This is a genomic window from Cytobacillus sp. IB215316, assembly GCF_033963865.1.
GTDB lineage: Bacteria > Bacillota > Bacilli > Bacillales > SM2101 > Nanhaiella > Nanhaiella sioensis.
Genome location: NZ_JAXBMC010000009.1, coordinates 115,344 through 173,014 on the forward strand (window position 1 = coordinate 115,344; position 57,671 = coordinate 173,014).

General features: G+C 34.4%; 48 protein-coding genes and 1 riboswitch (1 of these 49 only partly in view). Of the genes, 8 read left to right on the forward strand and 40 right to left on the reverse strand.

The features are described 5' to 3' along the window. Positions 1 to 440, reverse strand: the 5' portion of a protein-coding gene (gene napA / locus SLH48_RS14835) for a nitrate reductase catalytic subunit NapA (protein ID WP_320258810.1). The gene continues 2,116 nt to the left of window position 1, outside the view; 440 of the gene's 2,556 nt are visible here — the first part of the coding sequence; its start codon is at positions 438 to 440; its stop codon lies off the left edge, out of view. Between the two features lie 46 nt (positions 441 to 486). After that, positions 487 to 1,074 carry a 4Fe-4S dicluster domain-containing protein gene (locus SLH48_RS14840; protein ID WP_320258811.1) on the reverse strand — a complete coding sequence of 196 codons (588 nt, stop codon included), beginning with the start codon at positions 1,072 to 1,074 and terminating at the stop codon, positions 487 to 489. Between the two features lie 383 nt (positions 1,075 to 1,457). Here SLH48_RS14840 and SLH48_RS14845 point away from each other — a divergent pair, with 383 nt between their 5' ends. Both SLH48_RS14845 and SLH48_RS14850 read left to right on the forward strand, forming a co-directional pair. Then, on the forward strand, positions 1,458 to 1,697 hold the full coding sequence (locus SLH48_RS14845) for a YueH family protein (protein WP_320258812.1): 240 nt from the start codon (positions 1,458 to 1,460) through the stop codon (positions 1,695 to 1,697). Positions 1,698 to 1,948: 251 nt separating this feature from the next. Beyond that, a riboswitch (ZMP/ZTP riboswitch) is annotated at positions 1,949 to 2,032 on the forward strand. Positions 2,033 to 2,210: 178 nt separating this feature from the next. Then, entirely contained in the window at positions 2,211 to 3,050 is an 840-nt protein-coding gene (locus SLH48_RS14850; RefSeq protein ID WP_320258813.1) for a bifunctional 5,10-methylenetetrahydrofolate dehydrogenase/5,10-methenyltetrahydrofolate cyclohydrolase, read from the forward strand. A 224-nt stretch (positions 3,051 to 3,274) separates the two neighbouring features. Here SLH48_RS14850 and adhP read toward each other — a convergent pair whose 3' ends face one another. Continuing rightward, on the reverse strand, positions 3,275 to 4,285 hold the full coding sequence (adhP, locus tag SLH48_RS14855) for an alcohol dehydrogenase AdhP (protein WP_320258858.1): 1,011 nt from the start codon (positions 4,283 to 4,285) through the stop codon (positions 3,275 to 3,277). A gap of 309 nt (positions 4,286 to 4,594) precedes the next feature. Further along, positions 4,595 to 6,010 (reverse strand): SpoVR family protein, encoded by a 1,416-nt coding sequence (locus SLH48_RS14860; RefSeq protein ID WP_320258814.1) that lies wholly within the window; start codon positions 6,008 to 6,010, stop codon positions 4,595 to 4,597. A gap of 393 nt (positions 6,011 to 6,403) precedes the next feature. On the opposite strand from SLH48_RS14860, the gene SLH48_RS14865 reads away from it, so the two are divergent. Next, positions 6,404 to 6,643, forward strand: coding sequence for a YhdB family protein (locus SLH48_RS14865; protein WP_214483585.1), 240 nt, complete (start codon positions 6,404 to 6,406; stop codon positions 6,641 to 6,643). A gap of 61 nt (positions 6,644 to 6,704) precedes the next feature. Here SLH48_RS14865 and SLH48_RS14870 read toward each other — a convergent pair whose 3' ends face one another. From SLH48_RS14870 to SLH48_RS14965, 20 genes are all read right to left on the reverse strand, one after another. Further along, positions 6,705 to 7,943, reverse strand: coding sequence for an MFS transporter (locus tag SLH48_RS14870; RefSeq protein ID WP_320258815.1), 1,239 nt, complete (start codon positions 7,941 to 7,943; stop codon positions 6,705 to 6,707). Positions 7,944 to 8,012: 69 nt separating this feature from the next. Further along, the gene (locus SLH48_RS14875; protein WP_214483587.1) at positions 8,013 to 8,543 is read right to left on the reverse strand and encodes an NADPH-dependent FMN reductase; all 531 of its coding nucleotides are present in this window, start codon (positions 8,541 to 8,543) and stop codon (positions 8,013 to 8,015) included. A 369-nt stretch (positions 8,544 to 8,912) separates the two neighbouring features. After that, positions 8,913 to 9,548: a response regulator gene (locus tag SLH48_RS14880; RefSeq protein ID WP_250886731.1), complete on the reverse strand. Its 636-nt coding sequence runs from the start codon at positions 9,546 to 9,548 to the stop codon at positions 8,913 to 8,915. 87 nt (positions 9,549 to 9,635) lie between these two features. Next, on the reverse strand, positions 9,636 to 10,754 hold the full coding sequence (locus tag SLH48_RS14885; RefSeq protein ID WP_250886732.1) for a GAF domain-containing sensor histidine kinase: 1,119 nt from the start codon (positions 10,752 to 10,754) through the stop codon (positions 9,636 to 9,638). Between the two features lie 163 nt (positions 10,755 to 10,917). After that, positions 10,918 to 11,295 carry a PH domain-containing protein gene (locus tag SLH48_RS14890; RefSeq protein WP_214483588.1) on the reverse strand — a complete coding sequence of 126 codons (378 nt, stop codon included), beginning with the start codon at positions 11,293 to 11,295 and terminating at the stop codon, positions 10,918 to 10,920. A 49-nt stretch (positions 11,296 to 11,344) separates the two neighbouring features. Next, positions 11,345 to 12,247, reverse strand: a complete 903-nt coding sequence (locus SLH48_RS14895; RefSeq protein ID WP_320258816.1) for an aldo/keto reductase — start codon at positions 12,245 to 12,247, stop codon at positions 11,345 to 11,347. 42 nt (positions 12,248 to 12,289) lie between these two features. After that, positions 12,290 to 13,834, reverse strand: coding sequence for a gluconokinase (gene gntK / locus SLH48_RS14900; protein ID WP_320258817.1), 1,545 nt, complete (start codon positions 13,832 to 13,834; stop codon positions 12,290 to 12,292). A gap of 727 nt (positions 13,835 to 14,561) precedes the next feature. Continuing rightward, positions 14,562 to 16,292, reverse strand: coding sequence for a phospho-sugar mutase (locus SLH48_RS14905; RefSeq protein ID WP_320258818.1), 1,731 nt, complete (start codon positions 16,290 to 16,292; stop codon positions 14,562 to 14,564). Positions 16,293 to 16,496: 204 nt separating this feature from the next. Continuing rightward, positions 16,497 to 17,543, reverse strand: a complete 1,047-nt coding sequence (locus SLH48_RS14910) for an LPXTG cell wall anchor domain-containing protein (RefSeq protein WP_320258819.1) — start codon at positions 17,541 to 17,543, stop codon at positions 16,497 to 16,499. 62 nt (positions 17,544 to 17,605) lie between these two features. Beyond that, positions 17,606 to 18,172 (reverse strand): signal peptidase I SipW, encoded by a 567-nt coding sequence (gene sipW / locus SLH48_RS14915; protein WP_214483593.1) that lies wholly within the window; start codon positions 18,170 to 18,172, stop codon positions 17,606 to 17,608. Between the two features lie 210 nt (positions 18,173 to 18,382). Next, the gene (locus SLH48_RS14920; RefSeq protein ID WP_320258820.1) at positions 18,383 to 19,741 is read right to left on the reverse strand and encodes a hypothetical protein; all 1,359 of its coding nucleotides are present in this window, start codon (positions 19,739 to 19,741) and stop codon (positions 18,383 to 18,385) included. Between the two features lie 295 nt (positions 19,742 to 20,036). Further along, the gene (locus tag SLH48_RS14925) at positions 20,037 to 21,695 is read right to left on the reverse strand and encodes a glycerol-3-phosphate dehydrogenase/oxidase (RefSeq protein ID WP_320258821.1); all 1,659 of its coding nucleotides are present in this window, start codon (positions 21,693 to 21,695) and stop codon (positions 20,037 to 20,039) included. Between the two features lie 179 nt (positions 21,696 to 21,874). Next, positions 21,875 to 23,365: a glycerol kinase GlpK gene (gene glpK, locus SLH48_RS14930; protein WP_320258822.1), complete on the reverse strand. Its 1,491-nt coding sequence runs from the start codon at positions 23,363 to 23,365 to the stop codon at positions 21,875 to 21,877. 277 nt (positions 23,366 to 23,642) lie between these two features. Beyond that, entirely contained in the window at positions 23,643 to 24,470 is an 828-nt protein-coding gene (locus SLH48_RS14935) for an MIP/aquaporin family protein (RefSeq protein WP_320258823.1), read from the reverse strand. A gap of 328 nt (positions 24,471 to 24,798) precedes the next feature. Then, positions 24,799 to 25,359, reverse strand: coding sequence for a glycerol-3-phosphate responsive antiterminator (locus SLH48_RS14940; protein WP_214483597.1), 561 nt, complete (start codon positions 25,357 to 25,359; stop codon positions 24,799 to 24,801). 200 nt (positions 25,360 to 25,559) lie between these two features. Next, positions 25,560 to 25,988 (reverse strand): CBS domain-containing protein, encoded by a 429-nt coding sequence (locus SLH48_RS14945; protein WP_214483616.1) that lies wholly within the window; start codon positions 25,986 to 25,988, stop codon positions 25,560 to 25,562. Positions 25,989 to 26,505: 517 nt separating this feature from the next. Then, complete coding sequence (locus tag SLH48_RS14950) at positions 26,506 to 28,044, reverse strand: long-chain fatty acid--CoA ligase (RefSeq protein ID WP_320258824.1); 1,539 nt, start codon at positions 28,042 to 28,044, stop codon at positions 26,506 to 26,508. A 78-nt stretch (positions 28,045 to 28,122) separates the two neighbouring features. Further along, a complete protein-coding gene (locus SLH48_RS14955) occupies positions 28,123 to 29,094 on the reverse strand; it encodes an MBL fold metallo-hydrolase (RefSeq protein ID WP_320258825.1) in 972 nt (323 codons plus the stop codon). Between the two features lie 246 nt (positions 29,095 to 29,340). Next, entirely contained in the window at positions 29,341 to 30,993 is a 1,653-nt protein-coding gene (locus SLH48_RS14960) for a sodium:solute symporter family protein (RefSeq protein ID WP_320258826.1), read from the reverse strand. Between the two features lie 30 nt (positions 30,994 to 31,023). After that, positions 31,024 to 31,323, reverse strand: a complete 300-nt coding sequence (locus SLH48_RS14965; RefSeq protein ID WP_320258827.1) for a sodium/substrate symporter small subunit — start codon at positions 31,321 to 31,323, stop codon at positions 31,024 to 31,026. 1,154 nt (positions 31,324 to 32,477) lie between these two features. Between SLH48_RS14965 and SLH48_RS14970 the strand changes: the two genes are divergently transcribed. Together SLH48_RS14970 and SLH48_RS14975 are read left to right on the forward strand one after the other, a co-directional pair. Further along, a complete protein-coding gene (locus tag SLH48_RS14970) occupies positions 32,478 to 32,909 on the forward strand; it encodes a disulfide oxidoreductase (protein WP_320258828.1) in 432 nt (143 codons plus the stop codon). Then, complete coding sequence (locus tag SLH48_RS14975) at positions 32,910 to 33,377, forward strand: thioredoxin family protein (protein WP_214483602.1); 468 nt, start codon at positions 32,910 to 32,912, stop codon at positions 33,375 to 33,377. It abuts the gene before it with no gap. A 380-nt stretch (positions 33,378 to 33,757) separates the two neighbouring features. Here SLH48_RS14975 and SLH48_RS14980 read toward each other — a convergent pair whose 3' ends face one another. Continuing rightward, positions 33,758 to 34,156 carry a DUF5365 family protein gene (locus SLH48_RS14980; RefSeq protein WP_320258829.1) on the reverse strand — a complete coding sequence of 133 codons (399 nt, stop codon included), beginning with the start codon at positions 34,154 to 34,156 and terminating at the stop codon, positions 33,758 to 33,760. A gap of 189 nt (positions 34,157 to 34,345) precedes the next feature. Between SLH48_RS14980 and SLH48_RS14985 the strand changes: the two genes are divergently transcribed. After that, a complete protein-coding gene (locus SLH48_RS14985) occupies positions 34,346 to 35,269 on the forward strand; it encodes an RluA family pseudouridine synthase (protein ID WP_250886733.1) in 924 nt (307 codons plus the stop codon). Between the two features lie 160 nt (positions 35,270 to 35,429). On the opposite strand, the gene SLH48_RS14990 is transcribed toward SLH48_RS14985, so the two are convergent. Then, positions 35,430 to 36,854 (reverse strand): sigma-54 interaction domain-containing protein, encoded by a 1,425-nt coding sequence (locus SLH48_RS14990; RefSeq protein WP_320258830.1) that lies wholly within the window; start codon positions 36,852 to 36,854, stop codon positions 35,430 to 35,432. A gap of 5 nt (positions 36,855 to 36,859) precedes the next feature. Further along, a complete protein-coding gene (locus tag SLH48_RS14995) occupies positions 36,860 to 38,044 on the reverse strand; it encodes a PLP-dependent aspartate aminotransferase family protein (RefSeq protein WP_320258831.1) in 1,185 nt (394 codons plus the stop codon). Positions 38,045 to 38,355: 311 nt separating this feature from the next. Between SLH48_RS14995 and ade the strand changes: the two genes are divergently transcribed. Beyond that, positions 38,356 to 40,104 (forward strand): adenine deaminase, encoded by a 1,749-nt coding sequence (gene ade / locus SLH48_RS15000; protein ID WP_320258832.1) that lies wholly within the window; start codon positions 38,356 to 38,358, stop codon positions 40,102 to 40,104. 237 nt (positions 40,105 to 40,341) lie between these two features. On the opposite strand, the gene SLH48_RS15005 is transcribed toward ade, so the two are convergent. The 10 genes from SLH48_RS15005 to nadD form a co-directional block, all read right to left on the reverse strand. Continuing rightward, a complete protein-coding gene (locus SLH48_RS15005) occupies positions 40,342 to 42,156 on the reverse strand; it encodes a M6 family metalloprotease domain-containing protein (RefSeq protein ID WP_320258833.1) in 1,815 nt (604 codons plus the stop codon). A gap of 655 nt (positions 42,157 to 42,811) precedes the next feature. Further along, entirely contained in the window at positions 42,812 to 43,249 is a 438-nt protein-coding gene (locus tag SLH48_RS15010) for a disulfide oxidoreductase (RefSeq protein ID WP_413785432.1), read from the reverse strand. Then, positions 43,250 to 43,921, reverse strand: coding sequence for a DsbA family protein (locus SLH48_RS15015; RefSeq protein WP_320258834.1), 672 nt, complete (start codon positions 43,919 to 43,921; stop codon positions 43,250 to 43,252). It lies immediately after the preceding gene. Between the two features lie 410 nt (positions 43,922 to 44,331). Continuing rightward, positions 44,332 to 44,703, reverse strand: coding sequence for a DUF1304 domain-containing protein (locus SLH48_RS15020; protein WP_214484337.1), 372 nt, complete (start codon positions 44,701 to 44,703; stop codon positions 44,332 to 44,334). Between the two features lie 356 nt (positions 44,704 to 45,059). Next, positions 45,060 to 45,983 carry a DMT family transporter gene (locus SLH48_RS15025; RefSeq protein WP_320258835.1) on the reverse strand — a complete coding sequence of 308 codons (924 nt, stop codon included), beginning with the start codon at positions 45,981 to 45,983 and terminating at the stop codon, positions 45,060 to 45,062. A gap of 678 nt (positions 45,984 to 46,661) precedes the next feature. After that, positions 46,662 to 47,549 carry a DMT family transporter gene (locus tag SLH48_RS15030; RefSeq protein WP_320258836.1) on the reverse strand — a complete coding sequence of 296 codons (888 nt, stop codon included), beginning with the start codon at positions 47,547 to 47,549 and terminating at the stop codon, positions 46,662 to 46,664. Positions 47,550 to 47,760: 211 nt separating this feature from the next. Further along, on the reverse strand, positions 47,761 to 48,792 hold the full coding sequence (locus tag SLH48_RS15035; protein WP_320258837.1) for an LD-carboxypeptidase: 1,032 nt from the start codon (positions 48,790 to 48,792) through the stop codon (positions 47,761 to 47,763). A gap of 300 nt (positions 48,793 to 49,092) precedes the next feature. Then, positions 49,093 to 49,653: an NUDIX hydrolase gene (locus SLH48_RS15040; protein ID WP_320258838.1), complete on the reverse strand. Its 561-nt coding sequence runs from the start codon at positions 49,651 to 49,653 to the stop codon at positions 49,093 to 49,095. A gap of 627 nt (positions 49,654 to 50,280) precedes the next feature. Next, entirely contained in the window at positions 50,281 to 51,108 is an 828-nt protein-coding gene (nadE, locus tag SLH48_RS15045) for an ammonia-dependent NAD(+) synthetase (RefSeq protein WP_320258839.1), read from the reverse strand. 472 nt (positions 51,109 to 51,580) lie between these two features. After that, on the reverse strand, positions 51,581 to 52,207 hold the full coding sequence (gene nadD / locus SLH48_RS15050) for a nicotinate (nicotinamide) nucleotide adenylyltransferase (RefSeq protein WP_320258840.1): 627 nt from the start codon (positions 52,205 to 52,207) through the stop codon (positions 51,581 to 51,583). 286 nt (positions 52,208 to 52,493) lie between these two features. Between nadD and SLH48_RS15055 the strand changes: the two genes are divergently transcribed. Continuing rightward, entirely contained in the window at positions 52,494 to 52,811 is a 318-nt protein-coding gene (locus tag SLH48_RS15055) for a YolD-like family protein (protein WP_320258841.1), read from the forward strand. 446 nt (positions 52,812 to 53,257) lie between these two features. Here the strand turns inward: SLH48_RS15055 and SLH48_RS15060 are convergent, their stop codons facing one another. The 3 genes from SLH48_RS15060 to yhbH form a co-directional block, all read right to left on the reverse strand. Continuing rightward, positions 53,258 to 53,392 (reverse strand): hypothetical protein, encoded by a 135-nt coding sequence (locus SLH48_RS15060; RefSeq protein ID WP_284730493.1) that lies wholly within the window; start codon positions 53,390 to 53,392, stop codon positions 53,258 to 53,260. A 1,293-nt stretch (positions 53,393 to 54,685) separates the two neighbouring features. After that, positions 54,686 to 55,711 (reverse strand): hypothetical protein, encoded by a 1,026-nt coding sequence (locus tag SLH48_RS15065; RefSeq protein WP_320258842.1) that lies wholly within the window; start codon positions 55,709 to 55,711, stop codon positions 54,686 to 54,688. A 500-nt stretch (positions 55,712 to 56,211) separates the two neighbouring features. Continuing rightward, complete coding sequence (yhbH, locus tag SLH48_RS15070) at positions 56,212 to 57,381, reverse strand: sporulation protein YhbH (RefSeq protein ID WP_320258843.1); 1,170 nt, start codon at positions 57,379 to 57,381, stop codon at positions 56,212 to 56,214. Positions 57,382 to 57,671: the final 290 nt, after the last annotated feature.

Genomic DNA, 57,671 nt, shown 5'->3' on the forward strand with positions numbered 1-57,671 from the left:
TTAGCGTGATTCTCTTTTAATTTATTTGCAACTAAATCTAAAGCTTCTTCCCAAGATGCCTCTCGAAAACCTTCCATCGTCCCTTTTTTACTTTTGTCTTCTCTAATTAATGGCTTCGTTAAGCGATCTTTGCCAAAAAGAATCTTTCCTACGTAATACCCTTTAATACAATTTAAGCCACGACTCGAACGGTTGTCAGGATCACCTTTTGTGGCAACAACTTTACCATCTTTTACACCAACGAGTACTCCACAACCAGTCCCACAGAAGCGACATACCGTTGATTTCCATTCATCAGGTTCAACGTTATCCATTTCCTGTACGACAGGATCATTTTGTGGTTCTACTGGTGTTGTCGCTTCATCCTTTTTACAGCCTGCAACTGCTAATGTTGCGGAAACTGCAGTTGCTTTTAATAAAGATCTGCGTGTTAACTCCATTAAATAACTCCTCCCCCATTACAAATTCTGTTTCTTTTTATAAAAGCTAAAACAATCCTCTTACTTCTCGTGGCTTCACACGAATTGCAACAGGATTGTCAACAACACATCTTTGTTCACAAATCCCACATCCTACACATTTATCGACATCAATGATTGGGGCGAACACTGCATGAATATCGTCACCGGGTTTTAGGTAAATATCTAATTTAATCGCTTCATCAATAAGCGGACATTCGCGATAACATACTTCACAACGCATCCCCTCATAAGCGATACAATGCTCGGGATCAATGATTGCTGTTCCCATTTGAACGTCTTCAACTTGGTTAATTCCAGATAAGGCAGTTGTAGGACAAACCTCAACACAAGGGAAATCTTCACATAATCTACAAGGATTTTCTCTAGCTTCAATAAATGGTGTACCTAAGCCGAAACCATGCGCCTCAGTACCCATCTTAATGCTGTCATACGGACATGCTTGATTACACTTTCCACAACGTACACATAGTGCTAAAAATTCATCTTCTTCAGCTGCTCCAGGAGGACGAAGAACAGTTTTGTTTCCACCTTTCATAAGTGAAAGTAATTCGTAAGCAGCTAGACCACCTATTAATGTTTTTAGCAGATTCATACCTTTCAGAATGATCCCCCCTCCTTGAGCAAAGATCTTAAAAACATTACTATCATAATAAAAGTACCATTTTAAATAATTGAAAAATGTGATAAATCTCACATTAATTAACATCACTACAAGATACTTTTTGACAATTTCAAAATAAAACTTCACATTTATTTCACAAAACTGCCACACCTATTCACATAATTGAAAACGCATTCATTTATTTCGTTTTTTATGAAATTCATTAATACAGACTTTACAAATCATAGAAATTCATCAAAAATAAATGTATAGAAGAGCTGCTTCCGTTGTGCATAATGATAGCAACAACAGATTTGTACAGAGCAGGCTACTATTTACTAAAACATACATTATAGATAATAAGGATGATGAAGATGAAAATTCGCAAAGCTATAATCAATAACCAACAAGAAAAAATATACTTATACGAAAATAAAAAAGAAGAGTATACTATTATCGCCATTCCCATTATTGAGTGGTCTTTCAAAGTTGATTATGAACTGGACGCTGAAACGCTTAAAAGCATACTTAATTCTTCACTCAAATCCCATACAAATGCAGACACTTCTCAAGACTTGACCAACAAAATATCACAGTGGGTTCGTGAAATGTGACATTAATTTGATTTACACATAAAAAAACTGAACATTAGGATATGATTTTGTAGATATTGTTCGTGATTTATTATACAATGAACATGGTCTATCATATCTTGCATTGACTGTTGCTTCTTGTACAAAGAAAATACAGTATATTAACGAGCGTACATGGAGCCTATTCATTTAATTAATTACTTGAAAGCTGCATGATATCCTCAGCATACTGTTTTTACATTAGCAACAAAGTTTACGAAAAAAGAGCCGTTATTCTTTACAGTTACTGACGACAATTGTGGAATGAACCACGAGGGAGCTGTAAAAGAAATTGCCGTGTCGTCTGGGCAGAGGCATCTGGATCAGCGTATGTGCCAAATTTAGTCTAAGAGTTTTTATTGATATGAATGTAGGAACCATACATTAAAACAAATTAGGCTTTTCTTAATAAACAGGAATACATGAAAATATTAGACTATTAAGCACTATTACGTTTTCTCCAGCCTCTTTGTATATAATATAGGAGGGATAAAGTTGGAAGAAAAATTGATTTTAGATGGAACTAAGGTTGCCAATTCTGTAAAAGACAGCTTAACAATGCGTGTATCTGCATTAAAAGAGCGAGGCGTTATTCCTTGTTTAGCTACAATTTTAGTTGGAGATGATCCTTCTTCTGCCACTTATGTAAAAATGAAAGGGAATGCGTGCGACCGGTTAGGCATTTTCTCAAAACGCATTCATCTACCAAAAGAAACTCAAACTGAAGAACTATTACAAATCATTCAGGAGCTTAATAATGATCCTTCTACACATGGCATCTTATTGCAGCACCCAGTGCCAAGCCAAATAGATGAACGGGCTGCCTTTGAAGCAATTGATATTGAAAAAGATGTAGATGGTGTTACTAGTCTCGGTTTTGGACAAACATCGTTTGGCTTTGGAAAATATCCTTCTTGTACACCTGCAGCTATTTTAGAAATTATTGATTTTTATTCCTTGCCAATTGAAGGTAAACATGCCGTTGTTGTTGGACGAAGCCCTATATTAGGAAAACCAGTGTCAATGATGCTGCTCAACAGGAATGCGACTGTAACGACATGTCATTCAAAAACACAAAATTTAGCAGATATTATTAAACAAGCAGATATTGTCGTTGCTGCAGTTGGCAAACCTAATTTTATTAAAGGCGAATGGCTTAAAGAAGGTGCTGTCGTGCTTGATGCGGGTTACAACAAAGGAAATGTTGGTGATGCAGATTATGATAGCTGTTTACAATATGCTAGTGCAATCACACCAGTTCCAGGAGGCGTTGGACCTGTAACTATTTCAATGTTATTAAAACATACCGTTGATGCAGCTGAAGCAACCTTATAAATATAGTAAAGCTCAAAAGCAATTTTTGCTTTTGAGCTTTCTTCTACTTATAGGCTATTTTCGCATTAATTGTTGCTTTTCGTACTAAGAACCAAACACGTACTCAACTAGAGTTCGTGGCATCTTTTCTTTTGTACAACAATGACTAACCATGTTGAACCACTTTTTTTGGTACTAATTGGATAACAATAGCAACAAATAAAAAGTTTACTAAAAGAGCCTTTTTATATTTCCATAACAACTCGTCCGTTAATTTTGCCCGCTTCAAGATCAGCAAATATTTCGTTAATATCTTCTAACTTAGCTTTCGTGACCGTTGTTTTCACTTTTCCATCTGCAGCAAATTGTAAAGCCTCTTGTAAGTCCTTTCTAGTCCCAACAATCGATCCTACTACACTAACAGCATTTAAAACTGTATCAAATATTGGTATTTCAATCATTTCAGGAGGTAGTCCAACTGCAACACATTTTCCACCGCGTTTTACTGCACGATAAGCTTCATCAAATGCTTTTTTTGAAACTGCTGTACAAACCGATGCTTGAACGCCACCGAACTCCCTTTGGATGTATTCTGCAGAATCTTCATCAAGTGGGTTAACCGTATCATCTGCTCCAAGCTCTTTAGCAAGATCTAATTTTTCACTAAATGTATCTACAGCCACTACTTTGAATCCCATTGCTTTAGCATATTGTACGGCTACATGTCCTAATCCACCTATACCATAGATAGCAACCCAATCACCTGGCTTAGCTTCACCAACTTTTAACGCCTTATATGTTGTCACACCGGCACAAAAAATTGGTGCAGCTTCTACGTAGCCTAAATTTTCTGGTACCTTAACTACATAATCAGCAGCTGCTAAACAATATTCTGCATATCCACCATCGATAGAATACCCTGCATTATGCTGGTTAAGACATAAGGTTTCTCTTCCTGTTAAGCAATATTCACATTGTCCACAAGCTGAATATAACCAAGGTACACCTACTCTATCTCCAACGTTGAGGTGTGTAACACCTTCGCCAACCTCTACAACCTCACCCACTCCTTCATGACCAGGGATCAATGGTAGCTTGGGCTTTACTTTCCAATCACCATGAGCTGCGTGTAAATCAGTATGGCACACACCACAAGCTTTTATTTTCACTAATATTTGTCCGTTTGAAGCCTTGGGTTTTTCAACACATTCTACCGATAACTCCTTCTTAAATTCTTTTACTACTGCTGCTTTCATCGTTTCATGATTATGGTTACAGTTACAATTTCCCATTTCACATCGCCTCCATATCAAAATCCCAATAATTGAATAATACTATTCGAAAGTTTGTGATATTATTCACAAATAAAGTGAAAAAAAATAACTCCTTACGCTATATCTTACTATATGTTATCCATTGAAAAACTTACTATTTATGACACTTATGTGAACCGTTACATACTTAATACGTAAGGGTCCGACCCTCTGCTTTGACCCCTGAATAGGGAATATAGATTCAAGTATAGATGATCCGACCCATCATGCTCTTAATTATGCTTAACCTTATTACATATACTTTCGGTGAACATTTTTTCCTTCATACGTAAATAAAATGTTTTTATTTTCGATGACTGTCTCTATATGAACTGCTCTGCCCCATAGCTGATAAATAAAAGGAAGCACTTTCTCTAAATATTTTAAATCAAGTTCGATTCCTTCATACCAGTGCTTTAAGTAAAGCTCTCCATTTTTTAAATAGTCCCCATCATTAACGGTAATGTACGGAAATCCTCCATTTACTCGCATATTAATAAGTTGGTCACGTACATTCTCCCAATCTTTATCAACGATTTTATAATCCTTCCCTTGCTTCTGAAACAAATACATATCCTCGCGGAAAACGAGATCCTTCGTTAAATAATTACGTAGGAAAGATATATCTGATTCTATTTCTCTTACTTCAAACATTTTTTCACGCCCTGAATGTGGTTTGGCACCGTGTTCAATCATTTCTTCTGTAGGATTATTGTAACGCTCCTCAATGTCTTCAAATATTTTTAACCCAAGATAATATGGGTTAATGCTCGTTCTTGAAGGCTGAACTACACCAGCGTTTAATTTGGCAAATTCAATTGATTCATCACTCGATAAATCTAACTCCCTTAATATGCGCTGATGCCAGAACGATGCCCAGCCTTCGTTCATGATTTTGGTCTCTAATTGTGGCCAAAAGTATAGCATTTCCTCTCGCATCATCGTTAAAATATCTCGTTGCCATTCTTCTAGCTCTCGGCTGTATTCTTCTATAAAAAGCATAATATCTTTTTCAGGGCTAGGAGGAAATTTTTTCTTCTTTTTGTTATTAAGCGGCTTATTTTTGTCCTTTTCATCCAAAGTCCATAAATCATCATAAGGTGTTCGTTGCTTCTGAATATTATCCTCTAGATTATCGTTATCATAATGCCATGCTAGCTTAGGACGCATGAGTGATGGATCGATATGTTCTTGTATAGAAAGAACCGCATCAAGAAATTTTTCTATTTCTTTCCTTCCATGAATTAATTCGTAATATTTAACCCTATCAGCTGTGGCAGCCATACTCTCTACCATATCTCTTTTTGTATTGCTAAAACGGACATTATTTTTGAAAAAGTCGCAATGCGCTAATACGTGGGCAACGATCAATTTATTTTGTATAAGTGAATTTGTATCAAGTAAAAAAGCATAACACGGATCTGAATTGATAACTAACTCATATATTTTACTTAACCCTAAGTCATAATGAATTTTCATTTTATAAAATTGCTTTCCGAAGCTCCAATGCGAAAAACGAGTTGGCATCCCATATGCTCCAAAAGTATATATAATATCTGCAGGACAAATTTCATACCGCATCGGATAAAAATCTAAGCCGAAACCCTTTGCAATTTCTGTAATTTCATCAATGGCATATTCCAATTCTTTACGTGCACCTTCATTCATTTGCCACTCACTCCCCCTGTCTCTTCTTACCAACAATGTATGAGTGTTATGACGAAATGATGAAAGCTCACCATTTAAAAATAAAAATTACTTAAATAACGAATCGAAATCGGTTAGATAGAACGTATTCAAAAAATTACGAACCTCATTAAAACTGTATGGAGGAAATTAACTTTTTCGAAAAGGTAAACTATCGCACCATCTTCTGTGTTACCCTCTTTTCCACACTTTTATTTATATTTATTTTTGCCACTACATATATAAATGTTGTCCAATAAATGATGGTAATTGAGTTTCACCCTTATTTTAAAATTATCGTCCAACATTTACAGCGAAAATTATTTCATTAAGTAAAACATACTAATATTAACTCCGAATAGGAGGGTGATCTCAATGAACATCGTGGATTACGATAGGGCGTTATACTATACACATCGCTCGCAGTGGGATAACTTGTTAATACTGATGGTCCGAACAAAGGACCAATTTTTATCAAAAAAAATTGAACACTTCCTACATGCTTATAATTTTTCAAAAGATTATACAGCTGTTGAGAATAATCTGTACTCCCTTCTTAGATATGTTGATCATGCGATCACATCTAGTCAAGAGGACATTGAAGATTATTGGTAATAAATTTAATTATATTAACAAAAGGGTTGAGCCTTATTTTGAGCTCCACCCTTTGTATTTATTACATATATTCTGATGATTTATTTAATCGACTTCGACTATCGAAAAGAATAACATACGTGATGATAACAGTCATAGCTGCAACAAGTAATACTACAGATAATATTCCAAATGGTATGATTGCAGATGTATCTGAAATGATTCTAGTAAAAACAATAAGCAAGACAATTCTTATACCTAAACCTATTACACGAAACAAACTGTCTACACGACCAATTTTGTCATTTGGAATTAACTCCATAAGTAGAGAGTTCCTTGCTACTCGAGTACCGGCGTTCCCAAAGGCAGTAAATAGTTTCACTATATAAAACACCCATAAGTATGGAAAAATAGCTAACATGGTAATTGCTATCGAATATATACATACAGTAGTTACGATAGATCGTTCATTACCTATTTTCTTTGCGAATAAAGGTATGAAAATTCCAGCAACAATTGCACCAACTCCATATATCATTCCCGATGTTCCATATGCTGACGCGTCAGCTTCTAAGACATTTGCTATATATATTGGATTCAAATAATTTGATACCATAACACCAATGAAGGGCATAAATGATGCAAGAAAGAACAAGAACAACATAGGAGATTTCTTCATATAATGATATCCTTCTGCAAGCTTATACAATAGAGAGTCATTACTTTGACCAGACTCTTGAGCTCTTTTGTATGGTATTAAATAAAACATTAGAGCTGCACCACCATAAGTCATTGCATCAAGTAATAAAATTAGCGACAAATCCACTCTACTAATAAGTATTGTAGCAATCCCTCCAGCAATTACCGTTGACAACTGCCCTTGAATTTCCATGACACCATTTAATGATTTATATTGCTCTTTAGTAAAGATTTCTTGATTAAAGGCAAACATTGTAGGATAAAACAATGAATAATAAAGCCCACCCATTGCAAATAATACAATTAACATCCATAGGTCATAATCATTGCCATTCACAATTCCATATATCGCAAATAAACTGATTATGATTGAACCAATCACTTCACCGACAATTAAAATTGCTCTTCTTGAGAGCTTATCAATCATATATCCGATATATGGGGCTAGTATAAATTGGGCAATGGTCATACAAATTGTTGCAAAACCCAATATGACTGCTCCACCTTTTTCTGTTACTAATAGCCAAGGAATGGCAATCATTGTCACTCCGGTTCCAATAGAAGAAAATATATTAGCTGATAAGATTTTATATAAACGTTGATCTTGAAAAAGTGTGCTCATTCAGTCCCTCCTTTCGGTTTAGTCGTATGGAGAGAACAGATGTTAGTTCTCGCTTTTAAACAAAAATTTTTAAAATGAATTCACTTGCCCATAAGCTTTTACATATAACTGTAGTTCAGTCATTAATCCATCAACTAATTGGCTACCTTCATCAGTAAGCGCATCATTTTCTAGATCAAAGTAAACTGGGTCTAATACAAGCTGTTTAGGAATTACATTTGCGTATACCCCGCGGGCAGTCGTTCTCATATTAGTTAATGCATTCATACCACCTTTTCCGCCTCCGGCAACCGCTAATAAAGCAACTGGTTTATGACGGAAGTATTCTCCACCTAAAAAGTCTAGCGCATTTTTTAAGGCCCCACTCATCGCACTGTGGTATTCAGGTGAGCTTAACACGATTCCATCTGCATTTTTTATAGTGTTTTTAAGTTGTTGTACTGCATCAATTGTGTCCTGTTCACTTTCACCGTTATATAGTGGCAAAGTGCCATCGCTTAGATCAACTAACTGTGCTTTATATTCCTTTGAAATAAATCTTGCTGCAACCCCTGTTCTACCAGATTTTCTTGGACTTCCATTAATAACTACAATATTCATAAAATTATTCTCCTTCATTTGTTATTTTTATACATTTTTGTAATGTTGTTTTTTATTAGGCTGTTTTCGCTTAGATTGTTATTTTTTGTACTAAAAAATACAACGTATACAACTAGAATTCGTAACCTTTACTTATGTAATAACGACGGCTGTTGAGTAAAACGACATCTCTATCTTCTAGTGTAGAAGCTAAGCAACAAAGTTATAAAAAGAGCCTGTTGTTATATATAGTATAACTACCACTTCAGAAGATTAAATCAGTGTTTTTATTGAACATTCTCTACTCATATTGACTGACGAAATACAAATCATTCTACGACTATAGTCTTATAAAATTATGACCAGACGAAGCTTGTCTACTAGGTGGTATCAAATACCACGCTTTACTGCATACAGCGCCGCTTGTGTCCGATCGCTTAACTCAAGCTTTGCTAAAATGTTTGAAACATGTGTTTTGACCGTTTTTTCAGTGATGTACAAAGTTGCTGCTATTTCTTTATTACTTTTCCCATTAGCAATTTCAGAGAGAACTTCCTTCTCACGATTTGTTAATTGGTCAATCAAATTCTCTTCTTCTTGACCCCCACTTTGAACATGAGACATGACATGAGAAGTCACTTTTGGATGTAACTGACTCTCTCCACGATATACAGCTCTTATTGAATTAACTAACTCATCAGGTTCAACATCTTTCAATTGATAGCCATTTGCACCTGCTCGTAGAGCTGGAATTACATGATCTTGATCAGAGAAGCTTGTAAGCATTAATATTGCTATTTTCGGATGTTTATCTTTAATAGCTTTAGTCGCCTCAATCCCATCCATAATAGGCATAATTAAGTCCATAACGACAACATCTGGTTGATGTTCTTGTGTAAGATTAACCGCTTCTTGACCATTTGTTGCCTCAGCAACAACTTCGATGTCACTTTGTGTTTTAAGAAAAAATAATAATCCTCTCCGTACAACATGGTGATCGTCAGCTATAAGTACTTTAATTGACATTTCCTCTCCCCCTTATTATATTTTCAGTTATTGAATTAGACGTAGTCTTCCAAAATTAGATTCTCAACATAACGAGTCTTTAGATAGCTACAAAGGTACGGTCACTTCAACCTTGGTGCCTTTGCCAATCTCACTTTGAATCCCTAAGCTCCCATTCTGCATCTCAATACGTTCCTTCATACCTGCTAGTCCTAGCGAAGGCATTTCTAGTCTAGGGTTGTATTGAAAACCACAACCTTTATCTACAATCATTAGCTTTACCTGTTTTTTCGTTATTTCTAATTCAATTGTAGCGTTTTTTGTGCCTGCGTGTTTCTTAATATTATTTAAAGCTTCTTGGCCGATCCTCCATAAACATTCTTCAACATGATTCGGTAAATCTATAATCCCTTTTACATCAATACAAACCGTTAAACCTAGTACCTTACCATAATCACATAAAGCGCTACCAATACCATTCTCTAATCCTTGTGGACGCAATTGCCAAATTAAAGCACGCATTTCCTGCAATGCTTCATGCGATACTTCCTGCATATATGTAAGCATTTCTTGCACTTTCAGGTCATCTGTCATTTCCTTTGTTCCACGAGCAGTTAATTGTAAAGAAAAAAGAAGTTGATTAACTGAATCATGTAAATCTCGCGCTAGACGGTTCCGCTCATCAATAAGTGCAACTTGTTGCTCTTTTTCAACAAGCTTAATACGTTTAATTGCTGAGCCTATTTGATAAGCCACGGCTTCGAGTAAAGCTAGTTCTTCATCTGTAAAATGAGTTTTATATGGGGAAGCGATGTTAAGCAGCCCAAATTTTTCCTCACCTGCTCGTAAAGGTACTGTAGCATGATGCGTAATCCCTTCAGTGTCACCCCAGTCATATTCAATCGCATCTTCAATTCGTTTACAATTAATAATATTTGCTGCTCTTTGAAGTCGGCCATCATTATAACGATCTAAGCACCAGCACCCACCTTCACACATTGGCTTTTTCTTCTTCCACACTAAACCAGGTGGAAGATTATAATCTGCAACGAGCTGAAAATTTTCTTTCTCATCTATAAAGAATATCCATCCAGTATCGAGGCCCGTTACTTGAAGGAGCTCTTTTAAAACATCAGCCAACATGAGATACAAATCATTAGCTTGATTTAACGTTTCAGCAATTGTTTTAAGTGTATGTAATTCTTGAATTCGCTGTTCATCTGTCAATGTTCACACACCTCATCCCCTTATAATGACTAGCTAAAGTTATTACTAATTATAGCAATGAACAACTGCTGGATCGATAGAAATTAGTCGTAAATACCCCTACTTCTTTAGTCGTAAAAAAGAAGCTCTATAAATTTGAGCCCCTCATTTACTTTTATGCTAGTTATTTCATAACATATGTGGCTAAAGCCTTTTGAATATCATAAATGTTTTTGTCTTTTTTAAATTGCTTTGAAATTGGTTGGCTTGAACCTGAGATCCATATTTTCAATTCTGAATCGATATCGAATGTACCAGCTGTTTCCACACTAAAATGAGTTACACTTTTGTATGGGATTGAATGAAATTCTGTTTTCTTCCCTGTTACTCCTTGCTTATCAATTAAAATGAGACGCTGATTTGTAAAAACAATAGAGTCTCTTATAAGCTTAAAAGCCTTTTCAACTTTTTCGTCTGTTGTAATAATCGATTTCAATTCTCTTTCTGTAGATTGTATATCGGCTTCTGAAGCATTTCCCATTATGCCGTCTAATAGTCCCATACCTCCACCCCTTTGAATGTTAATTATTTTGTCTATATTCTTTAATTGACTAATCTACTTCTTTTCCGACTGAGCTTTGCCAAACTTCGAACCACTGCTCTCTCGTCATGTGGATGTTTAGCGCATCTACTGCTTTACGTATTCTTGACACTTTTCCTGAACCGACGATTGGAATAATGTTCGCCGGATGATTTAACAGCCATGCATACATCACTTGATCAATTGAGTCTATATTTAGTTCACCTTTTATCTTATGAAGAGTTTCTCGTAATCGAACCTCTTTTTTATTTTCAGAATAAAATATTTCTCCCCCTGCTAGTGGAGACCACGCCATCGGAGGGATGTTTCTTTCTTGACATTGCTCAATACAACCATTTACAAATTGAGACAAGTTACTTACAGAAAGCTCAACTTGATTTGTAACGAGTGGAAAATTTAAATACGAGTTTAGTAAATGGAACTGAGATGGGCTAAAATTAGAGACACCAAAGTCAAGGACTTTCCCTTCCGCTTTTAATTGAGCAAAAGCTTCAGCAACTTCTGCAGGATTCATTAATGGATCGGGTCTATGTATTAATAGTAAATCAATATAATCTGTACGAAAATTACGCAGAGAATTTTCAACAGAATGAATAATATGCTTCTTGCTCGTATCATAGTATTTAATTTTATGATCAGGTCGATTTTTTGACACAAGTTTTATGCCACACTTTGTTATAATTTGTATATCCCTTCTAAGTGCTGGTTTTAAAGCTAGAGCTTCTCCAAATAATGCTTCACATGTATAATCACCATAAATATCAGCGTGATCAAACGTTGTAATACCAAGTTCCTTACATTCTTCCATTAAGTGTAAAATCTCTTCTTTTTCCATATTCCATTCAGATAACCGCCATAGTCCGAGTACAATTCTCGATACTTGTAATGTTTCGCTAAGTTTTATTTTTTCCATTATGCTCAACTCCAGTTCAGTCATTTGACAACGAGAATCCCTCTACTTACCCAACGTATGCTTTCTTTGAAAACTTGCAAGAACATCGTACTCATTAGCAAGTATTTGAGGAATCCTAATAAAAACGGGGAGTAATTCTTCGTATGCTCTACTAGCCTGTAAATTCGGATGATAATGATTTGTCGCCCCGATCATTCCTTTAACAGCATTTAATGAATCAATCTCACCGCGCCCATACATACCTAAAACTACTGCTCCAAGACATGAGCTTTCATAGCTATCTGGTATACGAATTTCCACCTGAAAAACATCTGCTAATATTTGTACCCATAGGGAGGAACGTGTAAACCCTCCGGTCGCATGAATTCGTGTAGGCTTACCTATTTGTTCTTCTAAAGATAATAACACAGTGTATAAATTCATAGTTATTCCCTCTAATACTGAACGAATCATATGCTCCTTTTTATGATGGAGCCCTAAGCCAATAAAAGAACCTCGTGCATTTCCGTTCCAAAGAGGTGCCCTTTCACCACTTAAATAAGGATGAAAAATGAGACCTGCGGAACCAGGAGCAGACTTAGCTGCAATTGAGGATAATGCTTCATAAGGGTCTTGCCCACTTAGTTCATCAGCCTCCACTTCCAAATTGGCTATTTCATTTCGTACCCATTGATAAATCATACCACCGTTGTTTACAGCTCCCCCGATTACCCAGTGGTTCTCTGTTAAAGCATAACAAAAAAACCGACCTTTTGGGTCTGTAATGGGTCGATCTATCACGGTTCTAATCGCACCACTCGTACCGATTGTTAATGCAACAACACCAGGCTCAATAGCGCCTACACCAAGGTTAGATAAAACGCCATCACTAGCACCTATTACGAACGGTGTATCTGGCTGTAAACACATCGTTTGGGCATAGTCTTTCTTCATACCAGTAAACGACTCGGTTGTTGAAACAATTTCAGACAATTGAGAACTAGAAATATCTAGTAACGATAACACTTCATGATCCCAATCCAGATTTTTCAAATTAAATAACCCCGTCGCAGAAGCGATAGAATAATCAATAGCGTAAATACCGAACAAGCGGAAAAAAACATATTCTTTTATAGAAATAAACTTGTATGCTTGCTGAAACAAATGTGTATGTTCCTCTTGCAACCATTTCATTTTTACTAGTGGTGACATAGGATGAATAGGCGTTCCAGTTCTGCGATAAATATCATGACCTTTATGATCACTTGTTATTGTATGTGCCCATGCTTCACTACGATTATCTGCCCATGTAATAGAACGAGTAAGTGGGTTTCCGTACTCATCTACAATGAGTAAACTATGCATTGCCGAACTAAATGACACAAACCTAATTTGAGTTGCATCTACTTTTGCTTCATTGACACATGTACGAATCGTTTGTAGTACTGCATGAAATATTTCATCAGGGTCTTGTTCAGCAGCATCCGGTGTTTCAGTGTATAATGGATATTCATAACTACTACGATAAATCACTTGCATGTTTTCATTAAATATCACTGCTTTTGTACTTGTTGTACCAATGTCTACCCCTATGGTATAAGGCTTCATTTATATACCTCCAACTAATTGTATACTACACATCCCTCTATTATGTACCCATGTGATCATCTTTGGTTCTAAAACTATATATGTGATTACCGCTTACAGGATTAGTTTTCATAACACATAGCGATCTAATAAATGGCCATTGTCAAATATCCAAGACTGTATTCGTATCAATGGTGTTTTTTTAATACTAAGACATATGTACGTAGTGACATAATTTCTCGCGCTAATTGTAGTTTTTATTGTAAGAAATCACCACGTTCACAACTAGCATTCGTGGTTTCTTTTCAAATGCAATACGATACAACCAAATAACCTTTCATTTTAAGAAGGCTCTCTTTACATTAATTGTTGCTTTTCGTAATAGGCATTTTTCGTATAAAGTGTTGTTTATCATACTAAAAAATAAATACGTATACAACTAGTTTCGGGGCATCTTTTTTTCAGCATAGAACCTTTTAAAAAGTTAAAATCGAATAGCGCCAACATATAACTGTTCGAGTTTTGTTGAAATAACTATTTCTTCTATATGGTAAGAAGCTTGGATTTATAAAATATCCTCCAAGCTTCTCATTCATTATTATGGTGTTTTCGCATTGATTGTTGTTTTTCGTATTAAGCAATCTACACGTACTCAACTAGAGTTCTTCTATACAATGCAGACTAACAATATAAAAACACTTTTAAAGTACTAATTTTGATAGCGACCAACAATGTTTACGAGAATAGCTTAAATTAACGAATGTATCATTGTCATAACAGCTTCCTTCGTTGCGGTTAATTCACCTTCAGCCTGATCGAGTGTTGCGCCTTTTACCCCAAAGTAAAACTTGACCTTAGGTTCTGTTCCAGATGGGCGTAAACAAAACCAACTACCATCCTCTAAATAATATTTTAATACGTTCGATTTAGGTAATTTAATTGTTTCTTTTTTACCTAGATGAATATTCAAACGTTCACTTGATAAGTAATCTTCTATACTAACGACGTTTTTATTTGCCACCTCTGAAGGTGGATTGCTACGGAAACTCGCTAATAATGTTTGTATCGTTTCCGCACCAGCTTTGCCCTTCAGTGTTAATGATTCCAAACCTTCACGATAGAAACCATATTTCTCATAAATTTGGGTTAAGCCTTCATACATAGTCTTACCTTGCTTTTTATAAAATGCACATATTTCAACCGCTAATAACGCTGCTTGTATCGCGTCTTTGTCACGAGCAAAATCTTTAACTAAATATCCATAGCTTTCCTCATAGCCGAATTGGAATTCATATTGCCCAGATTGCTCGTACTGCTTAATTTTTTCAGCAATAAACTTAAACCCTGTTAAGGTGTCGATAGTTTCCACACCATATGCATTTGCAATCGTTCTACCAAGCTCTGAAGTAACCACTGTTTTTAACACAACACCATTAGATGGTAGGCTCCCTTTTTCTTTACGTTGTGACAGAAGGTATTCTAATATTAGTGCTCCTGTTTGATTTCCAGTTAATAGAACATATTCGTCTTTGTCATCTTTTACGGCTATACCTAATCTATCTGCATCAGGGTCTGTTGCTATTAATATATCTGCATCAATATTTTTTCCATCTCGAATCGCTAGAGAAAAAGCACTCTTTTCTTCTGGATTTGGAGATGTTACCGTAGAAAAATCTGGGTCTGGGAGTTCCTGTTCTTCGACAACTGATACGTGACGATAGCCGAATTCTTGTAGACCTTTACGTACTAATGTATTTGCTGTGCCATGAAGAGGAGTAAACACTACCTTCACACCAACTTCATTTGATAACTGTGGATGTATTGAGATTGTAGTTAACTGATTGATATATGCGTTGTCAATTTTTTCACCTATGATTGTGATGAGTCCTTTATCCTTTAAATCCTGTTCTTCATCTACTGCTATCGCTAATTCATTATCAATCTCATTTACAAATTGAATGACTTCATCTGCTTCTTTAGGCGGTAATTGTCCACCGTCCTGCCCATATACTTTATATCCATTATATTCTGGAGGATTATGACTCGCTGTAACAACAATTCCTGAGAATGCATGCAAATAACGAACAGCGAATGATAGCTCTGGAGTTGGTCGAAGCTCTTCAAACACATACGTTTGAATACCATGTGTCGCTAAAGTTTTTGCGGCTTCCATTGCAAACTCCGGTGATTTATGACGAGAATCGTATGCGATAACTACGCCGCGTTGCTTCGCTTCATCTCCACACGAATCTATGTATCTAGCCAGCCCTTCCGATGCCTTACGGACTGTAAACAAGTTCATTCGATTTGTTCCAACACCGATTTCTCCACGCATCCCTCCTGTACCAAACTCTAAATTTTTATAAAAGCTTTCCTCTAGCTCTTTTTCATTGCTTTCTATTCGCATCAATGATTCTCTTAACTCACCATCTAAATTTGGTGATTGTTTCCACAATTCATATTTTTCATTCCAATTCACTTCTTCTACCTCCCTATTTTAACAAAGCATATCCTCTAAAAGAAAAGTACCATATTCGTACATTCCACTCAAGTGACAATCGTGTACCATTTTATTATTAGAACTTCCAACACAATTGAAAAACCGATTTCCCCTTATAATCGGAAAAATCGATTTTTTCTGTCAACTTTGATTGCTTGAAAATATAATCAAACTCTACTAATCTTAATATCTACTAAGAAACTTATTTGCTCCTAAACCAGCTAAACCTGCAAGTATCAATACGATACCTATTATATAATAACCACTTGGACTAGCTTCCCCGGTTTGTGGAAGCTCTCCACCTACTACTAGGGATTGTTCTGGGTCTGGGTCTGGACCTGGGTTTGGTTCTGGGTTTGGATTCGGTTCTGGGCTTGGTTCTGGTTCTGGATTCGGGTCTGGATCTGGGTCTGGGTCTGGATCTGGGTCTGGGTCTGGGTCTGGGTCTGGATCAGGATCTGGGTCTGGATCTGGGTCTGGATCTGGATCTGGGTCTGGATCTGGATCTGGGTCTGGATCTGGATCTGGATCTGGGTCTGGGTCTGGGTCTGGATCAGGATCAGGATCTGGGTCTGGATCAGGATCTGGGTCTGGGTCTGGGTCTGGGTCTGGGTCTGGATCTGGATCTGGATCAGATGTTGGCGGATCTTTTGGTGGATTGTATGGTGGGGTATCATCTTCATTATCATTCTCAGCAATAACTAATAATTTTACCCCTGTACTAAGTCCTTGATATTCGTTCCCAGCACTACTATCGAACTCTACTCGAAAAGTAAGAATCTCCTCACTTAATAGTTCAAGGTGTCTATCTTCAATTCCTGTGAAGTTGTTGATGTAACCAGAATATAATTCTGTTGATTTATGAGTAACAGTCAATTTTAACTTGTCATATAAACTAGCAAGTTGATTACTTTGTAGTTCACCTTGTGCTAGAATATCCTTCTCATTATTTTCTAATTCATCATTAGATAAGGAATATTCTTCTGCATAGATTGAATAATCGAAATTAATATTCCCACTATTCCTTACTGTGAGATTCCTAGTCATCCAATCACCAGGTTTTAATTTGTTTACATTAAACAACCTTTGCTCAGAGCTAGGAATTGTGTCAATTTGAATTGTTGGTATACTTGATACTGCCTCTGTTTCTCCAAAAGGATCAAAATATATAAAAAAAAGTAATAACAGGAAATAACTTCCGATTATTTTAATTAATATATTTCTTTTCATATCGAACCCTCTCATCTTATTATTTTTGAGGTGTGCTTAGCTATATTTTTTATCCATGAAGGTTATTTTTCTGTTGTCTTTGCTGCCTTTGTTCCTTCAAGCTCACTAATGGCTCTCCAAGTAGTAATGATTGCATACCCAAGTAGTAGAATACCAGGTACGACAAGCAGCATAATTGCACCCATACTTGAATTAGCATAGTTTATTGCATAACCTACATAAGGTATAGTCAAGCCAATATACTGTCCTACTACATTATCAGATAGGACTGGCTCTCTATCAGCTGCATCGTTGTTATCACCCTTAGTGATATACATAACCTGTTCATTGATGTTTCTAACTTCGATTATCCGATGGGTAATTAGTTTCTCTTCAGAATCTTTGAATATGATTACATCATCTTCTTTGAATCTAGTCATGTCACCATCTGGATTTATTGCAATGATAGAACCGGTTTTAATACCTGGTTCCATCGAACCTGACAGCACTGTTTTTATTTGATAGCCAAAGAAAGTAGGCTCTCCTCCTGAGGCTTTTGAAACAATGACTGCAACAACCATAATCAAAAACAGTACTACTAATACAAATGAAATAATCCTACTAATCCAAAGCTTTGCAAGCTGCATCATTTATCAAATCCTTTCCACCAACTAAATTCAAAACTCAATTCTTAATTAAGAACATTTTGTTTATAGATACCTTTTAATAGTTGATCAGTTGACCACTCTATTGGTTTACACTTCATAAACAATATATTTATCCTCTCAGTCTTATTAATAAATATTTCCACTTATATGATTTATGATGATCAGTTACACCAACAGCTGATTAATTCTATATTATTCTTCACCTTGCTCTGCCGGGTTCACAACATTCTCACCTGGATCTTCCTGTTCTTCTTCACTTGCTCCTTCTGAAGTTGATTCTTCTTGTTCTTCACTTGCTTCTTCTGAAGTTGATTCTTCCTGTTCTTCACTTACTTCTTCTGAAGTTGATTCTTCCTGTTCTTCACTTGCTTCTTCTGAAGTTGATTCTTCCTGTTCTTCACTTGCTTCTTCTGAAGTTGATTCTTCCTGCTCTTCACTTGCTTCTTCTGAAGTTGATTCTTCCTGTTCTTCACTTGCTTCTTCTGAAGTTGATTCTTCCTGCTCTTCACTTGCTTCTTCTGAAGTTGATTCTTCCTGTTCTTCACTTGCTTCTTCTGAAGTTGATTCTTCCTGTTCTTCACTTGCTCCTTCTGAAGTTGATTCTTCCTGTTCTTCACTTGCTTCTTCTGAAGTTGATTCTTCCTGTTCTTCACTTGCTTCTTCCGAAGTTGATTCTTCCTGTTCTTCACTTGCTTCTTCTGAAGTTGATTCTTCCTGTTCTTCACTTGCTTCTTCCGAAGTTGATTCTTCCTGTTCTTCACTTGCTTCTTCTGAAGCTAGTTCTTCCTGTTCTTCTATTAATGCCTGTTGTTCTTCTAACTTTTTCTGTTCTTCAAGCTCTTGTAGCCTCTTAGCTTCTGCTTCTGCTGACGCAATTTCAGCTTCTAATCGTTCTATCTCAAAGTTTATGTCAACTAACATCGATTTCCACAATGAAATTTTTTCACTGTTGTTTAAGCTAATTTCTTCAGCTTGCTCTCTGATGTCAACACCTTTCTCATATGCGGGTTGTACATATTCCAAAATACTATTAACATTTTCGTTTTGAGCTCTGACGTTATAAGATGCAAGTTCTTCTTCTATCTCTCTAATATTATTGAGCACTGCATCAATTTCTGTCTGTTTGTCGCTTAACGTATTAACATGACTACTTATTAAGCCTGCCCCACCCTTCAATGCCTTAAGATACATTTTTTTTATGAAGGCAAATTCGAGCATAAATTGCGATGTATTTGGTTGACTAACTGAAAGTCCATTTTGAAGTGAAGGTTTAGCCCAATTCCAAGACCATAGATTTCTGCTAGATTTAATATTTTCCAACTCACTATTTGCACTTTCAACTAAACTCTCTACTGTACTTGGAAAAACGAAAGCTGTACTAATTATCGCATTTGTCATTTCTACTTCGTTATAGGCACCATATGTAGCTGAGCTAAAATGTGTGCCTCCGATAAGTAGTGAGGAAATTGCTACGCTTGAAGTTATGTAATTCACCTTTGTTTTCCGCTTAAACTTTCCTTCTCTTTTTATTCGTTCATTTCTTGATTCCATCAAATTTTCCTCACTCTCTTAGATATTTTCAAGAGAACCCACCGTTCGCTTTAACGAATTCATGTTTAAAGTATAATAGATATACTTATGATTGAAAACCATCGTTTTTCATAGTTTTTCCGTTATAACGAACAAATAACTCCCATTACCTCTTTAATTCGCATAATATCTCAATTTTTCTTTTTTTATAAAGAACAATACTGTTTTGAATATCGAACGTTTTTTAAAAAAAATAATGAGTAGAACACTCTCTACTCACTCTCGAATAACATGAAAGCCTTTGTTTAAGACCTTGTTAGAACATTTTTACTTCTTTTATTAGTTCATCAATTTCCTGTTGATATATAGCTTCCTGTTCAGTATCCCACACTAATATAGTCGACATCAGCCTGATAACAGGTTCCTTCCATTTTTCTACCCAATCAATATTAAATAGAAGTGCTCCTGTTCTGCGCATAAAGAAATCTACTGGGGTCACTGCCATTTCCTCTTCTATGCTATACAAAATTTGCGCATAAATATCTTCTAATAGCTTATCATTTTTTGTTCTCTGTTTAGCGTAACGAATATAATAGAAAAAAATTTGATCTACATTAGATCCATAGCGATGAACAAAGAAGTCCGCCAGTTCTCTAGGTACCCCTAACTTAATACCTTTATCAATCTTTTGTTGGATGAATTTTTGAAAATTCCGCGACCCTCCAACATGCCCCCCTGAAATAGGCAAATCTTGCGTATTACAAGGAGAATAGGTTAAACCTTGTGTTTGTTCTAATAATCTAGCGACTAAATCCACTACGGTTTCTGCCATTTTTCTATAACCCGTTAATTTTCCGCCTGCAATCGTAATAAGACCAGTACTAGATTGCCATATTTCGTCTTTACGTGAAATTTCAGATGGATCTTTTCCATCTTCATATATTAATGGACGCAAACCTGCCCAGCTAGATTCAACATCTTGATCCGTTATTTTAACTTCCGGGAACATATAATTAATTGCATCAATCACATATTGACGATCGGAAGCTGTCACTTTTGGATGGGAGATATCATCACTGTATTTAGTATCTGTTGTACCTATATATGTCTTTCCTTCTCTTGGTATTGCAAAAACCATGCGCTTATCTTCCGTATCAAAATAAATGGCTTGGCGTAAAGGGAATCTTTTTCCATCAATTACTAAGTGTACACCCTTTGTTAGTTGTAATGACTTTTTATTTTCAGTAAGATCTTTTTCACGTATTGAATCTACCCAAGGACCTGTCGCATTTACAATTTGTTTTGCTGAGATTAAGTACATCTCCCCTGTAATTTGATCAACTGCTTCAACACCAACCATTTTCCCTTTCTCATAGACGAATTTCTCAACCTTAGCATAGTTTACAGCACTTGCACCTTGTCTAACAGCCTCTTTCATAACCTCAATAGTTAGCCGTGCATCATCCGTGCGATACTCAACATAATAACCACTTCCTTTTAACCCAGCTTTTTTTAATAACGGTTCTCTATTTAACGTTCCATTTTTATCCAACATAATGCGACGTTCATTTTTTTTAACACCTGCTAAAAAATCATATATTCTAAGACCAAATGACGTACTAAGGGGACCAAACGTCCCTCCTTTATAAAAAGGGAGCAACATCCATTGTGGTGTTGTAACATGCGGTCCGTTTTCATATACAATTTCTCGTTCTTTACCAACCTCTGAAACCATCTTTACTTCAAACTGCTTTAAATACCGTAATCCTCCGTGAACAAGTTTAGTAGATCGACTTGATGTACCTGCCGCAAAATCTTGCATTTCTAGGACCACAGTTTTCATTCCTCTAGTAGCAGCATCTAATGCAATACCAGCTCCTGTAATACCTCCACCAATTATGATTAGATCGTTTTCTGCACTAGCAACCCGTTTAAGAATGTCTACTCTATTCATGCTTGAAAAGGGTTTTTCCATCTTTTTCCCTCCAAATAAATTAGAAATTATGTCCTTTTTCCTAACAGCTTATATACGTAAATATAAATACAAATAAAAAAGAAACCACAAAATTCTCGTACACATAATATGAATACAAGATTTTGTGGTTTCTCCGTTTCTCCGACCATAATATTAACTTATCATGTAATTTACATAGTCTATTTAAAAGCCATTGTAGCGTTTACTGCTTTTTTCCAGCCGTCATACAAGCTATTTCGTTGTTGTTCATCCATTGTATTGTCAAACGTTGTATCAATATTCCATTGCTTTGCAATTTCATCTTGACTTTCCCAAAATCCAACAGCAAGACCAGCAAGATAAGCTGCACCTAATGCAGTTGTCTCATTAATTATTGGACGCTCAACAGGTACATCTAGCATATCACTTTGGAACTGCATTAGGAAATCATTTTTAACAGCCCCACCATCAACCCGTAACGTTTTTAATGAAATATTAGCATCAGATTCCATTGCAGTTAGCACATCCTTCGTCTGGTATGCTAACGATTCAAGCGTAGCACGAACAAAATGCTCTTTTTCTGTGCCTCGCGTTAATCCAAACACAGCACCACGCACATCACTATCCCAATAAGGTGTTCCTAAGCCGACGAAGGCTGGAACAACGTATACACCATCAGTTGATTTTACACGTTGTGCATACCTTTCACTCTCAGCAGCATCATTGAACATTCTAAGACCATCTCGTAGCCATTGTATGGCTGATCCTGCAACAAAAATACTGCCTTCTAATGCATATTCTACTTTACCATTTAATCCCCAAGCAATTGTAGTTAATAATCCATGTTCTGACTTCACTGCTTGCTCGCCAGTATTCATTAACATAAAACACCCAGTACCATATGTGTTTTTAGCCATACCTTCTTCATAACACGCTTGACCGAACAAAGCAGCTTGCTGATCTCCCGCTGCACCAGCTATCGGAACTTCATGTCCGAAAAAATGATAATCTGCGGTATGTGCATACACCTCAGAAGATGAGCGAACTTCAGGTAGCATAGAAGCTGGAATAGTTAATATTTCTAATAATTCTTCATCCCATTTCAAATCATGTATATTGAACATCAAAGTCCTTGATGCATTCGAATAGTCTGTAATATGTGTTTTTCCGCCTGATAACTTCCAAATAATCCAAGAGTCAATCGTTCCAAATAATAACTTCCCACCTTCGGCTTTTTTTCTTGCGCCTTCAACATTGTCTAGAATCCACTTTACTTTTGTTCCTGAGAAATATGCATCAATTAATAAACCAGTTTTGTCACGAAACTTCTGATCATACCCTTTATCTTTAAGCTCTTCACAAATATGTGCTGTTTGGCGTGATTGCCATACAAGAGCGTTATAAACCGGATTGCCAGATTCTTTATCCCAGACGACCGTCGTTTCTCGTTGATTAGTAATACCGATTCCTATCACTTGCACTGGTTTAACTTGTGATTCCGATAAAACACTCGCTATAACAGCTAATATTGACCCCCAAATCTCATTAGCATCATGTTCTACCCAACCAGGATGTGGAAAGTGTTGTGTGAACTCTTTTTGAGCAACATGTACGATTTGGCCTGATTTGTCAAAAAGTATTGCTCTCGAGCTCGTTGTTCCTTGATCTAAAGATAAAATATATTGTCCCATTACTGTTCTCCCCTTTTCAGCTATTACTTCTATAGCGTGCTTTCTTATGGCTCTTTTCGTAAACATTGTTGCTTTCTCAACTTACATTTAAGTAACGGTGTGTATAATATGATTATATTCGTACTTAGCTCTCATTAAGAAAAAGTAACAAGTAGCGCGTTGCTTGTTTTTTTTCATAGGATGAAATTACATGTACACAACTAGAACGTGGCATTTTTCTTCAATAAATACGATGACACTGTTATAAGTTACTTCTTAAGATCTTATCACGAAAAGCTTACACCGTAGTTTGTTTTGCAGAAGCTACATGGTGATTTTCCTTTTGTTCAACCAGTAAAGAAATGAATAATATCAGTGTCACTAATACTGTAAAAATCCAAAAATTCCTTGTGACAGTTTGTTCAAAAATAGCTTTATAAAATAGGCCACCATACATACCTCCAACGATTGGGCCTATCACAGGAATCCAAGCATAAGCCCAATCCGATTTACCTTTTCCTGGAATTGGTAAAAGAAAATGTGCTAGACGAGGACCTAGATCACGAGCAGGATTAATCGCATACCCTGTAGTACCTCCAAGAGACAAGCCAATTGCAACAATTAAAAAGCCTACAATAAGTGGATTTAAACCTTCAGTAAATTCATTTGCACCTATTGATAATAACCCAAGAACGAGTACAAAGGTTCCAATCATTTCACTTACGATATTTGCTGTTGTACTTCGAATAGACGGCGCTGTTGAAAATACTCCCAATTTAGCTGCGGGATCAGCAGTTTCTTTCCAGTGTGGTAAGTAATGAAAGAAAACAATTGCTGCCCCTAAAAATGCCCCAAGCATTTGTGCAGTAATATAACTAGGTACATCACTCCAAGGGAATTCACCTATAATGGCTAGACTTAGTGTCACTGCAGGATTAACATGGGCTCCACTAAATGAACCAACAGCATATACTGCCATAGCAACTGCTAATCCCCACCCTAAAGTAATAACAATCCAGCCACTATTATGAGCTCCTGATCTCTTTAAAGTAACCCCAGCACAAACTCCCCCTCCAAAAATAATTAACATCATTGTACCAATTAACTCCCCGATAAATGGTGTCATACAGCATCCCCTTTCCCATCATTAATTTCATACTTTATTGCAGCGAAAGAACATGGAGAACGAGGTATGACATGGAAAAATAAATAAATCTGTTAAAATTCCATCATCTTTTTACTAGTAAAAAATACGTTAACTCATCAACTAATATGTCAAGACTGGTTCTAAAATATTAAATATAGAAATATTTGTATTTTCACTAACAAAAAAATCACAACATACCCCTTTTATAAAAAATAAAAGGGGATGCTGTGATTCTCCAAGTCTCCGCCACATCTATTAACTTAATTCAAATACTAATATAAATAGAAAGCGCTGTCAATATAATATTTTAATTTTCTGTATACTCTAAATCCCACAACAATTTATTTGAAGTTGTCACTGCACTCGCTCCAGCCTTTATAGCCTGCTCTACATCCTCATGTGTACGAATCATTCCACCAGCAAATATTGGAACACCCGTTTTGTTATGTATTTCTGTTATCAGGTTGGGTACCACACCAGGTAACACTTCTATAAAATCTGGGTTCGTTTTTTCTATAATACTATAACTCTTTTTTAATGATCCAGAATCTAATAGAAATAGTCGTTGAATGGCATATATACCCCGTTTTTTTGCTTTACTAATAACATTTGCTCTCGTAGAGATGAGTCCTGCCGGTTTAATTTCTTGACAAAGAAATTCTGTTGCAAATTCATCATTCTTTAAGCCATTGACTAAGTCCACATGAAGAAATAATTTCTTACCTTCTTGTTTTGTCATTTTCACAATAGCATTGAGCTGTGCAACATGACTTTCAAGTATAACTCCATATTCATAATCGCTACGAACGAACTTCTCTAAATGCTTCATATCGCGAATTGCAGGTATAATTTTTTGCCCATGAAACATATTTTTACCTCCTAAAAAAACGGAAAATAATAAATAATAGAATACTATTATCCTACAACTCAATTACTTGTAAAGTCAATTATAGGAGCATTCATCATATAGCAAAGGGATGAAGCAAAAGCCGTCAAATCTTACACAATTTCATCTTACTCAAGATGTTATTGACGTAAGTTTGGGCTTTACTTCATCCCCTTGGTTTATTACTGTTGGGTATTTGAAGGCTCTGAAATACTTGAAAGTGCTTCTTCTGCTTCATTATCAAACGATTCATTTGTGGCTAAGTCGCCTAATGCAACAATACCACACAATTGATTGTTTTCCACGACTGGTAAGCGGCGAATTTGATTTTGTGCCATTACATCTGCTGCCTCTTCAACGGTCATTTCGGGTGTACCTGAGACAAGATTCGTTGACATCACTTGTGATACCGAAGTTGAATTATTTAACCCTTCTGCTGTTGAGCGTAATGTAATATCTCTGTCAGTAATGATGCCACAAATTTGTCCGTTATCTACTACTGGAATTGATCCTACATTATTTTGTTTCATAATTTCAGCTGCTTCTTGAATGGTTTGATTTGATGAGACAGTTGCAACATTTTCCGTCATAATATTGCGGAGCATGTTCATTGTCATTGTATCCACCCCTTTCAAAAAGTATTTTTACCTAACTTAGCATACATATACATATCAAAATCACATAATGAAAACTCTAATTATTAGTGATATTACATGAGCTAATTAGTTAAAAAAAGTATATCCCTCCATGTATACTACCCTTTTGCTTAAGTGGATTTAAAAGTTCAACAAACAAATAAGCTGTTGTAAACGCATCTATTACTCAGGAATGTCGTATATACATTCTAGTCAGAAATTTGGGCATAATATTCTAAATCCTTTATTTTTCGTGAAGGTGCACTATAACCAATTAGTTCTAAAGGATAGTCTTTCCCGTTTCAGCTCTGCTGTTTTCACTAATGAGTCAAATAATATATAATACCTCATTAACAGAAATTCTCAATTGCTTGTAATACTGTTGGAGCGAACTTTAATTTGGCAACATGAATCACAGTCAGGTCAATTATTTCCTGAGAAATTTGTCGATACGAATAAGTGCTGGAAGTACTTCATTAGAGGCAGCTTTTCTTCATTCTTGTAATGGTGATAATTTAATATTTTCAGCTAACTTACGAAGGTGGGTTTTTAATATTTTTCCTACTCCGTTTCGCGGAAGTTGATCAATGAATATAATTTTCCTAGGTGTTTTATTTTTAGATAAATGGCTTTGACAATATTGTATAAGCTCTTCTTCGGTTATCGCTTGTTTATCCTTTTTAACAACATATGCGACCACTTCCTCACCCATTTGATTATTAGGGATACCCACAACTGAAGATTCAGCAACCGCTTCATGTTTTGCAAGTAATTCTTCTACATCACGAGGATATATATTAAATCCCCCCCGAATAATCAAATCTTTTTTTCGGTCAACAATAAATAAATAACCATCTGTATCCATATATGCCATATCACCCGTATACAACCAAGAACCTTTTAACACCTGCTTTGTTTCTATTTCATTTTGATAATACCCGGGTGTGATATTATCACCTCGAACAATTAATTCCCCAACTTGACCGGTAGCTAACTCACTTTCATCATTATTAACAATCTTGACTTCAACACCTGGTATCGGGATACCAACTGAACCTGGTTTAATAACTGAATCTCTTTGGTGAGCAGCAACAACAGGTGCAGCTTCTGACAACCCGTACCCTTCTAAAATATCTGCACCAAATTTTTGTTTAAACGCATGTAATAACGCAACTGGAAGAGGTGCTGACCCAGAAGCAACCCATTCGAGACTACCTAATTGAAATTTGTTAGAATGAGGAGAAGAAAGTAATGCAAAAATCATAGCTGGCACTGCAGAAAAATTAGTCACTTTATATTTCTCAATTGCTTCAAAAACAGCTTTTGGATCAAAGTGATTAAATACAACAGCTGAGCTCCCAGTTAGAAAACAAGTATTAGAAATAGTTAAGCCATATACATGTGCAAGAGGAAGGATACCGAGGGTTACTCCTCTTTTTGTTTCATTATGAAGAAAAGTATTTTCAGCGTTTGAATATAAGTTTTTATGAGTCAACATCACACCTTTAGGTTTTCCAGTTGTTCCTGACGTATATAAAATAACAGCAGTATCCTCTGTATTTAGCTTTAGATCACTTTCTACATAAAGTTCATTTTCTGTGATATCTGTATCATATAAATGAAAAATGTTTTCATCAGTTGGCTGGTCAACAACCAGTACAACAGGTTTTTGTTCCAAATTGTCTAGCGCTGATTCTACCTTTTCTAAAGATAGTGATGAAGTAATGACTACCTTCGCTTGACAGTCTTTAATAATGTAATGAATTTCTTTATCATGTAAGGTGAACATAATAGGCACAATAATTGCGCCTGCCCTTATAATGCCTTGATACGAAAAAATAACCTCAGGACAATTGGGCATACAGACAACAACACGATCACCTTTAGCTACCCCAAGTTTTTTTAACCCACGTGCAATCTTGTTTGAATAGTTTTTAATGTGTAAGTTAGAATACTTCTTATCTTTAAAATAAATAAAAGGATATTCACCAAAAGTTTCGATATTTTTATCTAGCAAATCACTTAATATCATGAACTCATCTCCTCTTTATAATCTTAAAAACAACAACCCATGTATTCATAGATCTTTATAACACTAGACGAAATAGCACTATTCATAGAGCCTATAAAGATTAATACCTTCACTTGATTTATTCACATGTACTTCATTTCTACTTTCCATCAAATCTAAATGACCTTGAATTTGAGATAGTCCAAGAAACACTAATTTTCCTTTTAATCTAGGAAAAACTTCAATACAAATTTGATAGACCGTTTTGTCACTTGTTCTTAAAACTTTTCTTATTTGGTCACAACGATAATTATGATCATTTAATCTTTGATCAATGATTGAAACGTGATCTGAAAATGGTCTGCCATGACCAGGGTATATCGTTGTTAATGGTAATGCCCTTGTTTTCATTAATGACTCTCGATATTGTATAAGTGGTTTAGGTCGCTCTTGTTCAAATGGTATAGATGGTTCAATAAATGCGTTAACAGAAATGTCTTTTAATAGATGATCTCCGGCAAATGTAAGTCCCGTCTCAGGTTCCCATAAAATCATATCTGTTTGACTATGCCCTGGTACAAAAAGAACTGAAAATTTTCTTCCACCTACAAATATATGATCTTCATTACTTACATATTTAACCTGTTGCCAATTCATATTATGATAACGGTGTTTGGATTGATGGCTTTCAGGGTCTGCACCACATTCCTTTATAAATGAATTTAAAAAGTACCTAGTTCTATTAAATTCATCTATTCCGCCAGATAATATATGTTTTGCTCCTTCGTGAACATATGTGGGTATGTCGATTTCTTCTTGTATATCTTTTACGCCTCCAGCATGGTCTGTATGCATATGAGTGACAACAATTTCATCTAGTTCTTTGAAAGTAAGTCCCTCCTGCTTTAGTAAATATCTTAGCTTTTCAAGTGATTTTTTTCCTGGAAGTCCTGTATCGATAAGTGTCACAGATTCACCGATGACAACATATGCATTAACGTTCCCTACTGTAAATGGCGTCTCTATAGATAATGGAATGACCTTAAAAATATTTATCCCTCCTCCCTTCACAATGCTCTTTTGAAACTTTAATAATTATGTTAATTAGTTAGCGCAGCAAGCCAAGATTTTATAGGGTACCTATCATTTGAAAGAAGGTGCTACGACCATTCGTTGTGTAAATGCTCTCATTTACTTTTGTTCATAAATACACGAAAAAGGGGATGAGATTGTCCCCTATTAAATACATATTATGATGTCTTGAATTTATTAACTAAATATTCTAATATTACTATTTATATAAGGAGGCTTGCTGAATTAATCTTGTATCCACACATCTCCATCTTTATAAACAACCCCTTCTGGATAACGAAGATTAATCACTTCTTCTTGTAGTTGTTGGGAAGGTGCTTTTGTGACTAATGATACGATAATATTTGTTAACAATGCAGCTACCGCACCAAATATACCAGCTCCTGTATCAATAATTCCTGCAATAGAAAAATCGCCATATTTTGCTGCAAATATATATCCTAATGTAACAACTAAGCCAACAACCATGCCCCATGTCACACCTTTTGCATTTGCTCGTTTCCACCAAACACCTAATACTAATGCTGGAAAAAAAGTACCTGAAGCAATTGCAAAAGCCCATGCAACGATCTGAGTAATTGCCCCTGGCGGATCAAGCGCAGTAATACCTGCTACTACTGTTGCAATAATAATCGTCCAACGTGCTACTTTTAACCTTGTTTTGTCTGTAGCATTTGGATTAAGAACCCGATAATATATGTCATGAGCAAACGATGATGAAATTGCAATCATTAGTCCTCCTGCTGTTGATAATGCAGCAGCCATCGCTCCTGCAGCAACAAGGCCTATAACAAACACACCTAGGTTTGCTATCTCAGGTGTAGCCATAACCACAATATCTTTATTAATTAATAACTCCGGCCATTGTAAAATACCATCTGCATTTGTATCTGCTATTGATAATTTCCCAGTATTAACCCAGCTAGTTGTCCAAGCTGGGAGAGAATCAATTGGGTTACCAACCACATTTTTCATAAGAATAAACCGTGAAAATGCAGCATATGCTGGGGCTGTCAAATATAATAAACCGATAAACAACAATGCCCAAGCACCTGACCAACGGGCTGCTTTCATCGTTGATACTGTATAAAAACGCACGATAACATGTGGCAAGCCTGCTGTTCCAGCCATTAAAGTAAACATCAATGCTAAAAATTGCCATTTTGATCCATTTGTAAATGGTGCAAAATACTCAGAAATCCCAAGCTCTCTATCTATTTCCCCTAACTGTGATACGACATTTCCATAAGAAAGCCATGGAAGTGGATTATTTGTAATTTGTAGTGACATAAAAATCACAGGTACTAAGTATGCAGTAATTAAAATAATATATTGTGCAACCTGCGTCCATGTAACCCCTTTCATTCCTCCGAAACCTGCATAAAAAGCAATTAAGATTACCCCTATCATCGTACCAAATTTTGCATCAACTTCAAAAAGTCTTCCTATGACTACACCAGATCCCGAAAGCTGTCCAATTGAATAAGTAAAGCTAATAATGATTGTGCATACAGCCGCAATGATTCGTGCTGTATGACTATTAAATCGATCGCCAATAAATTCTGGAACTGTATATCTACCGTATTTACGAAGCTGTGGCGCAAGTAAAAATGTCAGAAGTAAGTATCCACCTGTCCACCCCATGATATAGGCAAGGCCGTCGTATCCTAGTAGCATAACCGTTCCTGCTAAACCGATAAAAGAAGCAGCGCTCATCCAATCAGCACCAATTGCCATACCATTAAAAACAGATGGAACACCACGACCAGCAACATAAAAGTCCGAAGTGACTTTCGCTTTATTGTATAATGCTATACCAATATATATTGCAAACGAAGCAAGGATAAGAGATAACGAGACTATAAACTGTGTATCCATTTAAAAATCTCCTTCCACTATTAATTGCCATTAAAATTTTTGCGACTTCATACTCTCATCTAGTTGCTGTGTTGTTGTACTAAATCCATATTTCTCATCTAACTTGTCACTTACTCTAGCATTGATGAATAGCAGTAAAATAAAAATCATAATTGCTCCCTGAGCCCCCATAAAATAGTGAAATGGGAACCCATTTATATTGAATTGTAAAATCTCTGCAAAAAAAACAACACCAAAAGAGACCATTAACCAAATAACTAAATAGATAACAACATTACGGGTATGTTTCCGAAAATACGAATCTGCAATTTGTTTATCCAGCTTTTTCACTTTGTACACCATCCCTATATTGCATTTTTTATTCGTAATATTAACAAGCAACTGTTGGTCAAATTCATAATTAAGCTACTCATTTTTATCAGCTATCACCATCCCTCTTATTTAAGGCTAAAAATAAACTTAACAGTTTCAAAAAACGGTGCAGGAACAAGCGCTATTTCAAGTAAAAAGTACATAAATATAGCAACGAAAGGCAAGAAATAAAACAATTTCTTTTTCTTTCGGACAGCTATGGACAGACAGATTACTGTAATGATGCAGAACATAACAAAACTATAATTCATGCAACCACCCTTTTTCCTTTTCTGTAAACTTTGTTACTATTCCAGCTTATGTAGCATAGCTAAATGGTCAATTAAATGATTATCATTGTTTACCGACTTTATTTGGAAGCTTTTTTAAGCCCAAATCCGAAAAAGACCCTTTATACAACGAGATTAATAGAGTAAAAATATAGAATATTCCTAATAATTAAATTATCTTTTCTGTACTTGACAACGTCAATATGTACAAGCTGAAAACCTTTCGTATTATTTCGACATTATTTTATTTCTGTCCTTTTGTGAGGGATAAATTTCTACATGCTATAATAGAGGGAAAGCTGTTTTCGCATAGATTGTTGTTTTTCGTACTTATAAAGAAACATGAATACAATTAGATTTTCGTGGCATCTTTTCTGCTATATTACAAAGGCTTTTTAGTAAAACGACATCTTTATCTTCTAGTTAGGAACGATCGTAACAAGTTTACGAAAAGAGCCTAGAGACAAAAGCATATATGTATGAAACAATTATTAATTGGATAATCTCATGTAATAGATAATAGGCTACATATTTGATAACTCTTAGGTAATGACGATAATAATATAGTAAGGATTGTTTATGAAATCATTAATCACTAAGTGAACGCGTTCATCCACTCATTAATGTTCATGCCACATTCACTTCTAAAAAGGCACTTTTCCTAGACTTTGTTGCTACAAATTAGTACCATATAAGTGGTTTTATACAGGTAGTCATCGTTGTACTGAAGAAAAGCTACCAAGAACGATATATCTATACGTTTTAAGATCCACCCGAGCAATAAAACAGCTACAAAGGTTAGAAAAGAGATGTTCTTACAATACATAATCGTTAGGAGACTTTATGAATAACCAAAATAACCTAAATAATTATCTGTTTATTTCGTGGGCAGTATCATTAATTGCTACATTAGGTAGTTTATTTTTCTCTGAGGTTATGATGTTCATACCGTGTGAATTATGCTGGTATCAACGTATACTGATGTATCCACTTGTTATCATCCTTGGAATTGCATTGGTAAAAAAAGATTATTCTATCTCACTATATTCATTTGTCCTATCTACTATAGGGGGATTGATTTCTATTTACCATTTATCCATTCAAAAGATCTCTTTCATGGGTGAACATTCATTATCATGTGGCATGATACCATGTAATGTCGAATATATTAATTGGATGGGCTTTATTACCATTCCTTTCCTTGCACTAATTGCATTTGTAGTAATATCCGTTTTTAGCTTAATAACAATGAAAGCATATAAGGAGCTGGACTAAATGAAGAAAGTGATCATTTTTACGTTAATCGTATTAGGTTTATTCGCTGCATTAGTATTCGTTACCAAATATCAGCAACAACAAGAGGCTGCTGGAAACCCATTTAACAAAACATCACTCCACCCTGAAACAGTAAATCAATTAGATGATCCAAATTACCAAAATGTTATTTTACCTAACGAACTTGATGACAAACTGGCTAACAATGAACCAGCCACGATCTATTTCTATCAGTCCACATGTCCGGCATGTAAAGAAACATCACCCATCATCGTTCCCATGGCAGAAGAGATGGGAATTGACTTAAAATTGTATAATTTACTAGAGTTTAATGAAGGATGGGATGAATATAACATTGAGAGCACGCCTACAATTGTTCAATATCAAGATGGTAAAGAAGTCAGTCGTTTAAATGGAGCAGTTGGGGCAGAGAAATTTGAAAGTTGGTTTAAGGAGTGGGCAAAATAACCTAATTGCTTTCTAGGTTTATCCCTACATTGATTTCCTAATTTAGATTATTTTGATAACCACATATTACTACTATTGTAGTTTAAAATGTGGCAGTTAGAAGAGTGGATTATTTGATTGCTATGGTTTAATGTCAAACAAAGGCTCTGTTAGTGTTATCAAATTTGAACTGAAACATGAGGTTTTATACTTTGGTCATCGTTATAGAAAAGAACAGATGCGTCGAACTCTAGTTGTGTAGATGTTTAAATCTTAGTACAAAAAATTATCAATGCGAATACAGCCAAAGATGCTAAGAACTCTATTTGTAAATAAGTAATTTAAAAAGCACCTTTTATAACGTTTAAACCGCCTATCTTACATAAGGCGGTTTTTAATCTTCAAACTAAAAATTGATTATTAGGTTTACAATAATAACTAATTATATTTGTTTTCGGTAAGGAAAAGCTGTCAATTTGAAAAGGAAATGATAAACTATACTTTTCTAAGAAGCTTATATTTTTTTTAAAAGCTGTTCGATGATACTCAGAAACATTTTCGTATTGTATTGTTTCTATAATATGTATTATTACTTGAAGGCTTGTAATAATTTGAATAGCTTCTTTCACCGTTCCATTATAATGCTTATACATCTCTACCTTAGATAATATGTTGTTTTCTTCCATCTCTGTTATTTCCTCATCTGTGAAATAACTTGGAAAAATGTCTGAATAAAAATAAGCGATTAACTCCTCTATCTGTTTTTCTTGTTCAGGAGTAGATGCATACACAACTTTCACAAGATGACCCCCATCTTTACAATTCTTTTATAAGAATACCATAGACTTAATGTACATGGTGCTGGTAACTGTTTCCCCATCTATAGTAAATTATAACAATGAGGAAAATTAAACAAATACCATTTTTTACTCTATCTTAATAACAAAATAGATATGGTACATACGCAACAAAGAAAGGAGACATATACATTGAGAGCGAATCGTAAAGGAGAATGGTTTGAGATCATTGCACCTATAGAATGGCATCAATTCACTATCAATCATTTATTTAAAAATCATTGGCATATTCCAAAGAAATTGACTCATGATTTCCGCATGCACCGAAGAATAAAAATAAACAATCAAGCCATATCATGGGATACAAAAATACAAGCTGGAGATCGGATTCAATTACATGTTTTTTATGAAGTTAAAGATTCAGTTATTCCGGATTATGCCGATATACAAATTTTATATGAAGATGATCATCTCATTATTGTTAATAAACCGAGTGGCATGGACACACACCCCAATGAATTAGGACAAACAGGTACGCTAGCTAATGCTGTTTCTTATCACTTTCTATCAAACGGTATTTCTGCTACTGCAAAACACGTCCATCGTCTAGACAGAAATACAACAGGTGCAGTTCTTTTTGCAAAACACCCTCTTGTTGGTGTGATGTTAGATAAAATGCTAACAGAGCGCAAAATTAAAAGAACATACCTGGCTGTTGTTCATGGTATTCTCACGAAAAAACAAGGATGTATTGATGCACCGATCGGGCGTGATCGACACCATCCAACGAGGAGAAGGGTGTCTAAAAACGGTCAAGATGCAATCACTCATTACAAGGTCATTTCAAATAATCGAAATGAAAACACAGCCCTATTATATTTGCAATTAGATACTGGCCGTACGCACCAAATACGTGTTCATCTCAGTCATTTGGATCACCCTTTAATTGGCGACGTTTTATATGGTGGGAAAAAATCAAAAGCTGCTAGACAAGCATTACATGCTGCAAAAATTTCCTTTCACCACCCTTTCACACGTGAATTGATTGAATGCTATGCACCGTTCTTGGACGAGCCACCAATTTTTCCTGATGATGTAACTAATTATTTGACTTAAGCTCTATGCTTCTTTAAAACGATGACAACCATATAAAACTACGTCTTGCTATTCTACTTTGGTAAAATTACAGCAAAGTTTTAGAGAAGCACCTTAGCTTGTGATTATCAGTTAACGTACATGTTTATTTCTTACAACTTTCAATGCAAAAACAGCCACGTTAAGATAGTCCATACTTATCTAGCTTTCGATATAAGGTCGATAAGCTAATATTTAGCATTTTTGCAAGCTGCTCCTTTTGCTCCTTTTGATTTAATGGGAGATGCTGTGCTAATATATTTCGTTCAAAGTTAGCAATCATTGAATCTAAACTACTACTATTTTGACGAGTATGTAGATAATAAGGAAGATCTTCAAAGGTTAGAGTATGTGGTGATTCTACCATATTCATCATATACTCTACTGTATTCTCTAATTGACGAATATTCCCTTTCCACTCATTTTGTAAAAACCACTGCTCTAGAAGAGGATCCAATTTTGGGACGTTTTTTTGTAATATATGACTATATTTTTTTAGAAAATAAGACAAGAATAATCGTATATCTCCAACCCTTTCTGATAATGAAGGTAAACGAAGTGGTATGACATTAATCCTGTAATATAAATCTTCACGAAAAGTCTCTTTCGTAACCATTTCCCACAAGCTTTTGTTTGTTGCTGCGATGACTCGGACATTTAATGAATATTGACGAGTACCTCCCACTCTTTCAACCTGCTTCTCTTGTAGCACTCGTAGTAATTTGGGCTGTACCGATAGTGGTAAATCACCTATCTCGTCAAGAAAGATCGTCCCATTATTTGCTGCCTCAAATTTACCAATTTTCCCTTCACGATTTGCTCCAGTAAAAGCGCCTTTATCATAACCAAACAATTCACTCTCAACTAATGTTTCTGGAATAGCCGAACAATTAACAGTAATAAATGGTTGGTTAGCTCGGCTACTCTCATAATGAACAGCCTTCGCCATACATTCTTTACCTGTCCCATTTTCCCCAGTTAGTAGAATAGTGGATGGGCTGTTGACTACTTTTTTTGCCTTCTTAACGACAGAGTGAAATTGTTCACTTTCCCCTATCATATCGTTGAAAGAATAAGCTCTCTTCTCTTGCTGAAATCCTTCATGAACTTCACAATTTCTTGTTGTTACTTCAAGTAGTAATAGCTTATTTTCAAGTAATGTGCTAATAGTTCCCATAAATTTATATAGTTTTTCTTTGTTGGTTACAATTAAATCTCGTTGTTCTGCCGTAAAACCGATAAATCCTATAACTCCAATTGGTTGATCATTCATCATGACAGGGTAACCCATAGTTGCTAATTCGGTACACCGTTCATGAAAAATACAGCTTATACAGTGTTCATGATCTTTGCGATTATCGAAAATAGTTCCCTTCGATCCTGTACGTAATATTTGCTCAAAAAAAGAACCTTCTGGTATCGATTTTCCAATAAGACTTTGATGAAACCCTGTGCCACTTACTCTTATTCCTAACTCATCTATAATAGAAACTTCCAACCCTAGTAAGTCGGCCATATTGTCGGCACACGATTGGGCGAATTCTTCTATCTTAGATATATATGACATTATTTTCACCTCATAAGTGCTTGCTCGATATCTAATAGTATATCGCGTTTTTCTTCTAATCCAGTTGACAATCTAATGAGACCATCAGTAATTCCAAACGAAGCTCTTTCATGTTTAGGGATAGCAAAATGGGTCATTGATGCCGGGTGTTGTACAAGCGTTTCTGGATCACCAAGGCTGAACGAAATCATACAAAGCTCCAATCTATCTATAAATTTCTTCGCTTCTTCAAAGCCTCCTTTCACTTCAAAAGAAACGATACCACCATATCCATTCATTTGTTCTTTGACAAGTTGATATTGTGGATGTGTTGTTGATCCTGGAAAATAAACATTACTAATATACGGATGTTGGTCCAAATAGTTTGCAATTTCTTGAGCACTATCACAATGTTGCTTCATGCGTATAGGTAATGTTTTTAACCCACGTAAAATTAAGTAGGAATCCCATGCGTTTAAGTGCTGTCCTAAATCACCCATCACATTTTTACGAATAGATTCAATTTGCTGCCGATTGCTAATTATGAAACCTGCTAATACATCACCATGTCCGTTTAAGTATTTTGTGGCACTATGAATAACAATGTCTGCACCAAGCTCTAATGGCTTTTGTAATAATGGGGTCATCAAAGTATTATCAACTACGACGGTTAGCCCATGTTCATGTGCTAATGTTGATAACTTGTTAATATCTAATACTGTTAGACAAGGGTTAGATGGTGTTTCAATAAATAGCACTTTGGTTTCAGGTCTTATTGCTTGTTTTACCATAGTTAAGTCAGTACAGTCTACATAATCATATGTAATTCCAAAGCGCGGGCCTAGCGTAGATAAAAATTTATACGTCCCACCGTATATGTGTTTTGTAACGAGTATATGTTCTCCATGTTTAACATTTGCTAGGATGGCGCTAGAAATAGCTGCCATTCCACTTGATAAACCTAATGCAGCCTCTCCATTTTCTAATAAAGCGATGTGCGCTTCTAAATTATTTGTCGTAGGATTACCATATCTTCCATAATAAATCCCAGCCCTTGCTCCTGAAACAACCGATGCAGCTTCTTCAGTATTTTCAAATGCATATGCCACAGCTGGTGTTACTGAGTTCGCTATAACCCCATTTCTTCTCTTTTCTTTATTACCATGAATACATTTAGTATTTATACTCCAATCATATATCATTTCTGTCATTTCGAGTTCCTCCCTTGATAATGAAACAACATCTTTTTTGCAATAATTGTGCCAACGAGGGATACTCCTATGTTATCTAGAAAAGATATATGTAGTAACCACTTTTAATTAGTATCAAATGTTCTTATAGCATTAATAATTCGCATAAATGAGAATGAATTTTTATGATTGATAATGATCTTTTATCCATCTCATTATAAACCATTGACTAACAAATCATAAATCAGTAGAATGAAACACAATATTATCTACAGTAATATGTTCATTGTTGTGATTTATATTACTACATTGCATCAGGAAGGAGCTCACCAATGAATAAAAGTCAGTTAAAAAAACGTATTGCAGCCTCAAATCAAACAAATGAGGCGGATTTAGTTATAAAAAATGGCAAAATAGTTGATCTATTTAATTTAGATATAATAAATGCAGATGTTGCCATCACAGACGGTGTTTTTGTCGGCATTGGCAAGTATTCAGGAAAAGAGGAAATTGACGCAAAAGGGAAGTACATTGTTCCGTCCTTTATTGATAGCCATGTACATATAGAATCTTCCATGGTCACTCCAGTTCAATTCTCTCAAGTCGTTTTACCCCATGGGATTACAACTGTTATCACAGATCCACATGAAATAGCTAATGTTACTGGAGCTGATGGCATATCATTTATGTTAAACAATTCAGAAAATGTTCCAATGGATATATATTTCATGCTACCATCATGTGTTCCAGCGACGCCATTTGAAAATTCAGGTGCAACGTTATCTGCTAAAGATTTAGAACCCTTCTTCAAGCACCCAAGAGTTTTAGGCTTAGCAGAAGTAATGGATTATCCAGCAGTTATGAATGGCGAAGAAACGATGATGGATAAATTAACGACAGCGATGAAATACTCTGATCGAATGGATGGTCATTTAGCTGGATTAGATGAGCAAGCTATCAATATATACATGACTGCTGGAATACGAACTGATCACGAATGTGTATCTGTTGAAGAAGCTAGAGATCGTATTAAACGTGGAATGTACGTGTTAATTCGTGAAGGTTCTGGTGCAAAAGACCTCATTTCAGTCATTCCAGCTGTTAATACAAACAATGCTCGTAGATTTGCATTTTGTACAGATGATAAACATTTAGATGAATTAATTGAAGAAGGAAGTATCAACCATAATATACGTTTAGCAATTCAGCATGGTTTAGAACCGTTACTTGCATACCAATTAGCATCATTAAATGCGGCAGAGTGCTTCGGGCTAAAAAATAAAGGCGCCATTGCTCCTGGATATGAAGCCGACTTCTTACTAATTGATAACTTAGAAGAGGTAGCTATTCATCAAGTTTTCAAAGCTGGGAAGCTTGTTGCTCAGGATGGTAAAATGGCAATAGAAGATACGAAAAATCTAGAACAACATTTACCTGAAAGTATTATTCATACAGTTAACATTCCTAAAATCAGTAATAAAGATTTAATGATCCCTATGTCTAATAGTTCTAGTGCTAATATAATTGGTATAATTCCAAATAGTATACATACTAAGCATCTTGTTGAAGAGGTCTCAGTAGAGAATAATGAATTTATACCATGCACGAAAAAGGATCACTTAAAAATTGCAGTAGTCGAACGACATAAAAAGACTGGAAATGTTGGCTTAGGCATCGTAAAAGGACTTGAATTATCATCAGGTGCCATAGCTGCTACCGTTGCACACGATTCACATAACATTGTGGTAGCAGGTACAAATGACGAAGATATGATAACAGCCATCAATCAAATATCACATATGGGTGGCGGACTTGTTGTGGTCAAAGATAAAAAAATACTAAGTGCTGTACCATTGAATATTGGTGGGCTAATGTCCGAAAAATCATTCAACAGTGTATACGGGGAGCTAAAACAGCTAGACGATGCATTACAGCAAATTAACGCACCAACTCATTTTAACCCATTTTTAACATTGTCCTTTTTATGTTTACCAGTTATCCCTAAGCTGAAGGTGACAGACCTTGGTTTATTTGATGTAAAAACGTTCAAACATATACAAATAGCTACGAATGAGAAATAAGTAAAAGCATCTTTGGATATACAATTGACTAATAAAGTATAGAAACAAACTACACGAATGTCCCTAAAAGACATATGAGAAGAAAGATTACGAAATAAAAATCCTCTTACACAAATGTGTAAGAGGATTTTTGTATATACCGCAAATCTTCTTCTACCTTCTAGCCTTCTAGTAGTTGTTTGTAGTTCAATATATCTTTGTCCAGCTTCATTGCTGATTTTCACTGTTTTTTATAGCTTAATTATCATAATAGAAGTTTGCAGTAATTGAACCATCTTCATTTTCCACAATGTCTGTTACATGAATACCACTATCTGCTGGTGTAGAATTAAACCCTTTCCAGAAATAGTATGAACCAGTGTGAACATTTTTAGAATTAGGTGTTATTTTATCACCAGTTTTGAAGAAATCATCTGCTTCACCACTGTTATTATCTTTTTCAAGATCATATTTTCCGTCAGCTTGAAGTACTGATAAACCATAATGCGTTATTGCTGCTCCTTCTATGATCTCTTCTTGGTTTTGTTGGAAACGCTTATTCTTCCAGTTTTCAACGTTATTTGGCTTGTTTGCTGGGTCTGCTTGCTTAATCACATTTTCATCAACATGCCATATAACTAGACCACTAGCGTCCTCACCCATCCTATTAAACCCTTCGTTAAATCCTTGCTGCTGTACATTTTCAATTAAGAAATATTCTGTTCCATTAGACCCTGGAACTGCCATTTTGACTACGTCTGGTGACTCGTTAATTGGCTTTAAGGTAATTTCTTGTACGCCATCTTCTGGTGTTACCTCGATTGGATCAACCCACCCTAGGAATACTTTAGAAAATGGATCAAAATGTGCTGGAGAGTTACCAGAGTATTCAGGTGCATTTGGGTATCTATTCCAAGAACCACCTGCCATAAGCGAGAACTGCCCTACACCTCTTGAAGAGTAATCTGTATCATAAAAATCTGGTAAACCTAAAGCATGTCCAAACTCATGTGCAAATACACCTGGTTGTGCAGGGTATGGACCAGTAACAAACTCCTCACTGTAACTTCCAGTTGATTCATCGTACCCAGCAACATTTCCACCAATCTCTGGTTCTACTGTGTAATTATTTACTACGACACCATCGTAAACTAAACTTGGAGTAATGTCATTCATGAATTGATCGATCTCTTCATCAGTAACATTTCCATCTTGATCTACGTCAGCCGCAGGAAAGCCAGTTTCATAATACTTACCCCAATAAGCTGCTGAAAGAACATTCCATTTATGAGACCAAATTTGAGCAGGATCAGTACTAAATTCTGCTCCAGTTCCTTCATGAACGATAAAGATATTCGGCACTTCACCATCTACAGCATATTTAGAGAAATCAATTTTCTCATCGGCAGTTTGCAATAAATCAATTAATAACTCACCAATTCTAGCATCTCCATTTACATTCCCATGTACGAATGCATCACTTTGTTCCAAATAATAAGAAGCTTCTTTAGGGAGGGTAATCCATCCGATATCTGTAAGGTCATCGTACGTTGTTAACGTTACTTTTCCATAGCTTGCTTCTTTATATAAATTTGCCATCGTTCGGTTTGTAGGAGCTTTAATGCCTTCAAACTCTTCGTATTGTTTAAACCTATCGATTTCATACGGATTATATTGCTCTCCGAACACTAAATCATTCAAGTAGCTAGCTGGTACTCTGTCTTCTGGCGCACCCAAAGCTGTATCTGGAAATTCAGCCAATAGGACTAACATAGGAATGTCATCATCTGTAAATTGATAGTCGACACCATCTTGTCCAGGTTGTTCAAATTTATTTCCACGGTTTAACTCTTTTTTAAACTCCTTATTGGCGGGATCAACTTTCTCAAACTTAACTCCATTTTTTTTCGCACGATCAGCGAGTTCAGGTGCAACAGAAACATATTCTGCTAGATTAATTTTAAGAGATTCGTTGTTCACGTCTGCCTTTGGTGACTCAAGCAGCTGAGTTCCAGCTAAAGTTCCACCCACTAGCGTAGCTGATAAAACGAGTGAAGATATTTTTTTAAACATATTTTTCCTCCTTGATTATTAATATACAAATGAGAGAAACACAGCAAAACAATAACAAGAAAATTCCTATACTTAAACTTATTAAGTAATAAAGAAAGCAAATTTTGTTAATGTCTCATCTCAAGCAACCCCAAAATATAAGTTACCCTATATAAATAGTTGGTATTACAAAATAAAAATAACTATAATTTTTTGATTAGACCTTATTACCTCCCTTTATTTTCTGTATATTATAAATTTAATAATATTACAAAAACTTAAAAATTTCTATAATTCAAATAAAAACACGACAATATAGCTATAATTTTGGCATAATTACGAAAAAAACAAGTTATTCTATCAAAAAATGTAGTTATTATTGATAAATATCAAACTTTCTTACTATATCAATATATATAATATTATGTTTAGATTTAACCATTCTTACGAACAGGCTCTTTTCGTAAACTTTGTTATTAATAAGTAGTCCTAAGTGATTATCATAAGCTGTATCCATGTTTATTTATTAGTAAGAAAAACCCCAATAAATGCGAAAACAGCTAAGAAAAATACAAACTAGTCGTTTATGTAAAAAAGCCTATCTTAATAAAGATAGACCTAAAAAACAGCTTCAACTTGCTAGTATTATTTTTAGTAATTATTTCTTACAGCTACTCTATTTTTTATATTTTTTTGACCCTAACAAAAGCAATAATGTGATTAAAGTAAAAGCAACTAAAGCTAAAAAAGGAATCGTAATAAAGCCAAACCAATTAATATACTCATTACTACAAGGAACACCGTTAACACATGGCTTTATTCCACCAAAACCAGGTATTTTCTGTTCTAAATAATGTAGAAGAGAAATACAAAATCCTAAAACTGACATCGGAAGAACAAATTTTCTTACACTTATATCATTTTGATAAGTACCGATACCTAATATTAGTGTTAGTGGGTACATTAATATTCGTTGATACCAACACAGCTCACAAGGAATAAACCCTCTAATCTCACTAAAATATAGACTTCCAAAGGTTGCTATTAAAGACACTAGCCATGCACCATATAGGAAGAATTGACCGCTACCTTCTCTACTGGAATCCTTCATCATTTAATTGTCCTCTAGTTGTTGTTCTATTAATTTCTTTATTGCACCATAATCCATAGGATTGTCCATCATAACCCCGTTTATAATAACCGATGGAGTCATTTCAACTTCATATTCTTTCACTAAATTATCGTCAATACTTACTTCATCCATTGTTGACTTTTCAATTAAATCATCCTCTAATTGTTGTAAGTCGATATTTGTTGTGGCTTCGGCAACTTCAAGAATTTTCTCTATCGTAACCCATTGTCCTACATGCTCTTCAGGTTGTTCACTAAACAATTTCTTATGAAAATCCCAGTATGCTTGTGGGTCATTCTTATATACTTCTTCAGCAGCAAGTGAAGCTAGAATTGATTCTTCCCCATGGAATAACACATTTACATAAGATAATTTTACTAAACCCGTATCAATATAATCCTTCTTTAATTCTGGGTATATATACTCTCCCCAGCTCTTACAAGCCGGACACAAGAAATCTCCAAACTCAACAATAGAAACTGGCGCATCAGCATGTCCAATAGTAGGTTGATTCTCAATAGGTGGGTGTGAAGCCATATCGCTACCAGGTTTTTGACTCTCTTTATTTACTATAATAAGTAAAGATATCAAGGCAATAATAATTAAAGGAAGTGCTATTAGAAATTTTGGTGATTGATTTTTACTGCGTTTCATATGTCACCTCTCAAATTTATTAATAGACTCTGGAATAATAGAAATCTATCATTAAAGAAACACCACTATTTATCTTAACATGAGCGAACAGAAAAAGTGTTTTTAAAAGAGACACTTTTATTACATTTTTTCTTTTAATTCTATATAATTACTACCTTTTTTCATAAAACTCTTATCCTAAACTTTGTTGCTGAATTCTTCACAAAATTAAACCTTAATAATGACTATTAAATCATTGTTAAGGTTTAATAGCTAAGAACAGGAGACGTGTAAATAATATCAATCAATGAGAAAACAGCTATTCTTAAAGAATTCCATGTTATATAACATCTGCTAAACTACAATTTTATAACTATTCACTACTATATTTCAAACAACAGTGCTGTTTCGAATCACAATTCCTTCTTCTTTTATTTTGAAAATAGAATGATAATAACCGCTAAAATTGCAGGAGTTCCTTGCTTAATAAAAATTCCTTTATTTGCTGTCAGGGCTCCAAATATCGAAGCAATTATCACACAAATTAAGAAGAAAAGCTGAATCATAATTTTACTTGAATCTGGAACAAAAAATAGTCCCCAGATCAAGCCAGCTGCTAGAAACCCATTATACAAACCCTGATTAGCAAATAAAATTTTCACCTTTGGAATTTCGAGTACATCTTTTGTCACTCCAAAAGCTTTTTGGGCTGTTCTACTTGTCGAAAAAAACATCTCAAGAAGCATGATATATATGTGCTCAAAAGCTACAATCAAAACAAAAATAATTGCCAATAATTCCATACATACACTCCTTTTACATATTATCCAATATTTCCTTTTCATTATAGTGCCACACTAACAATAAAAAAAGACAATTCTATGAATTAATACAGTTAAGCACCATGATCTATATATAGCCATGGATTGTTGATGGACCAAACGAGAAGAGTCTATTTCCCCTCGTCATGATTAAAAGATCAACTGAACCTTATAAAAACTTTATCTAATGATAAAAAAGTAATGAACGCGATATATACTTATGTCTTAAGAAGAAGATTAACAATCAATATGAAAACATCCTGTGAAAAAGATTGATGATAAAAGAAATCATGGAGTCCATAAGTGATGTTCAAGTAAAGTCTTCAGAGAAACGATGTTTATCTTGATTGAGAAATAGAAGACTTTGTTTCAAATTTCTCACCGGATGAGTCCTTTGAAATAAAGAAAATAGCCAGTAAAACAAACAACATCCCAAACAAATGTGACACTAAAAGCTCTTCTTTTAAAATTAGAAAGGAAAGGATTACAGAACTGAATGGAATTACACTTGTTAAAACTCCAGCTGAGCTTGCAGGAACTTTTGATAAACCTTGATACATTAAGAGAAAAGCAAGTACAGTTACAACGATTCCAAAATATAAAATATTCATCCAATCCATTATACCAACACTTGAAAAGTCAAATTCTTTAGCTTCATAGATTGCAAATGGTAAAAACATAATAAGACCAAAAATACTCATCAACGTTGATATTGTAAGGGGTGTGAACCTATTAGATACAGATTTCCCCATTGTAATAAACAATGTTTCACCCAATACTGCTCCAAATATTAAAAGGTTTCCTAATAAAGAATTGATGGTACCTAATTCCCCATCTATAAGATTAATCAACAATACTCCTAATACTCCAAACATAATCCCCAACCCTTTTGTTCTTGACAGTCTTTCTTTTAAGAATAAAAAGGATATTAAGCCTATCACTGCTGGGAGAGTGCTTGTTATGATCCCTGCTTCAATTGCAGTCGTATATTTTAAACCGTATAGCATAAAAATATTAAACAAAAATACTCCTGTAAATGCTTGAAGAAATAGAATAAATAAGTCTTTTAATCTAATAGATGGAAATTGTTTTTCTTGTAGCAATAAAAATGGAACCAGAATGATTGTTGCAACAATAAATCGTAATTCCGATGCTAAAAAAACTGGAAAACTTGAAATAATAAGTTTCCCAAAAACCACTGAGCTTCCCACAATTGCCATAGCTAAGAAAATCTTTGCATATGCCAATATCGATGGATTCATTGCACATTCTCCTTGTTTTTAAACTATTATTACAACGACAAACGTTGTCACTTTTATTACTTTTACATCAATTAACATTTTTATGAATTTTATATGGGACTAATAACACATAAGTATATTACCTTCCATATTTACTAATGGAATTATGAAATTCCTCTAATATACCCCTCAAAAATTCATTTAGAATTTCAAATTTACATTGATAATCTAATTAAAATAGAAAATGACTTCCATCTCAGTCTGTCTACGGAAAGTGCAGTTTCTCCCAATAAAAGCAATTTTCTTATATATAACTTTGTACTCTGATCAACTCTACTCAACTAAACTCACTTCTTACCATATGAATTAAACTTATATTATCATAAATTTTAGAAAATTTACTTTTTTTACTTCGTTAGAATACGCCTATGAATAGGTCGAAAAAAAATGGGTTGTAGTTTATTCAAAGGGAAAAAAAAATTCAACACCATTTACATCGAGGTCACTATTATACACTTACAAATGAGGTTAGATATGATTTCTGGCGCGTACAATAATGCATGCAATTAAAGGTAACAAAAAAGACGCTTTTCATTACAGAAATGCGTCAGCGATTTTTTGACAATATAACAAAATTGTACCGGTGTTATAGCTTAATTACTATTGCAGAAAGAAAAAACTCCCTGCAATATTTAATAGTTAATTTCTCTTTTGAAAATTTCCTACTACAACTCCGGTTAAAATTAAAATTCCTCCAATAAAGAAACTAATATTTAGTTCTTCACTTAATAAAACCCACCCTAATAAAGAACCTACTATTGGTTGAAATAAGAAAAATAATGAACCGACCCCAGCATCCATGATTTCCATACCTTTGTTCCAAAGAAAAAAAGCTCCTGCTGTTGAAACTAACCCAAGGTACGTAATACCCAATATGATTAAACTGCTTTGAACATATACGTCATATACTTGAAGTTCCCATAACATGACGGGTGTTGTAAATATAAATGCACATAGTATGGAATAAGTTGTAATAAACAATGTTGAATAGCGCTGAGATGCAATTTTCACATAAACTGAAAGTACTGCCCATGTAATTGCAGCTCCAACTAAAATTATGACACCAAGTAGATAGGTATCGAAAGAGATATCTATTCCAATAACCACAACAACTCCACAGGTTGCCAGAAGCAGTGCCATAACTTTTACAATTGTTAACCTCTCTTTTAATACAAACTTTGCAAAGATGATAGTAAAGGCAGGTGTAACTGAAGTAATTAGTGCTCCTGTATGTGCATCAGCTAATTTTGTACCAATAAATTGAAAAGCAATAGATACAAAATATCCTATAAAACCAATCCAGCCTAGTAATAACCAATCCCTTTTCTTAATTTTTACTTCATTTCTCTTTTTCACTCGATATGTTTTTAAAATTGCAACTAAAAAAGCAAAGGCAATCATATATCGCAACCACATTAAGGTGAATGGTGGAACAAATTCTAAAACATATTTGCTTACAACATACATCCCACCCCAAATACTTGCGGCTAAAGATAAACATGCCGCTCCAAGTAAGTTTTGTTTCATATTTATAAATACCTCCATCTTTATATAGGAAATTTGAAAAAAATATTTCCCCTAAGATGAGGCATGACAATTTACTTAACTATTCATCCCTCAACTTAGGAAAGAATAGCAGGCTGGTCATTTTCAAAAATATCAAAATACAATCTCATTATATATCCCCCTATAAGTTATTAATGAATCAATTTGTCTCACTTAATTCAGTACGCCCGATCTATTCCACTCCGCTTTCAAGAATTGAGAATTTGCCTTGTTTACAATCAATTTCTGCTAACAAACCGTATGGCAAAATAAACTTCGGCTCCGTATGACCAAAACTTAAATTATAGAGAATCGGCAAGTCTTCTAGATGGTATTCTTTCATTACCTTTAATATTTCATGTTTATATTCTTCATAATATTTCTCATCTTTAGGTTTACCGAAAATGATACCCCTTGTTTTTTGTAAAATCCCTTGTGCTGCATAATTTCTCAACCAATACTTAATATAATTTGGTTCTGGATGCTCTTCAGATGTTTCAAAGAAAAGAATACTATCCTCCCAATATTTCATCTCTGGCCACAGTGATGTGCCTTTTACAAACTCCAGCACTTCCATACATCCTCCAATTAAATGTCCCTGTCTAATGTCTGAACCTTGAAGTATCTCATAGCCATTATTCTGTTTCATACTACGCCGTTGATATTTGTTTGAAATTGTCCATTCTAAACGCTCACTCGTCCATTCATTGGCGGGTTGAATTTCACCAATAATCTCATTTGAAAATAGCGTTCTGTTTACCATTTCAATTGTATATGGGTTCATTTCAACGTTTTCAGCAAAATCAGTTAAAATTGCTGGACCGTAAAATGACGTAATACCCGCTTTATAACAAAAAAAGTGAGAAACAGTCACATCTGAATATCCTATAAAAACCTTTGGATTTTCTCGTATAACATCAAAATCAATATATGGAAGTAAGCGAATACTATCTTCTCCACCAATATTTGCAAAAATCCCTCTTATACTTTTATCTTTAAAAGCCATCATTAGGTCCATAGCACGAGCTTCTGGATTATGATAAGTATACTCTGATCCTTTTAAGCTATATGGCATCGGTACAACCACAAGACCAAAAACCTCTTCTAACCTCTTTAAGCCCTGTTCATAACGCCATCTAAGGTCAGGGTCGCCTGCTCCTCCCCAAGAAGGACTTACTGTAGCAACACGATCTCCCGCTTGTAATTTTTTGGGCTTAATTAACACAGTAACTACCTCCCACTATTCTTACTTTTGCAGACCCTTTTTGGTAAACATTCTTACAATTTCTACTGAAATAAATTAGCTTTTTATGAATACAAAACAACTATTCATAGGAAAAACATACACTCCGTGAATGCCTATACTTCACTAACAACTTACCTATTAATATAGTTCCTTCGATGATTTTATAAAATTAAATGCATCTTTTAAATGATGGTTTTAGGGAGTTTCTTTTTTTTATCTACATGCCCTTTTTACTACAAAACGATATTGTAAATAAGTTATATTTTACATAACTGACCATTATTTTGTATTCTGTTTTTCTACAAGAAATTGTTGTGCCAAAAAATATGAAGTGACTGTAAATATCTGCGTGTTTATGTTATTTGATAATATTTGATTCCCAAAACTATCGAAATCTACTAATCGAACTTTTATCTCTTCGGTATCATCTAAATCTTGCTTATCCCCTTTAAATGCTTCCAATAATAGATAGATTTTCACTTTATTGTTTTGTGTTCCCGGATTAACCATAAATTCACCTAATAAAATGGGTTCTCTTAAAGAAGTGTAACCTGTTTCCTCCTTAACCTCTCTTATTATCCCTTGCTCGTGTGTTTCATTTCCCTCTCTTCTTCCAGCAGGAACTTCTACAAAAAAATCGTTACCACCATGACGATATTGTTCAACTAATACAAGCTCGTTTTCTTTTGTAATGACTATCGCATTCACCCAATCTGTGTATTCATTTACATAATAATCTTCTATTTCTATGCCATTTGGAAGCTCACAATGATCTCTTCTGATATTACCGAATGGACTTTTATGTATGTACTCCGATTTTAACGTTTTCCATTTCTCCATAATTTCCCTCCTAATTGATATCATTCTACCAAACTATTCATAATTTTAACAAAACCATTTGACAGTTATTGATGTATTAGATCTTTATGTGACTTCTTGTATTGCTTCGAAAACATCTGATTTATTTTTCAAAGCTGTTTTCGCATAGATTGTTGTTTATCATACAAATAAAAAAGTGTATAACTAGATTTGCTGCATCTTTTCTTCTATAAAACGATGAATACTTTGTAAAACGACATCATTACCTTTTAGTTTAAGAACTTTAACAACAAAATTCACGCAAACATTTTTATGGTAAAAAGATCAACTCAAAAAAAGCCTCATTATTTTTTTTACTGTCTTGCAAATATGTTAAATGCTCACTATTCCCCTCCATATATATATCTAAATGCTAGGTTACTTTACTTACAAATAGTTTGACCTTTTCAACTTTTACTTCAGCATACAAAAGAAATTCTTTTTAGATTAAAGAGAAAAAATGTGTTGTCACAGGCTTAAATTAGTCATGATCATTTACAGAGCCAATCAAATAAATAAGCTAAGTTCACTTGAAACCAACGGTATAACTAAAGAAATAAAAAAAGGATATAACAATTGTTATACCCGCTTCTTTATACGTGCTGTCTGTTATTTCCAAAAATCATCAAAAACACTAATAGGCGCATTGCGTTTATGTTTTGTTTTTAACCAATGGGATGTAATTTTTTTCGATGCGTCTTCCGATACTTTTTTTCCTTCTAAGAAATCATCAATTTCATCATATGTGACACCAAGAGCTATTTCATCTGGCAATTGAGGTTTCCCATCTTCTAAATCAGCAGTAGGTGCTTTTAAGTACAATCTTTCTGGACAACCTAAATTTTTCAAAAGCATTTTACCTTGTCTTTTATTTAAGCGGAAGATTGGAACTAAATCACATGCCCCATCGCCATGCTTAGTATAAAACCCTGTCACAGCTTCTGCACTATGGTCTGTACCTAAAACAACACCATTGTGAGTACCAGCAATACTATACTGAACTTTCATTCTCTCTCTTGCCTTTTCATTCCCTTTTAAGAAATCAGAGATTTCAACCCCCGCTTCTTTTAAAGACTCTACACTAGCATCTACCGATGGCTTGATATTAACTGTAAATACCTTTGTTGGTTGAATAAATTCAATTGCCATCTGACAATCATCCTCATCCTTCTGAACACCATAAGGAAGTCTAACAGCAATAAACGAATACTTGCTATCACCACATTCTTCATTTAACTCATTTACGGCAATTTGAGCTAATTTACCAGTCAAAGTAGAATCCTGACCACCTGATAACCCTAAAACTAAAGAATCAATAAAAGGATGTTTCTTTAGGTAGTTCTTGATAAAATCTACACTTGTTCGAATTTCTTCTTGTGGATTAATAATTGGTTGAACCATCATTTCTTTTATAATTTCATTTTGATATTTGTGCATCGAGAACTTCCTCCCTAATTTTTATTAACTATTTATTTAACATGTTTTTATTTGTTCAATTTTTCCTGCATCCCCAGAAATAATCCGAAGGACAAACTTCCAGGAATAAAGCATCCCTGTTGAAAGAACTCTTTTCATTATACCTGCTAAGTATACTATACTCGAACAGCTTTTTTCATAGCCTGAATTCGCCTGTTACTTCATTCTGAGGATTTTTATATTTCTCCCTAAACCCCCATGTCTTTTAGTTCTCTAAAAGTTATAGCCTTAAGGACAACTTTTCTATAAGATTCACCCTAACGATTTTTGGAATCCACCAATTTATTAAGTTGTAAATTTCTTACTGGGATTGGATTCATTTGTTGCACAAGTCTTACCATTATCCACAATGGGATGAAGACTAAGACTATAAATCACATTATAGATAGTAAATTTTCCTAATAACGAAATTATTGTCACTGGGTACCCTGCGCTATCCTATTCTTTTCATATATAGCTTATGTTTTTTAATATACTGATAACAATTTTCTGGCATCAGATACCTCGGCTCTCCCCCCATATTTAATTCATCACGAATATAGGTTGAACTGATTTCCATAGCTAGACCTTTATCAATTAAATGGAATGTGTTGCCGTCATCATTATTTCTTAAAATACCTGACTTTCCAATAGTAGCTAACATATTAATACCATCACGAGCCATTATAATGAAATTAAATTCTGACACCAATTTATCACCGTTAGACCATTTTCCATCCCCTATATCAACCAATAAATCCGCTCCCATGATGAAGAATAATTCATCACCCAGATATTTGTTCTCAAAATGTTTCATCGTCGTATAGGTATCAATTTTCCATGCATCTTGATTCATTTCATAATCATCAAAAATAAATATAGGATTGTTTTCAATTGCCATTTTAACCATTTCTTTGCGATGCTCATCACTAATATTCATTCGCTTATCTTTTCGTTTATTAGAACAAGGTAAGAAAACTACATAATCTAATTTACAACGGTGTGCAACCGTACTTGCAGTCCATAAGTGTACATTGGTCACTGGGTCATACGAAGACCCATAAATTCCGATTCGAGCCATTGCGCACCCTCCTTAAATATAATAGCCAATCAATTCTTCATGTTTTTTGTATGCAGTTCCAAGAGAGAAACCTGTATGTTTAGCAACCTTCACTTATGGGATCAATACATCACATATTTCTTGACTGGTTATTCTCTTCCATCTTCAAAACGTCTAACTTTAACTTATCATATGTATTTACTAAAAAACACACTATTTTGCGTGAATTTGACTCAAAAATTTTATACCTTTTTATTTAACAACAGAACGTATTTTCTTATATAATATAATAATAGGGGTGATTTTATTGAAAGGTCGTGAAAAGGTGAAAGGGGCTCCTTCCTATATGCAACCTGAAGAAATCAAGTTGCTCAAAGATGAGTGGGATGATTATAGCAAGTTACAAAATAAGGATGAAATACAAGATATAAAAAATAAAATTCTAGAAGCTTTAGAATTTAAATCGGAAGTAACTATAACGTATACTAAAAATGGACTTTCTAGACCTTGTGTGGGGCACATCTATTTTGTAGATAAACTCAATAAACATATAATGGTGATAGATAATTTAGAAAATGTTCATAAATTAAAATTTGAGAGTATTATAAATGTACAAAAAAATTAACAGCCCCATATACTTTGCAGGGCTGTTTTTTAATGAAAGTGATGTCATGATGTGATGATTATATTTTGATGTATCTGTATACATGATCGTCTGTGTTTTTTTAACTTTCGCTCAGTGTTTCATTGTTTGAAATACCTTTTCTTTCGCTCACTCCACTACTTTAGTATGCCCAAGGACATAACACATCGATAACTTATGTCATTATGTAGTAACCAATTGAAAAATTAAAAGAGATATACTCTAGAATATTAACGAGTATTGATAAATATATGTGCAATATCACCAAAAAGAATCCTAGTGTTTATTCCTAGCACCATTTCAACTAGTGCTTTCCCTTCAACTTTTCTGTCTTATATGTAATACCACCAAAAGCTAAATCACAAGTTTTAAGATCACTCGTTTTAGCGCTTAGTCACCTCAAATAAATAATAAGTCAGATTCATAGACTATTCCAAAGTAGAATAATCTACACTTGAGTTTTCTTCAATTTCAACTTTTGTACCGACTGAAACCGTCATCAAGATAAATACAAAGAACAGTACAACCGTTCCTACTATTAAACTCAGTATCATTTTTTTCATAATTATATCCCCCAAAAATATGTATTAACCACAGTTATTTTCTTTTTTAAGGCTCTTTTCGTACACTTTATTGCTTTTTTCACTTACATTTGAGTCACTGATATATACGATAGAATATTTTAGTAGTTATTAGAGAAATACTACAGTTATTAATCAACAATACAAAAGGCTACCAAGCTATGCGTGGCAGCCTCTATATTAACTACAAGTATCATCCTAATAGATTACTTACTACCACAAAAACTAATACAAAGGTAGGAATAAATACGGAGTGAAATAACAGCTGTCTTTTCTTTGTCATTTACATTCCCTACTTTCTATTAATATTTCATATATTTATAATTTTAAATCACTTTTAACATAAACACAATTTTATTAGTGTACAATAATCTACAAGATTATTGCGATTAAAAAGAAAGGTGAATATATGAATGGTTGCAACAAATTTTATCTCAAAGGAGGCGAGGTACTTTGAAACCCTTAAACCCTATAGGCGTTATACTAGTTTTAAGTTTAACGTTGCTTTTAATATTTGATTTTTTCCCTAATCTTTCTTTTGCTACAGCTACTTTAAATAATATACTTCTATTGACCATTGTTTTACTTGTATTAATCGCCAATCTATTTAAATCAAATAGCGACTACCGAAGAAACTACTTTACCGTTTTATTAGTCAACACCTACTTTTTATTTTTTATTGCCCTTTTAACTATTTTAGGTGGTGAGTCAAATGTTGGTATATCGTTAGATAGCATATTCATTTGGATATTTTTCTTATACTCTTTTTACAAATGGAGAAAAAGCAAACTTAATAATCACGTCTAATAGTTTATAAATTTTATATAATAAACCCACCATAGCTAATAAGGTGTAAAGGGTGGTTTTTTAATACTTTACATTTACATACGTACGGTACTCAGGAATTACCGGTGCTGCAACACTAGAAAGTACTTGCTTGTCCATCTATGTCCCTATTTTTCAAAAAAGGTGTGCAATTTTTTAATACTCGTTATTGCAAGTGCTGTACAATCTCAAAGTGTACTAGGTCTAGATATTTCTTAATGCTTTATCATTTATAAGTATAAGAGCATGTAATTGGCTATCCTGACATGCTCTTTTTCATCAATACTATTAAGTTATATTACCCCTATTGTAATATCAACTTACATAAGATTTATAAACCTTTTATTTAACACTTAACCAGCAACTCACAGTCGTTTGTTACTCTAAATTTCTGGTTATCGGAGATAAGAAGATAATGAATCGTAATAAAATATTATCTTATAACAACAATTATTGAATTAATTTATTTACCCATCTATCAAACTCTTCTTCCATTTTCTTTTCCCTATTTATATACATATCTATAGAGTTATCATTATAGAAAAAATATATTACATATTGCTGGTCTCCTTCAAAGAACATTACATTACAACCATTATTTCCAAAGGACCACTCTAGGTTTTCAAATGAACCATTTAACAAATCATATATACTCTCGTTATTTGGAGCTTTAAACTTTGCCATTTGCGTCTTCAAATTATCATCTAATTTATTGACCCATTCATCAAATTCTTCTCTCGATTTCACCATACCATCTACAGTCATATATATTGTTTCCTTCTTATAGTTAAAGAATATTATATATTTCTTATCATTCTGTTCCCCTAGAAAGAGCATCATATTATTATCGTCACTTTCAAAGGACCAAGTTTCATTTTCGAATGTATAATTTAATATATTATATACACTCTCTTCATTTTCAGTTTTAAATTTTTTCATTTGCTCCTTCATCTGTTTATCTAATTTTTGCATATCATTATCATTTATCTCATAATCTCTATATACTAGTTTATTTATCCATTCATCAAATTCTTCTCTCGTTTTCTGTTCCCCATCTACATACATATCTATAAATTCTTCTTTAATATCGAAGTATATTATATATTGTTTATCAAGATCATTACCTTCGAACAGAATTACATTATAATCATCACTTACAAAAGTCCAACCTGAATCTTTAATTCTAGTAGTTAATAAATCATATAAACTTATCTTATTAAGAGCTTTAAACTTTGCCATCTGTTCTTTCATCTTTTTAATAAAATTTTCTTCACTTAATATGGGGTTCTCATTTGTATTGCTGTAATCTATTGAATCAGGTGTCGGATTCTCATATAATTTGCTGTAATCTATTGAATCAGATACTTGAAATAATTGAACCTTTTTATCATTTACTGTAATATCATCTTCATGATGTACTAATTTCCCACCAAATAATGACATTGTAAAAATAATAGCAATTTTGATTTTTATCATGAAGTGTAGCCTCCAATTATTTTGTGATTCTTATGATGGCTATATTTTATTAAAACTTTTACAAAAATGGATTACAAAATGGTTACAACGTACTTATTTTGTAATATTATAATGAATTAATGGTACAATCAATGTCCATTTTTTTGAAAACAAAAAAACACTCTCTCTTTGTTTTTTCCTTTTCTTATGTCCACGTTACCAGTTAGTCAACCCACTTTTTCATAAATGCTCTTTTTTTCATAAACTTTGTTGCTATGATTTTATATGTTATTCTTCGTTGTACAGAAGAAAAGATGCCCTGAACGTTAGTTAGTATCGTATTTAGCTCTACTTACGAAAAGCAACAATTAATGAGAAAACAGCCTTAGTAAAATAAAAAACGACTTCAGCTTTGTATTTTCTTGTTATCGGTCACCTTTTCTGCCTCTCAAACAATTAATCATGTTACTTTTGTAATAAACCCCATATAAAAAGCCAGCCTCACAGCTGACTTCTTACACTTATGCATACAACTTTTCCTCTTCTTTTCTAAAAAAACTTTTCATCGCATGGAATACATCAGCTTTTTGCTTTAAAATATAGTATCTGAACTTTTCATCTTTTATATTTTTATAAGCTGACATTAATGTGGAGTGACGGTTATACTGATTCACCTCACCATACCCGAAAATGTTTGATATCTCCATAAGCTCTTTCACGTGCTTAACACATCTGGCGTTATCGGAAGTAAGATTATCTCCATCTGAAAAATGAAATGGATAAATGTTGTATAGAGCCGGGTTATATTTATTATCAATTACTTCAAGTGCTTTACGATAAACCGAAGAACAAATTGTTCCTCCACTTTCTCCTTTCGAAAAGAAATCCTCTTCAGAAACAACTTTTGCTTCTGTATGGTGGGCAATGAATACTAATTCAACTGTTTCATATTTAGTCCTCAAGAAACGAGTCATCCAGAAGAAAAAGCTACGAGCCATATACTTTTCCCAAATTCCCATACTTCCGCTCGTATCCATCATCGCAATGACAACCGCTTTTGATTCATGTTTTATAACTTCATTCCATGTTTTATATTTTATATCTTCTCGATATATAGGATGAAAACTTGGATTACCTTGCATTGCATTTCTTTTATAGGCAGAAAGCATCGTTCTTCTTTTATCAATATTTCCAGTTAGACCCGTCCGTCTTATGTCATTAAATTCTATTTTATCAATAACAATTTCATCTTGATCTTTTTGTTTTAAGTTAGGAAGCTCTAACTCTTTAAATAACGCTTGCTCTAATTCCATTAAAGAAACTTCTGCTTCGTAATAATCCTCTCCCGGCTGATCACCAGCCCCCTGTCCTTTACCTGCACCTTTTTTGGAAGGTGTACCATCACGTGCAATTACATCACCAATTTTACTCTCTCCATCTCCTTGACCAGTATGTTTATTCTTATCATAATTGTATCGAATTTTATATTCATCTAATGAACGAATTGGGATTTTTATTACTTCCCGTCCATTTGACATGACAATACTTTCTTCTGTTATTAAATCTGGCAAATTGTTCCGAATTGCTTCTTGTACTTTTTCTTGATGCCTTTGCTGGTCATCATGTCCTTTACGATGGAGGGACCAATCTTCACGTGAAACCACAAACGATTGCACATTTTTTGCTGACATTGTTAATCCCCCTATTTAATTTTTTAGCAATCTGAAAAATCCATTCACAAAATTGGCATTGCCTGCATAACGTATCATAGTGCTTTTTTTCTCATTATAAAGGTTGGTTACTCTATCATATGCAGTAAGGATGAATTATTGACAAATATTTCAGCTAAATAGGTACATATCTATTAAAATTAGACAAGTCCTGCAAATCGTGTTTGAAGGAAATAAGAGCATAACGTTAATTTAGCTTGCATGCTTATAATTACTGAATGTAAAAGGAGAAGAAAAAATATTTAAACTTG

Coding starts and splice junctions, on each gene's coding strand:
- SLH48_RS14840 (WP_320258811.1), bottom strand. CDS start 1,074: ATGAATCTGCTAAAAACATTAATAGGTGGTCTAGCTGCTTACGAATTA.
- SLH48_RS14845 (WP_320258812.1), top strand. CDS start 1,458: ATGAAAATTCGCAAAGCTATAATCAATAACCAACAAGAAAAAATATAC.
- adhP (WP_320258858.1), bottom strand. CDS start 4,285: ATGAAAGCAGCAGTAGTAAAAGAATTTAAGAAGGAGTTATCGGTAGAA.
- SLH48_RS14860 (WP_320258814.1), bottom strand. CDS start 6,010: ATGAATGAAGGTGCACGTAAAGAATTGGAATATGCCATTGATGAAATT.
- SLH48_RS14865 (WP_214483585.1), top strand. CDS start 6,404: ATGAACATCGTGGATTACGATAGGGCGTTATACTATACACATCGCTCG.
- SLH48_RS14870 (WP_320258815.1), bottom strand. CDS start 7,943: ATGAGCACACTTTTTCAAGATCAACGTTTATATAAAATCTTATCAGCT.
- SLH48_RS14875 (WP_214483587.1), bottom strand. CDS start 8,543: ATGAATATTGTAGTTATTAATGGAAGTCCAAGAAAATCTGGTAGAACA.
- SLH48_RS14880 (WP_250886731.1), bottom strand. CDS start 9,548: ATGTCAATTAAAGTACTTATAGCTGACGATCACCATGTTGTACGGAGA.
- SLH48_RS14890 (WP_214483588.1), bottom strand. CDS start 11,295: ATGGGACTATTAGACGGCATAATGGGAAATGCTTCAGAAGCCGATATA.
- SLH48_RS14895 (WP_320258816.1), bottom strand. CDS start 12,247: ATGGAAAAAATAAAACTTAGCGAAACATTACAAGTATCGAGAATTGTA.
- gntK (WP_320258817.1), bottom strand. CDS start 13,834: ATGAAGCCTTATACCATAGGGGTAGACATTGGTACAACAAGTACAAAA.
- SLH48_RS14910 (WP_320258819.1), bottom strand. CDS start 17,543: ATGAAAAGAAATATATTAATTAAAATAATCGGAAGTTATTTCCTGTTA.
- sipW (WP_214483593.1), bottom strand. CDS start 18,172: ATGATGCAGCTTGCAAAGCTTTGGATTAGTAGGATTATTTCATTTGTA.
- SLH48_RS14920 (WP_320258820.1), bottom strand. CDS start 19,741: ATGGAATCAAGAAATGAACGAATAAAAAGAGAAGGAAAGTTTAAGCGG.
- SLH48_RS14925 (WP_320258821.1), bottom strand. CDS start 21,695: ATGGAAAAACCCTTTTCAAGCATGAATAGAGTAGACATTCTTAAACGG.
- glpK (WP_320258822.1), bottom strand. CDS start 23,365: ATGGGACAATATATTTTATCTTTAGATCAAGGAACAACGAGCTCGAGA.
- SLH48_RS14935 (WP_320258823.1), bottom strand. CDS start 24,470: ATGACACCATTTATCGGGGAGTTAATTGGTACAATGATGTTAATTATT.
- SLH48_RS14940 (WP_214483597.1), bottom strand. CDS start 25,359: ATGTTTCATGGGCAAAAAATTATACCTGCAATTCGCGATATGAAGCAT.
- SLH48_RS14945 (WP_214483616.1), bottom strand. CDS start 25,988: ATGAACATGCTCCGCAATATTATGACGGAAAATGTTGCAACTGTCTCA.
- SLH48_RS14950 (WP_320258824.1), bottom strand. CDS start 28,044: ATGATATTAAGTGATTTGCTAGATAAAAATATCGAAACTTTTGGTGAA.
- SLH48_RS14960 (WP_320258826.1), bottom strand. CDS start 30,993: ATGGATACACAGTTTATAGTCTCGTTATCTCTTATCCTTGCTTCGTTT.
- SLH48_RS14970 (WP_320258828.1), top strand. CDS start 32,478: ATGAATAACCAAAATAACCTAAATAATTATCTGTTTATTTCGTGGGCA.
- SLH48_RS14975 (WP_214483602.1), top strand. CDS start 32,910: ATGAAGAAAGTGATCATTTTTACGTTAATCGTATTAGGTTTATTCGCT.
- SLH48_RS14990 (WP_320258830.1), bottom strand. CDS start 36,854: ATGTCATATATATCTAAGATAGAAGAATTCGCCCAATCGTGTGCCGAC.
- SLH48_RS14995 (WP_320258831.1), bottom strand. CDS start 38,044: ATGACAGAAATGATATATGATTGGAGTATAAATACTAAATGTATTCAT.
- ade (WP_320258832.1), top strand. CDS start 38,356: ATGAATAAAAGTCAGTTAAAAAAACGTATTGCAGCCTCAAATCAAACA.
- SLH48_RS15005 (WP_320258833.1), bottom strand. CDS start 42,156: ATGTTTAAAAAAATATCTTCACTCGTTTTATCAGCTACGCTAGTGGGT.
- SLH48_RS15010 (WP_413785432.1), bottom strand. CDS start 43,249: ATGATGAAGGATTCCAGTAGAGAAGGTAGCGGTCAATTCTTCCTATAT.
- SLH48_RS15015 (WP_320258834.1), bottom strand. CDS start 43,921: ATGAAACGCAGTAAAAATCAATCACCAAAATTTCTAATAGCACTTCCT.
- SLH48_RS15020 (WP_214484337.1), bottom strand. CDS start 44,703: ATGGAATTATTGGCAATTATTTTTGTTTTGATTGTAGCTTTTGAGCAC.
- SLH48_RS15025 (WP_320258835.1), bottom strand. CDS start 45,983: ATGAATCCATCGATATTGGCATATGCAAAGATTTTCTTAGCTATGGCA.
- SLH48_RS15030 (WP_320258836.1), bottom strand. CDS start 47,549: ATGAAACAAAACTTACTTGGAGCGGCATGTTTATCTTTAGCCGCAAGT.
- SLH48_RS15040 (WP_320258838.1), bottom strand. CDS start 49,653: ATGGAGAAATGGAAAACGTTAAAATCGGAGTACATACATAAAAGTCCA.
- nadE (WP_320258839.1), bottom strand. CDS start 51,108: ATGCACAAATATCAAAATGAAATTATAAAAGAAATGATGGTTCAACCA.
- nadD (WP_320258840.1), bottom strand. CDS start 52,207: ATGGCTCGAATCGGAATTTATGGGTCTTCGTATGACCCAGTGACCAAT.
- SLH48_RS15060 (WP_284730493.1), bottom strand. CDS start 53,392: ATGAAAAAAATGATACTGAGTTTAATAGTAGGAACGGTTGTACTGTTC.
- SLH48_RS15065 (WP_320258842.1), bottom strand. CDS start 55,711: ATGATAAAAATCAAAATTGCTATTATTTTTACAATGTCATTATTTGGT.
- yhbH (WP_320258843.1), bottom strand. CDS start 57,381: ATGTCAGCAAAAAATGTGCAATCGTTTGTGGTTTCACGTGAAGATTGG.